Source organism: Nocardioides ultimimeridianus (assembly GCF_054777895.1).
The window spans coordinates 1-55,081 of sequence record NZ_BAAHAB010000003.1; the positions used below are offsets into that span (position 1 = coordinate 1).

Consider the following 55,081-nt stretch of genomic DNA (forward strand, 5'->3'; position numbering starts at 1 on the left):
GTCCGCACCCGCGACGACGGGTGCCGCCGCGACCCACGCCGCACCGCCGGCCTCCCGCTCGACGCGGCCCGTGGCCGCACGCTCGGTCGTGGCGACCACGCCGGCCCCCGCGGTGGCACCGACGAGCGCGCCGCCGACCTCCGCCCCGACCTCGGCTCCGACGTCGGCGCCCACCTCGGCGCCCACGTCGGCCGCCACCTCGGCGCCCACGTCCGCTCCGACCTCGGCGCCGACCTCGCCGACGACCGTCCCTGCCACGACCCCGCCGACCACCCCGGCCACGACCTGCGGCACCGACATCGTGTGCACGATCCTGCGCTCGGTGACCCAGGTCCTGCAGTCGGCCGGCGGCGTCCGGCTGATCGCCCAGGTCGACACCAACGGCGGCTCGGCGCGACCGGTCGACGTCACCTTCACCTTCGACCACCCCGCCTCGGTGACGGCCAGCGGCCCGAGCGACTGGACCTGCGCCGACAGCCGGGGTGGCCCGCTGACCACGGCCCGCGTGAGCGGTGTGACCTGCCGCTACCAGTACGCCGGCACCACGCCGCCCGCGCTGACCCTGGACCTGGCCCGGTCCTCCAACCACCAGCCGTTGAGCGGGACCGTGGCGCTGCAGTCCGGCAGCGACACCTCCTCCGACTCCTTCACCGGCTGATCCACCGCGGTGGCGGAGGCTGTTCCCGGGCGTCCTCCCGTGGGCGCGGCTGCCCTCGGGGTGCTGGGGTCGCTGCTGCTCGTGATCGGCAGCTACGCCTACAACCGGCTGCCCGAGGAGACCTGGAACGCGCGCTGGTCGGTGCTGACCTGGTGGCGCGGCCTCGCCGATGCCCGCGCGCTCGGGATGAGCATCGCGGCTGCCGGCCTGGTGCTGCTGACGCTGGCCTGGCTGGCGTTGGTACGCCGCGTCCGGGGCCGGCCCGATGGCGTCCGCACCGCCGTCGTCACGGCCCTGGTCTGGGCCCTCCCGCTGTTCCTGGCCGGGCCGGTGTTCAGCGGTGACGGCTGGAGCTATGTCGCGACCGGCTACCTGACCGGCCACGGCCACGACCCGTACCACGTCGCCGTGGCGACCCTGCCCGGCCCGCTCCGGTCGGGGGTGAGCCCGGCCTGGCTGACGACGCCGACGCCGTACGGGCCGCTGCCGCTGTTGTGGGGCGCGCTCTTCTCGCGGATCACCTCGGACCCGTGGCTGCTGCTGGCGGCGTACCGGCTGCTCGCCCTGCTCGCCCTCCTGGCCCTGGCCGGGGCCGTGGCGCGACTCGCGCGCCGGCAGGGGATCGACCCGGCCGGGGCGGTGGCGCTCGCGTGCGCCAGTCCGTTCGCGATCGCGCACGGCATCGGGGGCCTGCACAACGACCTGCTGGTGGTCGCGCTCGGGGCGACCGCGCTCGCCGTGGCGGGGGAGCGGCACTGGGCGGTGGCCGCGGCGCTGGTCGGTGCCGCCGCGGCGGTGAAGATCCCGGGGGCGCTGTTCGCCGTCGGCGTGGTGCTGATGTCGCTGCCCGCCGCCGCCTCCCTCGTGGCCCGGCTGGTGCGGTCCGCGCAGGTCGCGGTGGTCGCGGGCGGGGTGCTGCTGCTCTGCGGGGTGCCGGGGGGCCTCGGCATCGGGTGGCTGTCCGCGCTGAGCGTCCCGGACTCGGGGCGGGTCCACCTCTCGCTCGTCGCGATGCTGGCCGCGGCGTTCGGTGCGACCGCTCCGGCGAACCTCGCGACCGGGATCGCCCTGGCGATCGGCACCGTGATCCTGCTGCGCTGGCGCACCGGCCCGGACCCGCGGGTGCTGGTCGGCGGCGCGCTCGCGATGCTGGCGATGACCCTGTTCAGCCCGGTGGTGCACTACTGGTACTTCCTGTGGTGCGTACCCGTCCTATGCGCGCTGCGTCTCCCGCGGGCCTGGGCGGCCGCGGTCGTCGCCGAGGTGGCGGCGCTCGGGCTGACGGCGGTCTGCGATCCCGCCCAGCGCATCGGCTGGGTCAGCGCGCTCGGGGCGATCGGCGTCTTCGGCGCCCCCGTGGCGGCGTACTACGTGACGAAGGCCCGGTTGAGGACCGTAGTTACCGACGAGTAACGTTGGCGTCATGAGCCAGCTGCACAGCCTCTGGAAGGCCACCACCGGCATCCCGGTCATCGGGGAGTCCGTCGGCAAGCGCGTGTTCTCCTTCGCGTTCAGCCAGAAGGCGCCGTACTTCGCGACCATCCACCCCCGCGTCGTCGACCTGCGCCCGAACTACGCCGAGGTGCGCATCCCGAAGCGTCGCGGCGTGCAGAACCACATCGGCACCGTGCACGCGATCGCGCTCTGCAACGGCCTGGAGATGGCGATGGGCGCCCTCGCCGAGACCACCATCCCGGCCTCGAAGCGCTGGATCCCCAAGGGCATGGACGTCTCCTACACCGCCAAGGCGACCTCCGACATCCGCTGCATCGCCGAGACCGACCAGGAGCAGTGGGACACCGCCAACGGCGAGCTGCCGGTCCGGGTCAAGGGCGTGCGCGAGGACGGCACGGTCGTGGTCGAGGGCGTCATCCGGCTCTGGGTGACCGACAAGAAGTAGGGCTCGGCTCAGCCGGTTCCTTCGCTGAAGATGCGCCACGGCTGGTCCGCGCCGCGCCTCATCAACAGGTAGCCCCACGGGTTCCGGCCGTCAGGTATCGACCCGTCGTCGTGAAGCAGACGCCACCGGATGTCGAACTCCACGGCGACGTCGACGACCTCGACCGTCGCGTAGTCGTGTGTCTTCAATGCGACCAGGTAGGCGCTGTCCGCCTGCTTCGGGGTGGCATCGTTCGGGGGATCGCGGAGGTCGGAGGCCCTTTGGGCGTCGGGTTTGCGTCGAACCCTCACGCAAGATCGCGGCCGGTCGGCAAGCCGAACCGCCGGTCGCTTAACACTCGACAGCGACAGCAGTCTCTGTGAAGTACAGATTCAATAGTCGGCTCAGAGAAGGATGGATCACGGCACGAGCGCAAGCTGGTGCGCCGATAGTCGCGCCTTTCTCAACGATCGGAGTGGTGCCGCAGGCCAAGCGATACTCCCAGCGCAGTTAGCGCCACGAACCAGAAGCAGCCGCCCAATCCCATGAGGAGCGAGCCCACGAGGGTGGCTCCATCCCCGTCTGAACTGCCCAGGACGAATCCGGCGACCACGCACACGACGAACCCGATGGCGATGAGGAGGCCAATGGCCAACGTCGCACTACCAGTGCCCGAGTGGCCAAGCGTCGTCGGTTGAGTCACGGCTTGAACTGCGAACATGTCTGGCTGGATGGTCGCCTGGCTCGGTTGCTCGGGCGCCGAGACGTGGTCCGTGCCAAGACGGTGAGCGGCGTTGGTGGCCGCACGTTGAGAGGCGGCCGCCGCGGTAGTGGTCCATCCGCAAGCGCACGTCACCTCTGCTTGCCAATCTCCGCCACCATTGAGCGCGGCCTTGGACGGCCCGACCTTGATGTGATGCATTGGCATGACATGTCCTCTCTTCGGAACGACGGTCCGGTCCGAATCTAAGGTGCCGAGGCCTCGCGGGTGCCCGAATGCGAATGTCGCCAATACGTCGACAGAGCGAGTCAGAAAACATCCTCCGTGGGCAGGTCGTACCTGCGCGGCACGCCCCGAGGAATCTTGATGCGCAACCCCAGCACCGAGCGGCAAGCGATGACGGCGGCCCTGCGCGTGTTGACGTTGTCCAGCGTCCACAGAGCGTCGGTCACGGCCTCCAGCAGGACGGGCATCGGCAGGTCAATCAGTGGCGTGCGGGTCAGCAGTGTGTCGTGGGACAGCAACGTCGACTGTCTGAGGCCACGCTCCAGCGCGATGGAGCGCAGGCGTTCCCTGACGGTCTGAGGTTCTGGATGGAGTCCGGACGGCACCGAGCACGTACCCTTCTATGCTGATGAACCTCCACGATTCCGCGCCTGTTTCGCCTAGGACGTACCAGGTCCGCACCTACGGGTGTCAGATGAACGTCCACGACTCCGAGCGGATCGGGGGGCTGCTGGAGGACGCCGGGTACGTCGCCGCGCCCGACGGCCAGCAGGCCGATGTCGTGGTGTTCAACACCTGCGCGGTGCGCGAGAACGCGGACAACAAGCTCTACGGCAACCTCGGCCACCTGGCGCCCGTCAAGGCGAGCCACGCCGGCATGCAGATCGCCGTCGGCGGCTGCATGGCGCAGAAGGACCGCGACACCGTCGTGAAGCGGGCGCCCTGGGTCGACGTCGTGTTCGGCACCCACAACATCGGCTCGCTGCCGGCGCTGCTGGAGCGCGCGCGGGTGCAGGAGGAGGCGCAGGTCGAGATCCTCGAGTCGCTCGAGGTATTCCCGTCGACGCTGCCGACCAAGCGGGACAGCGCCTATGCGGCGTGGGTGTCGATCTCGGTCGGCTGCAACAACACCTGCACGTTCTGCATCGTCCCGTCGCTGCGCGGCAAGGAGAAGGACCGCCGCCCCGGCGACATCCTCGCCGAGGCGCGCGCGCTGGTCGCCGAGGGCGTCTCGGAGGTGACCCTGCTCGGGCAGAACGTCAACGCGTACGGCGTGGAGTTCGGCGACCGGCAGGCGTTCTCGAAGCTGCTGCGGGCGTGCGGGGAGATCGAGGGCCTCGAGCGGGTCCGCTTCACCTCGCCGCACCCGGCCGAGTTCACCGACGACGTCATCGCGGCGATGGCCGAGACCCCCAACGTCATGCCGTCGCTGCACATGCCGCTGCAGTCGGGGTCGTCGCGGCTGCTGCGGGAGATGCGGCGGTCCTACCGCCAGTCGAAGTTCCTGGGGATCATCGACAAGGTGCGGGCCGCGATCCCGGACGCCGCCATCACCACCGACATCATCGTGGGCTTCCCGGGGGAGACCGAGGAGGACTTCCTCGAGACACTGCACGTGGTGCGCGAGGCCCGCTTCTCGGGCGCCTTCACCTTCCAGTACTCCAAGCGGCCCGGCACCCCTGCCGCGACGCTGCCCGACCAGATCGCCCCCGAGGTGGTGGCCGATCGCTACCGGCGGCTCGTTGAGGTGCAGAACCAGATCTCCTGGGAGGAGAACCAGGCCCAGGAGGGCCGGGTCCTCGAGGTGCTGGTCTCGCAGGGCGAGGGCCGCAAGGACGCCGGCACCGGCCGGATGTCCGGCCGCGCCCCCGACAACCGTCTCGTCCACTTCAACGGCGCCTCGCTGCCGGCCGGGGTCGAGGAGCCGGTCCGTCCCGGCGACATGGTCACCGTCGAGATCACCCGCGGCGCCCCGCACTACCTGGAGGCCGACGGCGCCGTGCTGGCCGTCCGTCGTACCCGCTCCGGCGACGCCTGGGCCGCGCGCGCCGGCCAGGGTCCGAAGGTGGCCGGCGTCGGGCTCGGCATGCCCTCCATCGGCGTACCCGCCCCGCTCCCGGACGCCCCCGCCTGCGGCTGAGTTGCCCGTCGTACCTGACGAATGCGTTGGGTTTCCGCCGAGGAACCAACGCGTTGGTCAGGTACGACGCGGCACTCAGAACCCGAACGACGACAACGCCGGCACGTCCCCGAGCCGCTCCAGCACCCAGCGCTCGTGCGGCACCAGCACCTCCGGCAGGGCCGTGAGGGGCCACCAGCGCAGATCGGCGCACTTGGCCGGCTCCACGATGCGCGGCTCGCCGGCCCAGGACCGCGCGGAGAAGAAGAAGTCGACCCGCTCGTCGATGTCGTGGCCCCGCGCGGTGCGCTGCATCGCGGTGACGAACCGGAGGTCGACGTCGGTGACCCCCAGCTCCTCCGAGGCCTCCCGCCGGGCGGCGGCCTCCGCGGTCTCGCCGCGCTCGATGTGGCCCGCCGCGGCGGCGGCCCAGTGGCCGTCCATGAAGCCGGTGTTCTGCCGCAGCTGCAGCAGCACCTCGTCGCCGGACGCCCCGGAGCGCACGAAGAAGACGTACGCCGCCGGCACGATCGCAAAACGGGACACCCCGGAGACGGGGTCGATCGTGACCATCTCCGGGGCGTCCTGGTGACTCTCGCGGCAGCTCAGAGGTTGCCGAGCGCGTCCTTGGCCTTGTCAGCGGCGCCGTCGATCTGCTCGCCGTACTTGCCGCCGGTCTTGTCGTCGGCCAGGTCGGCGGCCTTGTCGATCGCGCCGTCGAGCTTGCCCTCGCCCGCGGCCTCGCTCAGCTTGTCCTTGGCATCGTCAAGAAATCCCACGAGAAAACCCCCAACTGATTCCTGCCGACCCCCGTTGGGCCGATCCCCCTCACCCTAGCCACACCGCACCGCACCCGACAGGCCACGACCGCTCCTGGGAGGATGTCACCATGGCCGCCCCACGACCCGTCGTCGCCATCGTGGGCCCCACCGCGAGCGGCAAGACGCGGCTCTCGGTCGACCTGGCCCACCGCCTCGGCGCCGAGATCATCAACACCGACGCGATGGCGCTCTACCGCGGCATGGACATCGGTACGGCGAAGCCGACCGAGGCCGAGCGCGACGGCGTACCCCATCACCTGCTGGACACCCTGACCGTCGACCAGCCCGCCAGCGTCGCCGAGTTCCAGGGCTGGGCTCGCGCCCTCATCGCCGATCTCCGGGCCCGCGACACCACGCCGATCCTGGTCGGCGGATCCGCGCTCTACACCCGCGCGATCCTCGACCGCTTCGACTTCCCCGGCACCGACCCGGAGGTCCGCACGCGCCTCGAGCTCGAGCTCGAGCAGGGCGGCCCGGCGCCGCTGTTCGCCCGGCTGCGCACCCTCGACCCGGTCTCCGCCGACCGCATCGAGCCGGAGAACGGCCGCCGCATCGTCCGGGCCCTCGAGGTCATCGAGCTCACCGGCAAGCCGTTCAGCGCCCGCCTCCCCGTCCAGGAGTACGCCGATCCGCACACCGTCCAGATCGGCGTGCACATCGACCGAGAGACCCTCGCCCGGCGCATCGACGCCCGCGTCCAGAAGATGTTCGACGACGGCCTGGTCGCCGAGGTCGAGCGCCTCCTCAGCCAAGGGCTCGCCGAGGGCAGAACCGCGAGCATGGCCATCGGCTACCGCCAGGTCATCGCCCACCTGAACGGCGAGCTCACCCGGGACGAGGCCCAGGAGCGCACGGCCGCGGCCACCCGCAAGTTCGCCCGGCGCCAGCTCGCCTGGTGGCGCAACGACCCCCGCATCACCTGGGTGGAGTACGACGACCCCGACCGGGTCGCGAAGGCCGAAGCGGTCATCGGCCGTACCTGACCGTCGCGAGCGTCCTCAGAAGAGGCCGGCGTCCAGGCCGCCGTCGAGCACCAGTCCGCTGCCGTTGCAGAAGCTGGCCTCGTCGCTGGCGAGGAAGGCGACGGCGTTCGCGACCTCCTGGATCGTTCCGAACCGGCCCTGCTTCTGGGCGATGAGGCCCGCGAAGCCGCCGGACGGGAGACCGAGGGCGGACTCGAACGCCTCGACCTGACCGGTGACGAGAGGCGTCTCGACGAACCCCGGGAGAACGGCGTTCACCCGTACGCCGTGGTCGCGCAGCTCGGTGGCGGCGGTCTTCGCGAGGTTGACGACACCGGCCTTGGCGGCCGCATAGGGGCCGACCAGCGGGGTGCCGGCGGTCGCGGTCACCGAGGCGACGGCCACGATGCTGCCCCCGCCGCTGGCGATGATCGCGGGCGCGGCGTACCGGATCGAGAGGAAGACCCCGTCGAGGTTCACCGAGGTGACCCGGCGCCACTCGGCGAGGTCCATCGTGACGAGCGGTCCGACGCCCGCGACCCCGGCGTTCGGCACCATGATGTGCAGCCCGCCATGGGTGGCGACCGTGGTCGCGACGAGCGCCTCGACCTGGTCCTCGTCACGGACGTCGCAGGCGACGGCCGTGGCGCGGGGCAGGGTGTCAGCGGCGGCCTTGGCGGCCGCCTCGTCGAGGTCGGCGACGACCACGGTGGCGCCGCCCTCGGCGAGGGTGCGGGCGATGGCGAGGCCGATGCCGCCGGCGGCGCCGGTGACGATGGCGATCCGGTCGTCGAAGCGGTGGGTCATGGTGGTGCCTTTCGGTGGAGGAGGGTTCAGCTGTGGGCTTGGCGGCGGTCGCCGAGGCGGCGCATCACGCCGAGCAGAGGGAGGCCGACGGCCGGTGCCGCATCGATGCCGCGGACCAGGGCACCGCGCCAGCGCGGTACGACGCGGAAGACCTGGCGGCTGTCGAGGAGTGCGAGGCCGGCGCGGGCGACGTCGTCGGGCGCGAGCGGCCGGGGACCGGAGAACAGCATGGCCGCCCCGGGGTCCTTCGCCCGCTCCCTCACCATCTGCGTCCCGACCACGTCCGGACACAGTGCCCGGACCCGGATCGGGAGGCCCGCATGGCGGAGATCGCCCTGCAGCGAGGTCGTGTAGGAGAGCACGCAGGCCTTGGTGGCGGCGTACAGGGCGAGACCGGGGACCGGCGTGAGGGCGGAGATCGACGCGATGTTGAGGATGCCGCCTCCGACCGGTCCCATCACGGTGACCGCTGCGGCGCATCCGGCCATCACGCCCCGGACGTTGACCTGCAGGATCGTGTCGACATGGTCGTCGGTGTGCTCCCACGGGTTGCCGGCGAACAGGATGCCCGCGTTGTTGACCCATGTCGACACGACGCCGAGCTTCTCGGCCTCGGCGGCGACCGCGCGGTGGGAGGAGGCGTCGCGCACGTCCTGCACGAGTCCGATCGCGCCGCGGCCGACCTCCGCCGCGGCGGCCGTCACGACCTGCTCGTCGAGATCGGTCAGCACGACACGGTGGCCGGCCGCCGCGAGCCGGTGGGCGAGGGCGAGGCCGATGCCGCGACCGGCACCGGTGACGACTGCCGTTGTCTGGGTCATGACCTCAACGTAGGTGGATCCGGTCGTGACCTCTTGTGGCGCGGATCCGAACTCCGGCGCGGAGGTTGGCCCCCGGATCAGAGGCGCTTGAGCGCCGTCTCCGCGGCGTGGAACCCGCCCATCCCGTGCACCCCCGCACCCGGAGGAGTGGCGGCCGAGCAGAGGTAGATCCCCGGCACCCCGAGCGCATACGGGTTGATCGCGGGCCGCGGCCGGAACGCGATCTGCATCGCGTTGTTCGCCCCGGCGCCGATGTCGCCGCCCACGTAGTTGGCGTTGTAGGCCTCCATCGCGGCCGGGCCACGCACCGCTGTCGCGACGATCCGGTCGCGGAACCCTGGTGCGAAGCGCTCGATCTGGGCGACGATCGCGCCCGTCGCGTCCCCGGTGTAGCCGTGCGGCACGTGGGCGTAGGCGTAGATCGGGTTGACCCCGTCGCGCGAGCGGGACGGGTCCGCGACGTACTGCTGCCCGAACAGCACGAACGGCCGCTCCGGCATCTCCCCGCGCGACGTGGCGGCCTCCACGGCCACCATCTCCTTGGCCGTCCCGCCCAGGTGCAGCGTCCCGGCGCGACGGCAGTCGGGGTTGGTCCACGGCACGTCGCCCTCGATGGCGAAGTCGACCTTGTACGCCGCCGGCCCGTACCGGTAGCGCCCGAGCGCCCGGCGTACACCTGCCGGAAGCCGCGACCCCACGATCGACAGCACCCCGGCGGGAGCGGTGTCGAGCATGACGATGTCGGCCCCGTCCAGCTCGTCGAGCGACGCCACGCGGACCCCCGTCGACACCTTCCCGCCGTACGTCGCCAGCTCGGCCAGCAACGCGCGGGTGATGGCCTCGCTGCCGCCCTCGGCGACGGGCCACCCGACCGCGTGCGCTGCGGCGGTGAGCATCAGCCCGACCGACGACGACAGCGGCCCGGTGAGCGACCCGAACTTGTGCGCGCACACGCCGGTGAACAGCGCGGCCGCCGGGTCGTCCTTGAACCCCCGCGCCAGCACCGGCGCCGGCAGCAGCGCCTTCACCCCGAACCTACCGAGGGTGACGGGGTGCCGCGGGACGTGCAGCACCGGCTGGAACACCTCCTCGATCAGCTCGGGGAAGTTGCGCACCGCCGGCCCGAACAGCCGCAGCCAGCGCTTCTCGTCGACCCCGAGCGATCGCGCGGAATCCACCAGCGATCGGGTCGCGAGGCCGGCCCGCCCGTCGTCGAGCGGGTGTGCGAGGTCGACCTCCGGCCACAGCCAGCGCAGGCCGTGCCGCTCGAGCCCGAGCGAGGCGAAGAAGGGCGACGCGACGCCGGTGGGGTGGAAGGCGGCACAGTCGTCGTGGAGCAGCCCGGGCAGCGTGGCCTCGGTGGTCCGGGTCCCGCCTCCGGCCCGTTCCGCGGCCTCCAGGACGGTGACCGAGACGCCGGCCTGGGCGAGGCGGATGGCCGCGGCGAGCCCGTTCGGTCCGCTTCCGACGACGACGGCAGTGGTCACGACACAGCATCCTTCCGGTGCTCACCCGATGCCGTCCACAGCACCTGCAGGGGGATCGGGCCGTTCGGCAGCCACGGCTGCTCCTTGACGCAGTCGCGCACGTCCCAGGTGCCGCGCTCGACGACACCGAGCGCGGCGTCGATGATCCGGTAGTGCTGGGGCCGCGAGGTGCGCCACGGGGTGGCCTGCGACTCGCAGTAGGCCACGACGAGGTCCCCGGGCTCGAGCCCGAGCCGGCGCTGGATGGCCGCCACGAGGCGCTCGTCGTGCAGGTGCCCGTCGCCGAAGTTCCACCCGACCACGGTGTTGCAGACGAACTCGCCCTCACGCAGCGAGCGGGTCTCGATGTCGTCGAGCCGGGCCAGCAGCACCGACAGCAGGCCGCGGCCCTGGCTGTGCATCGAGCGCCACGCAACCGCCTTCTGCACGGTCAGCTCGGCGTCGGCGGCCGGGTAGGGCATCGGCACCATCCGCTGCAGCTGGTCGATCTGGTTCTCGACCAGCGGCAGCTCGTTGAGCCGCTCCTCGATCCCCGGCTTCATCGCCCACACGGCCGAGGCCCAGTTCCCGGCGTACTGCCGCATCGAGGGGAGGAAGGACACCAGGTCGGGGCGCAGATTGCCCAGGACCGGGCCGAACAGCAGCAGCGCGAACACCGGCACCAGCAGCAGCGGGTGCGAGAAGTTCCAGATGTTGTACGTCGATGCGTCGAACCCCGCACCGAAGCCGCCCCACAGCACGATCGCGATGTAGCCGAAGTAGACGTTCCACTCCAGCGGCACGGCGAGCGGGAAGGTCGAGGTGATGAAGATGTGGAAGATCAGCAGGGCGACCGCGCCGAGCGCGGCGATCGTGTTGCTGGTCGTGAACAGCAGCACCAGCGGGATGATCACCTCGACGGTCGTGCCGCCCACGTGCGCCATGAACCACGCCAGGCGGCTGGGCCGCAGGTCGTCGGGGGCGCTGCGATAGTGGAGCCTCTTCAGGAAGGTCGGCTGGCCGGGGGCGTTCGAGACCATCGGCGGCACGACGTTGACGAAGTGCTCGCCGAGCTTGGAGACACCGGCCCCGACCCAGACCACGACGATGATGATCTTGAAGACGACGACCAGGTCGACGAACGCCGCACCGGTCGCCGAGTCGCGCAGCGCCAGGGCGCCGAAGGTCGCGGAGAACAGCATGATCGGCAGGTACTGCTCGGAGCGGCCGGCGAGGAAGATCACCTTGTCCCGCAGGCCCATCAGGGGCATGGTCACCAGGATCGGGAGGAAGGCGTACGGCGGCACCAGCTCCTGCGGCGCCACGCCGCCGAGCAGCGGGGCCGTCACCGGCGAGGCGTGGATCACCAGCGGGTAGACCAGACTGGCGAGCACCGCGAGGTAGAGCACCACGTCGAAGACGGTCCGCTCGTCGCCGCCGGTGCCCGGCACGTGCCGTCCCCACGGCGCCATCCGGATCGTGCCGGGGCGGATCCAGTAGCGGATGTTGCCGAGCATCGGCACGAAGTGGCCGCACAGCGGGCCGAACGCACCACCCAGCCCGATCACCTCCAGCAGCATCAGCCAGACCGCGAGCTTCTGATAGACGACCACGTGGTCGAACCAGGTGCTCGGGTGGCCGAACGAGACCCCGGCGGTGGTCATCGAGGTGATCCACAGCCCGACCGCGAAGTACAGGCCGAGCATCTTCAGGATGTACACCACGTGCAGCATCCGCGGGGTGTTGAAGCCCTGCGTGACCCAGCTGGTGGTCATCACCCGGATCCGCTCCTGCACCGGCAGGGCGAGGAGGTCGGCGGCCGCCATCGGCTCGGGGGCCGGCTTGATGAATCCCATGTCACTCTCCTGCCAGACGCCCACGCAGCGCGGGCTTGTCGATCTTGCCGACGGGGTTCTTGGGCAGAGCCTCCAGCACGTGGATCGCCACCGGAACCTTGATCTTGGTCAATTCCTTGCGGCACCGGTCCGTGAGCGCCTCCACGTCGACCGCTCCGCCGGGGACCGATGACACGAACGCGACCACCACCTCGCCGTACAGCGGGTCCGGGCCGCCGACGACGGCGGCCTCGAGGACCGCCGGGTCGTCGTACAGGACGTTCTCGATCTCCTTTGGGTAGATGTTCTCCCCGCCCCGGATGATCATGTCCTTGATCCGGTCCACGATCCGCAGGTAGCCGTCCTCGTCGAGGACGCCGACGTCGCCGGTGTGCAGCCAGCCGTCGCCCAGCGCCTCCGCGGTCGCCTCGGGGCGGTTCAGGTAGCCGCGCATCACGTTGCCGCCCCGGATCACGACCTCTCCGCGCTCGCCGGCAGGGACCAGCGTGCCGTCCGGTGCCATCGTGGCCACGGTCTGTCCGGGCAGCGCGATCCCCACGGTGCCGGGCTTGCGCACGCCGTCGACCGGGTTGCAGGTCGAGGCGCAGGTGCCCTCGGACAGCCCGTAGCCCTCGACCAGCGGGAAGCCGAAGCGGCGCTCGACGGCCGCGAACAGCTCCGGCGGGGCCGGGGCGGCGCCGCAGATCGCGAAGCGCACCGAGCTGGTGTCCGCGCTGACCTCGTCGGGCAGCGCCACGAGGTGGCTGTAGATGGTCGGCACCGCGGAGAAGTACGTCGGTCGCAGCTCCGCGATCGAGGACACGAACTCCACCGGGTGGAAGCGCTCCAGCACCGAGAGCTGCGCGCCGACCGACATCGGGGTCAGCCAGCTGACGCAGATCGCGTTGACGTGGAACAGCGGCAGGACCAGCAGGCAGTGGTCCTCGGCGGTCACGGCGATCGCCTCGCCCATGCTGGCGATCATCGCGGCGAGGTTGGCGTGGTCGAGCATCACGCCCTTGGGACGGCCCGTCGAGCCGCTGGTGTAGACGAGCAGCGCGAGGTCGCCGGGGGAGTTCGTGGCCGGCGGCAGCGTGCCGCTCGGGCGGGTGGCCAGGTCATCGACGGCGAGGGTGGTGGCGGAGCCGTGCTGGGCGCCCGCGTCGGTGGTGATCACCACGACGGCCCCCGCGTCGATGATCTGATGGTCGGCCTCATGGACGGTGAAGGTCGGGTTCACCGGGGTCGCGGCGGCGCCCAGTCGCCAGGCGGCCGCGATCGCCACCAGCAGCTCGACCCGGTTCGGCAGCTTGACCGCCACCACCGAGCCGGCGCTCACGCCGCGGGCGGCGAGCTGCTCGGCCACGGCATCGACCCGGTCGCCGAACTCGCGATAGCTGAGCTCGGTGCGCCCGTCGCGGACACAGGGGCGGTCGTCGTACGCCGCCGGCCGGCTCCAGGGGAGGTGGGTGAGGGTCATGGTGGCTCCTGCGGTTCGGGTCGGTGCTCCGACAGTAGGACCGGCCGCGGCCCCAGGTCTTGGATCCTGGATACAAGAGCGGTCCCGCATTTCGTGTCAGGCTGGGGTCACCTGGTCCACCACCTTGGGCCCGTATGCCAACCAGCAGCAGGAGGTCGCGGATGTCGAGCCCGGAGGAGGAGCTGCACGGGATCGCCGTGCTGATCGCGGAGCGGAGCGGACCCCTCACCCGGGCCATGGTCGACGCCTTCGAGCAGCGGATCGCCGAGCTGCCGCGCGACCCCGCCCTGATGAACCTGCTCGAGGGCAGCTCGAGCTCGAACCTGGAGACGCTCGCGCACCTGCTGCGTGGGCACGTGCCGATCTCCGAGATCACCGCGCCGTCCGCCGCCGTCGAGTACGCCCGGCGCCTCGCCCAGCGCGGTACGCCGGCGAGCGCGCTCCTGCGCGCCTACCGGCTCGGCCAGCAGATGGTGCTCGCGTGGGCCGGTGAGGAGATCTCGCAGCGCGTGACCGACCCCGACCTGGCCTACCGCACCGTGCAGGTGCTCACCGGCATCTCCTTCGACTACATCGACGCCGTGTCCGAGGGCGTGGTCGCGGCCTACCAGGAGGAGCGGGAGCGATGGCTCGCCAACCGGTCCGCCGTGCAGCGCGAGACGGTCGAGGCGGTGCTGGCCGGGGAGCGGGTCGACCTGGCCGTCGCCGAGGCCGGCCTGGGCTACCGGCTGCGCCAGCACCACCTGGGGCTGGTCCTGTGGACCGATCGCGCGACCGGGGACGCCGGCCTGGCCGATGCCGAGCAGCTCGCCACCGGGCTCGCGCGGCACCTGGTGGGCGCGGGTCAGCCGCTGTTCGTCCCGCGCGACCGGGAGACCGCGTGGGCCTGGATCCCGCTCGGCCGCTCGGCGAAGGTCGACCCGGCCGCCGTCGATGCCGCCGTGGCCGAGTGCGCGGCGCCGGTGCATCTCGCCCTCGGCGTACCTGCCGCGGGGGAGGAGGGCTTCCGCTCCACCCACGAGGGCGCCCTGGCCGCGCAGACCGTCGCCCAGCTCGGCGGCCACCGCGCCACCCCGCACTCCTACGCCGACCCGACCGTCCGCGCGGCCGCGCTGCTCGCCCGCGACCTGCCCGCCACGCGGCGCATGGTCCAGGCCGCGCTAGGCGAGCTGGCCGAGGACTCCGAGCCCGCCGAGCGGGCCCGCGAGACGCTGCTGGCCTTCCTGGAGGAGCGGGAGAGCTACCTGACCACGGCCGCGCGGCTGCACCTGCACAAGAACACCGTGCGCTACCGCGTCGAGAAGGCGCTGGAGGCCCGCGGCCGGCCGCTGTCGGAGGACCGGCTGGACCTGGAGCTCGGGCTGATCGCGTGCAAATGGCTGGGGGCGGCGGTCCTGCCTATCCTGGGGACGTGAGCTATCCCTTCCTCAAGGGCCACGGCACGCACAACGACTTCGTGCTGCTGCCGGACCCCGACGGCACCGTCCACGGCGACCTCGCCGCGGAGCGGGTCCGCGCGCTGTGCGACCGCCGCGGCGGGATCGGCGGGGACGGGGTGCTCCGGGTGATCCGATCGGAGGACCCGGCCGCCGAGTGGTTCATGGACTACCGCAACGCCGACGGCTCGATCGCGGAGATGTGCGGCAACGGCGTACGCGTCTTCGGGCGCTACCTCGTCGAGGCGGGCCTGGCCGACGGCTCCCGCCCGCTGCCCGTCGCCACCCGTGACGGCATCAAGGTGCTCACCTTCGCCGGCGACCAGATCACCGTCGACATGGGAGCGCCCAAGGTCCTCGAGGAGACCGCGATCGCGGTGGCCGGGCGGAGCCGGCCGGCGCTGCACGTCGACATGGGAAACCCGCACGCCGTCACGTTCGTCGACGCGCTCAAGGAAGCCGGCGACCTGCTCACCGAGCCCGAGTACGACGCCGCGGTCTACCCGCACGGCGTCAACATCGAGTTCGTCGTACGCCGAGGCCCCGGCCACGTCGCGATGCGCGTCCACGAGCGCGGCTCGGGGGAGACCCGGTCCTGCGGCACCGGCGCCTGCGCGGTGATGGTCGCGGCCGCGCTGCGGGACGAGCCGGGCGGCCGCCGCGACACCCCCTACCGCGTCGACCTCCCCGGCGGCACCCTCACCATCACCTGGACCGCCGACGACCGGATCGAGATGACCGGCCCGGCCGTCCTCGTCGCGCGAGGGACCACCGAGCTCTGAGCTAGGGAGCCGGGGTCGGGGCGGGAGCCCGCCGCCGGCGCCGCAGCGCGAGCCAGGCCGGGAGCCCCAGCACCAGCAGCGGTACGCCGAACGGCAGCACCGCGCCGATGCCTGCCGCGACCGCGGTCGAGGAGACCACGAGGGCGTGCCAGCCGCGGTGCAGCCCGCCGACGAATCCCGTGCGGTGCTTGGCCGGCGCGGTGGTGGTCGCCGCCGGCGTACGCGTCCGGTCCACGCTCACCGTGATGGTCGACATCGTGGTCTGGTCCTTGAGGTAGGCCTGCTTCTGCTCCAGCGCGTCGAGCGAGGCCTGGCGCCGGGTCAGCTGGCTCTCCAAGGCGATCACCTGCCCGAGGGTGGTCGCCCGGCTCATCAGCTGCTCGATGCGCTGCAGGCTGGCCCTCTGGGCCCGGACCCGCACGCCCACGTCGATGACCTGCGTCGTGACGTCCTGCGCCGAGCTGCTCGCGGAGGTCAGCGTGCCGAGCTGCTTGATGGCGTCGAAGGCGGCCATGAACCGGCCGCTCGGCACCCGGACGGTCAGCGTCTCCTGGCTGACCTTGCCCGATGCCGCCTCGGTCTGCTCGTCGTCGATGCGCCCGCCGTACCTCGTCGCGGCGCTGCGTACGCCGGACGCGGCCCCCGCCACGTCGCTGCTGCGCAGCGCCACCTGGCCGGTGTAGATGAGCTCCCTCCTGCCCAGCTCGGGCTCGGGTGCCTTGGCCCCGACCCGGCTCACGGACGCGTCGAGCGAGTCCGTCAGCGCGGCGTTGTATCCCACTCCGTCCGCCGCTCCGCGCACCTGCTGCTGCGGTACCGGAGCGGCGACCGCGCCATGGCCGGCCCCGCCCGTGTCCGACGCCTGGGTCGCGTGGGCCCCGCACGCGCCCAGCGCCAGCAGTCCCACGGCAGCCGCCGCTCCCTTGGTGATCCTCGACCTGTTCATGGGGGAGGGACGCACCAGGGGAGCAACAGGTTCCCCTAGAGTCCGCTGCATGGAACTCACCGGATCCTCTGCCATCGTCACCGGCGGCGCCTCGGGCATCGGCGCGGCCGCCGCCCGCGCGCTCGCCGCCAAGGGAGCCACCGTCGTGGTGGCCGACCTCCAGGCCGACAAGGGCGAAGCCCTCGCTGCCGAGATCAACGGCGTCTTCGCCCAGGTCGACGTCACCAACACCGAGCAGATCGGTGCCGCGGTCAAGGCCGCCGCCGAGATCGCGCCGCTGCGCGCGGTCGTCAACTCGGCCGGCATCGGCTGGGCCCAGCGCACCATCGGCCGCGACGGCCAGCTCGAGTCGGCCCACTCCCTCGAGGCCTTCACCAAGGTGATCGCGATCAACCTGATCGGCACCTTCGACATGGTCCGTCAGGCCGCGACCGCGATGAGCCAGAACGAGCCCGACGAGGACGGCTGCCGCGGCGCCATCGTCAACCTCGCCAGCGTGGCGGCGTTCGACGGCCAGATCGGCCAGGCCTCCTACTCCGCGTCCAAGGGCGGTGTCGTCGGCATGACCCTCCCGGTCGCCCGCGACCTGTCCGCGGCCGGCATCCGGCTCAACACCGTCGCCCCCGGCCTCATCGACACCCCGATCTACGGCGAGGGCGAGGCCGCCGAGGCGTTCAAGGCCAACCTCGGCCAGAACGTGCTCTTCCCCAAGCGCCTCGGCACGGGCGCCGAGCTGGCCAGCATGGTGGTCGAGTGCCTCACCAACTCCTACATGAACGGCGAGGTCATCCGGGTCGACGGCGGCATCCGGATGCCCCCGAAGTGACCTTCGCTGGTTTCGATACGCCTCCTCGCCTAGCGGCTCGTCGGCTACTCAACCAACGACCTGTCGTTGGTTGAGTAGGAGCGAGCGCCAGCGAGTGACGTATCGAAACCGACAAGAAGGGCTCCGCACCGATCGGTGCGGAGCCCTTCTGCGTTGCTGGTTGCCGGGTGCTACTGGCCGGCGACCGCGTCCAGCCACGCCGCGCCGTCCGGCGAGCCGACGCCGGTGACGTCGTCGTAGCCGGTGCGGGTGTGGATGGTGAGCATGTCACCGCGGTCGAACCAGCGGGCGCTGTAGACGTACCCGTCGGTGGCGTCCAGGCCGTTGACGAAGTCCGAGCGCACGGCACCGTCGTAGGTGGCGTCCGAGGCACCGGTCACGTCGTAGGACTGAGCGGCGGCGGCGTACAGCGTCGGGTTCGCCAGGCCGAAGCTGTGCCCGGCCTTCTGGGCGGCGAGGGCCAGCATGCCGGCGTACAGCGGCGACGCGAGCGAGGTGCCGCCGATGCGGTACTCGGCGTACTTCTGCGAGCCGTCGGGGAACGCCTGGGTCTCGCCGACGAGCATGCCCGTGGTCGGGTCACCGAGCGCCGAGACGTCCGGCACCGAGCGCATCGGCGCGCCGCCGTAGGTCTGCGAGATGTCGGTCGGCACCACGCCGGCCTGGTACGACGGCTGCGCGAACAGTCGCGACGTACCGCCACCGGAGCCGTACAGGTAGAACGGCGCGTTCCACGTGCCGTCGGCGTTCAGGGTGCTCTTCGCGGTCTCCCAACCGGTCTCGAAGATCCGGCTGTTGTCGGAGCCGATGCCCATCGACGTGCCGCCCACGGCGGTGACGTAGGGGCTCGAGGCCGGCCAGTCCGGGCTCGGGGCGACCGTGGGGTCGCCACCGGTCTCGTCACCGGAGTCACCGCTGGAGAACAGCAGCGACATGCCCTCGGCCGCGGCCTGGATCTGGGTGTCCAGGGACGGCTTGATGGTGCCCCACGGCAGCGCCTCGCCGCCGTAGCCGTAGGAGTTGGACACGATGTCGGCGAGGTGGTTGTCGACGACGCGGTTCATCAGCGCATCCATGTCGCGGCCGTTGTTGTTCGCACCGATGTAGACGATGTCGGCGCCGGGAGCCATGGTGTGCACGGCCTCGACGTCGAGGGTCTCCTCGCCGGCCCAGCCGGCCGGGTCCATCTTCCGGTTCTGTGGCTTGTTCTGCGAGCCGGGCTGGATGACCTGGGTGAAGTGCCCCTTGATCGAGGGCAGCCCGTGCTTGGCGGAGTAGGTCTCCACGTCGCTGGCGATGTACGGCGAGGCGAACGCGTCGATGATGCCGATCGTCACGCCGGAGCCGTCGTTGCCGTTGTCGATGGCGCTCTTCATGCCGTAGGCGCCCTGCAGCTGTGCACCGGAGTAGCCGCACGGCGAGAAGTTCGCCGGGTCGCTCGGCAGCACCTTGTTGTCGTTGGTGGGCGTGTTCGCCACCGTCTTCTCGCCCCAGTACGCCGAGCAGGGGGTCGCGTTGAGGAAGGCACCCGGCGCCGGGGTGACCTTGTTGGCGTGCGCGAGGGTCTGCGACTCGTCGAGCCCGACGACGGACTCGACGTCACCGGCGGCGGCCGGCACCGAGAGCGGCGTCGTGTTGCTGCGGACCGTCCGGCCCTGGACCTTGTACTCGGCGAAGGAGGTGTTGAAGGTCGTCGCGGCCTGGCCGGCGGTGCCGGTGGCCTCGACGTACTTGCGGTTCGCGGGGACCGTGCCGACCGAGAAGCCCTGCGCCTTCAGCCAGGTCTTGACCTGGTTGACCGACGCCGTCGACGGGCTGAACTGCGCACGGAACTGCGCGGGAGTGAGGAACTTGCCGTACTGCGCGCTGCCCGGCGTCGACACCGCGGTCGCGAGGGCCGCGGCCTGGTCGGCGTGCTGCAGCGGCAGGTAGACCCGGAAGGTCACCGCCTGGCTGTCGGGGGTGGCGGACACCTTGTGCGAGCTGTTGGCCCACGAGGGGACGCTACCGGCGAGGGTGTGCCGGGATGCGGCGTCGGCGCGACCGGGGAGTCCGGCGACGCCGGCGATCGCGCAGGCAGCAGCCACCGAGGTGGCCGCGGCGACTGCTCGGGTACGAGCGCGTGCCATGCGAGTTCCTTTCCGAGAAACCGATGGGGCAACCCGGAGTGGGCCCCCGGTTGGGAACCTACCCTCGGTCCGCCGATGTGGACAGGGCTGTGATCGGAAAGAAATACGGGAAGTCTTCCCGCCGCTGGGCCGTTACGCTGGTGATGCTTATGACGAACCGTGCAGATGACTTCTCCCTCGACGCCGAGATCGCCGCAACCGAAGGTTGGGACGGCCTCGACGACACAGACGAGCCCGACGACTTCGAGTCCGGGTACGCCGAGGACGCGACCACCGACCCCAGCGGCAGCCCCGCGACCGCGCCCACCACGGGCGCGATGGACCTCGCCGAGCGGCACGAGCTGCGCCGCGTGGCGGGCCTGCGCACCGAGCTCGAGGACATCACCGAGGTCGAGTACCGCCAGCTCCGGCTCGAGCGCGTCATCCTGGTCGGGGTCTGGACCGAGGGCACCGTCGCCGACCACGAGAACGCGATGGCCGAGCTCGCGCTGCTGGCCGAGACGGCCGGCTCCGAGGTGCTCGACGCGATCTACCAGCGCCGGCAGAACCCCGACCCGGCGACCTACATCGGTCGCGGCAAGGTGGAGGGCCTGGCCGAGATCGTCCAGGCCAGTGGCGCCGACACCGTCATCTGCGACGGCGAGCTCGCGCCCAGCCAGCTGAGGAACCTCGAGGACCGGGTCAAGGTCAAGGTCGTCGACCGGACCGCGCTGATCCTGGACATCTTCGCCCAGCACGCCAAGTCCAAGGAGGGCCAGGCGCAGGTCGAGCTGGCCCAGCTGCAGTACATGAAGCAGCGGCTGCGCGGCTGGGGCGGCAACCTGTCCCGCCAGGCCGGCGGCCGGGTCGGCGCCGACGGCGGCGGCATCGGCGGCCGCGGCCCCGGTGAGACCAAGATCGAGACCGACCGTCGCCGGATCAACGACAAGATCGCGAAGCTGCGCCGCGAGCTCAAGGAGATGAAGGGCACCCGCGACACCAAGCGGCAGGAGCGGCGGCGCAACGAGATCCCGAGCGTCGCGATCGCGGGCTACACCAACGCGGGCAAGTCCAGCCTGCTCAACCGGCTGACCGGTGCCGGCGTACTGGTCGAGGACGCGCTGTTCGCGACCCTGGACCCCACGACCCGGCGTACCGAGACCGCCGACGGGCGGATCTACACGATGTCCGACACGGTCGGCTTCGTGCGGCACCTGCCGCACCAGCTGATCGAGGCCTTCCGGTCCACGCTCGAGGAGGTCGCCGACGCGGACCTGATCGTGCACGTCGTCGACGGGTCGCACCCCGACCCCGAGGGCCAGCTCTCCGCGGTCCGCGAGGTGCTCTCCGAGATCGGCGCGGCCGAGGTCCCCGAGCTGGTCGTCATCAACAAGATCGACGCCGCCGACCCCCTCGTGGTCCAGCGACTGCTGCGCACCGAGCCGCACTCGGTCGCGGTGTCGGCCAAGACCGGCGAGGGCATCGAGGACGCGGTCGCGGCCGTCGAGGCCGATCTGCCACGGCCCGGCGTCGCGTTCGAGGCCCTGGTGCCCTACGCCCGCGGCGACCTCATCGACCGGATCCACCGCGACGGCGAGATCGCGACCCTCGAGCACACCGCCGACGGCACCCGGATCACCGGGCTCGCCTCCGAGGCGCTCGCCGGCGAGCTGGCGGCGTACGCCGTCTGAGGGTGCTGGCACCACCACCGGTTGTCGCGTCAGCACCGGTGTGATCGGGGTGGCCCGGCGGCCACGGTGGACGCATGAGAACCCGCCTGCTCCCCGCGGCGCTCGCCGTCGCCCTGCTCCCTCTCTCCGCACTCGTCTGCGGTACGTCGACACCGGCCGTCGCCTCGTCCTCTGCGATCACCGTCGCAACCATGCCGTCGGGCCACCAGTGGGGAGGCGTCGTGGTGACGACCACCCCCAGCGGCGCCTCGGTGCTGGCCTACTCGGACAGCTTCACCGATTCCGCCGGGCACGCGGTGTCGACCATCCGGCTGCGTCGCCAGAGCGGGACGAGCGGCTGGACATCGGTCTTCCTCCCGCCGATCACCAGCACCGACGCCTACCTCGACGAGATCGGCGCGCCCGGGCTGATGTACGACGGCTCGCAGGGCCGGCTCTACCTGGAGGCGAACGCCTCCTCGAGCGGCTCGGACCCGGCGTACGGGCACTACATCTGGTACTCCGACGACGATGGCGCGGGCTGGAACGGCCCGGTCCTGGTCCACACCAACGCGTGGAGCAACGACGACGCCTCCCCGGACGGCCAGGGCGGCTTCTACATGACCGTCGACGACCACGAGTCGTACCAGGCGCATGTCCCGTCGTCGTACCCGACGCTGGGCTGGGCCGAGACCTACAGCTTGACCGACCGGCTGATCAGCCGGGGCAACAACAACCTGACCACCGCCGGCTCGGCATACGTGCCGCTGTACTTCTTCGAGCCGGGCACCGACGCCTGGGTCCACCCCGGCACCCAGGACGACGCGAACCAGGACCGCAAGGTCTTCACCTGCCCGTACTTCATGTCGGCCGCTGGCGACACGTCCGGCGCGCTCGCCATGGCGACCTACGACTGCGACACCTACACCGAGCGGCTGCAGTTGCGCGCGGTCACGCCGACCGGTCCGACGACGGTCAGCATGGGGCCGGTCCGGACGATCGCCGTGGGCCACCTCAGCCGCCGGCCCCACGTGCATGCGGTGCCCGGATCCGCGGGGCACTTCGTCCTGCAGTGGAACGACGACGACAAGGTCTGGGCGGCGCGCGTGAGCGGCGGCCCCGGCGGGACGATCGACAAGTACGCGGTGTTCGACTACTCCGCCCACGGCCTCTGGTACTACACGATGAACTCGACCGACATCTCCCGGAAGTGGCTCGTCGGCATCGGCCAGGTGACGGGCGGGAAGACCGTGCTGTGGGCCACCCGCAACAGCGCGATGATGCCGCAGGTGGGCGTTGCCGGCGCGACGTACGACAAGTCCGCGGGGAAGGCGGCGTACACGCTGCGCACGAACTCGGAGGGGACCGCGGTCGTGACGCTCGTGGCGAGCTGGAGCGGCCACACGGCATCACAGAAGGTCTCGTACGCCGTCGGCTCGGCCGGCAGCTGGAAGCGGTCGATCACCGCCGGCTCCGCGATCCGGGGCTTGCTGGGACACGCCGGCGCCAAGGCGAAGCTCGTCGTCACGTTCAGGAACAGCGCCGGCACCGGCGGCGCCACGTCGGCGGTGAGGATCGTGAGCTGACCCGTCCTCCACAGGCGGCGGGACCGAGGCAGCGATGCGTCGGTCCCGCCCCTTAAGGTTCTCGGGTGCCTGATCCCGACAGTCCCGTCCGCTCGGTGCTCGCGGCCGCGGTCGAGGCGCTCGGCGGCCAGCCCCGCGAGGGCCAGGCGCTGATGGCCGAGGCGGTCGGCGCCGCGCTCGAGGGGCACCAGCACCTGCTGGTCCAGGCCGGCACGGGCACCGGGAAGTCGCTGGGCTACCTGGTGCCCAGCCTGCTCCACGACGACCGGGTCGTGGTCGCCACCGCGACCCTGGCCCTGCAGCACCAGCTCGTCGAGCGCGACCTGCCGCGGCTGGTCGAGGCGGTCGGGTCGATGCCCGGGGTGGACGCCAGCTTCGCCGTACTCAAGGGGCGGTCGAACTACGCGTGCCTGCACCGGGTCCGCGAGGGGGCGCCCGACGACCAAGGCGAGCTGATCCAGGCCGAGGCCGCCCTCGGCGCGCTCGGCAAGAAGGTCCTGGAGTTGCGCGAGTGGGCCGAGGAGGAGGCCGGCTCCCGGGGGAGCGGCGAGCGCGACAACGCTCCGCGCCATACCGACAAGGAGTGGCGCCAGGTCAGCGTCTCCGCTCGCGAGTGCCTGGGGGCGACCCGCTGCCCGTTCGGCGAGGAGTGCTTCGCCGAGCGCGCCAAGGAGAAGGCGCAGAAGTCGCACCTGGTGGTCACCAACCACTCCCTTCTCGCCATCGATGCGATCGAGGGCATCCCGATGCTCCCGGAGTACGACGCCGTCATCGTCGACGAGGCGCACGAGCTCGTCGCGCGGGTGACCCAGGCCTCCACCGCCGAGCTGTGGGCCGCCGAGGTCGAGCGGTCGGCGAAGCGCGCGATGAAACACGCCGACGACGCCGCCCACGACCTCGCCGACGCCTCCGACACGCTGCGGGCCGCATTGGGCGAGACCCCGCCCGGCCGGATCGAGACCCTCCCCGAGGAGCTCGCCGACGCCCTGGCGCTGGTCCGCGACGCGGCACGCGCCTGCGTCTCGGCCTTCCCGCGGGCCGAGCCGGGCGGCGAGCCCGACGCCGGCCTCGCGCAGGCCAAGGCCGGCGTGCAGGACGTCTTCGCCATCACCGAGCGGATGGCCGCGGCCTCCGAGGCCGACGTGCTCTGGCTCGCTGAGGGCACCGAGCGGATCCCGCCGCGCCTGTGCATCGCGCCGCTGCAGGTGTGGGGCCAGCTGCGCGACAAGCTGCTCGCCGAGAAGACCGCGGTCCTCACCTCGGCCACCCTGATGCTCGGCGGCGACTTCACCACCCTCGCCACCACCGTCGGCCTCAAGCCCTCCGAGCGGGTCGAGGCGGGCGCGGCTCCGACCGAGCCGAAGGAAGGCGTGCAGCCGTGGGTCGGCCTGGACGTCGGCAGCCCGTTCGACTACCCCAAGCAGGGCATCCTGTACGTCGCCAAGCATCTGCCGCCCCCGGGCCGCGACGGCCTCGGGCCGGCCCAGCTCGACGAGATCGTCGACCTGATCGACAAGGCGGACGGCCGCACGCTCGGGCTGTTCTCCAGCCGCCGGGCGGCCGAGGCCGCCGCGGAGCACGTGCGCACCAAGCTGCCGCACCTGACCACGCTGGCCCAGGGCGACGCCCAGCTGCCGGAGCTCGCGCGGCAGTTCGTCGAGGACCCGCACACGTGCCTGTTCGGCACCCTGGGTCTGTGGCAGGGGCTGGACGTGCCGGGCGACACCTGCCAGCTGGTCATCATCGACCGGATCCCGTTCCCGCGGCCCGACGACCCGCTGATGAGCGCGCGGCAGAAGGCCGCCGACAAGGCCGGCGGCAACGGCTTCATGCAGGTCGCCGCCACCCACTCCGCGCTGCTGCTCGCCCAGGGCGCGGGCCGGCTGATCCGCACCCACACCGACCGCGGCGTGGTCGCGGTGCTGGACCCCCGGCTGGCCACGGCCCGCTACGGCGGGTTCCTCAAGGCCAGCCTGCCGCCGATGTGGTCGACGACCGACCCGGCGGTGGCGAGGCAGGCACTGGCCCGCCTCGCCGCCGCAGCAGGGCAGTAGCTCAGGTCAGGACGCGGTCGCCTGCAGGCTGGCACCCGGGCTGTCGTCCTTGGAGGTGCCCTGGCAGGTGTACATCCAGAAGCCGGTCGTGCGGTTCCAGCAGGTGTAGCGGGTGCCGGCGTTGATCAGCGACACCTCCACCCAAGCGACGGTCGCCGGGTCGAAGGTCACGGTCCGCGCGGTGGTGCTCGCCGGGACCACGGTGCGGGAGTACTTGCCGTCCTTGGTGTGGACCACGATCGCGGCCTCGACGTCGGAGCCGGTGCTGCCGGTGGTCGTGAGGTCGAGGCTGGTCGCCCCGGTCCCCGGCAGGAAGCGGTACGTCGCCGAGCTCAGGTGCGGGAGGTTGGGCGACTTCGTGGCCGTGTTGCCGAGCAGACCCGGGGCGAGCGTGTTCGACCCGGCCAGCTTCGTGGCGGTGTAGGAGCCGCCCTCGTGGTAGTAGGCGCCCGGTCGCCGGTTGGCGACCACGAACCGCGCGAACTCGGTGTCCAGGCTGGTGCCGCGCTCGATGAGCGCCTGCTTGATGGCCTCGACGGAATAGCCGCTCTTGCCGATCGACAGGCCCCAGATCCGGCGTACCAACGTCGGCAGGATGCCCTGCTTGGTCGGGTAGTGCTCGGTGAGGTAGCGGAAGAAGATCCAGGTGCCGTACTGGTGCAGGTAGGCCGCGCTGCCGCTGGAGTTGGAGTAGGCGTCCAGGCTGACCGTGGGCTTGCCCATCGGGCCGTAGGGCAGGTAGCCGCGGTTGTCGTTGATCTTCGTGTAGAGCTCGTCCTCGGCCCAGGTCGCGGTGGCCTCCATCATCCAGGAGTCCTCGTCGAAGTCGTAGGCGAACTGGACCGCGTGGAAGTACTCGTGCGCCGCGGTGACCTCGAGGTTCTGCCGCGGGGAGTGGTAGGGGAACTCGCTGTGGCTGTAGTTGTTGTCGAGCACGCAGTACGCCGACACGGCCGGGTGGTTGGTGCCCGACGCGTCGTACGCCAGCTTCGGGTCGTCGGAGGTGCAGTAGCCGTAGAGGCCCTTGGACCCGATGTTGCCGAGGTAGATGTCACGACGCGAGTCGCCCCCGATGCGGCCGTCGCCGCGGGTCGAGCGGTAGCCGGCCTTGCGGTAGACGGAGTCGATGCGGGTCAGCTGGTGGAGGGTGAACTCGACCATGTCGGGCACGCCGTTGTGCGCCCGGCCGCTCCAGCGTCCGGACCGGCCGTTGTCCTCGGGGTCGACCCCGTTGGTGTTGTCGCGCTTCGGGCCGGTGCCCTGGCGCACGTAGTGCACGCAGATCCGGGAGTTGCACAGCTCGTAGCGCTTCGCCGTGGACTTGTAGCAGGCGTAGTCGCCGGGGCAGTTGGAGCTGCTGGCGGTCGGCCGGGCGAAGTACCGCTCGGCCTCGCGCTGCTGGCTCGGCGGCAGCGCGCTCTTGGTCTCGGCCAGGTTGCGCAGCGCGATGGTCGCGTCGCCGCGGACCGTCGTACCGGTGGCGGAGAAGATCTGCTGCACCCGGTCCAGCGCGTGCTGCGCGCGGTGCAGCAGGGCGCGCGGGCTCGGGTCGGAGGCGTGGCTCGCGGCCGGCGCCGCCTGGGCCCCCGGCGAGACCAGAGCCAGTGACCCGGCGAGCGTGATGGCGAGGAGAAGCCCGAGAACAGGCCTGCTGCTGCGGAGCATGGAACCTTCGACTTTCGACTGACCGGACAGAGCACGTACCCGACGACCCTACGTGAGCGTGGGGCGCGCCCCGAAAAGTCGCGGGCTCAGCTCCGGTACGCCGTGGCCCGCACCGCGTTCGGGAGGTTGTCGTCGGTGCCGTGCTGGGCGTAGCAGCTGTAGTAGGTCGCGCTGCTGTAGCCGTTCCAGCAGGTGCTGAAGCGCGGAGACGCATTGACCACCTCGACCTCGACGTTCCGCACGGTCGCGGAGCCGAACGGGATGCGGATGGTCGCATCGCCCGTCGAGGAGAGCGCGATCAGCCGCGAGGAGGTGCCGCCGGAGGCCGCGTTGATCCACAGCGTCGCCGCCGCACCACGCGTCTTCGCCGGAAGGTCCAGGTGGAGGCGCAGGTGCCAGGCACTGCCGGTGCCGGCCTTCGGGGTGAGCCGGAGCACCCGGTAGCTCAGGTGCAGGAGCCGGAAGGAGGTCGACCAGCTGAGGTGGCCGGGCCCGACCGAGGAGCTGGTCGCGACCGGCGCGCTGGGGTACTGGTTGGCCGCCGCCTCACTGAAGTACCTCGTGGGGTGACGGGCCGCGAGGTCGAACCTGCTCAGGGCGCGGGTGAGGTCGATGTGGTGCGCGGCGAGCGCGCTCCTGACCCCCTTGATGGAGTACATGTCCGGCGCACCCGGGCTGGCGTCCAGGCGTTGCCAGATCTGGCGGATCAGCAGCGGCAGCGCACCGGACTTCTCGGTCACCAGGCGCTCGGTCAGGAACCGGAAGAAGATCCAGGTGCCGTACCAGTGCAGGTTGACGTCGCCGTTGGTGTCCAGGGGCAGGGAGGGGTTGCGGATCGGGTCGGCGCCATAGGACAGGTACTGCATGTTGTCGTTGATCGAGGTGTACAGCTCGTCCTCGGCCCAGGTGGCGGTCGCCTCCATGATCCAGGGGTCCTCGAAGAAGTCGTAGCTGAACTGCACCGCGTGGAAGAACTCGTGGGCGGCGGTCACCTCGAGGTTCTCCAGCTGGGTGTGACCGGGGTACTGGGCCGGGGCGTAGTCGTTGTCGAGGACGCAGTACGCCGATCCGGCGTACCCGGTGTTCAGCGCGGGGTCGTCGCTCGTGCAGAAGCCGTAGAGGTGGTAGCGGGAGAGCTCGCCCAGGTAGATGTCGGTCTGGTCGGCGTTCATGCCGCCCAGGCTGCCGTTGTCGGCGCTGGCGGAGTCGACGAGCGGCATCCGGTAGCCGGCGGCGGCGTAGGTGTCCCAGACGTGCTCCATCGTCGCGAGCACCTCGTCGACGTAGTCGGGATCCTTGTTCGTGTCGCCACCGTCCGTGGGGTCGACGCCGTTGGTGCTGTCCTCGGTCGACAGGTCGTAGTGCACGCAGAGGGGAAGCCTGGTGCTGCACTCCTCGTGCTCGGTGCCGGTGTAGACCACCGGGAAGTCGGGGTCGCTGTCGGAGGGCCCCGGCCGCGCAAGGATCCGGTCGGCCTGGGTGCGCTGATCGGGGGACAGCGCGGGATAGGCGGCCCGCAGGTCGCGCAACAGCAGGGTGGCGTCCTCGTGCCTCTGCGCGAGGCGGGACGCGGCCCGGCTCCCTCCGAAGAGGGACTCGGCCCGGGACAGCTCGGCGGCGGCCTGCGCCCGGGTCGTCGTCGGAGGCTGGTGGATCGCGGCGGTGGCCGGGGAGGCGTGGGCCGGCTGGCTCGCACCGGTGACGCCGAGGCCCGCGAGCGACGCGGTGATGACCAGGGAAAGGACGCGGGCCCGTCCGGAGATGCGGATCACCTGCTGAATCTAGGGGATCGGCATCCCCGGGCGGACCCGGGAGAGGCAAAGAAGCGCGGCGTCGGCGTCAGACCTTGCGGAGCACGGCGGTGACCTTGCCCAGGATCGTGGCGTGGGTGCCGTCGATCGGCTCGAAGGCCGGGTTGTGCGGCAGCAGCCACACCTGGCCGTTCTTGCGCTGGAAGGTCTTCACGGTGGCCTCGCCGTCGATCATCGCGGCGACGATCTCGCCGTTCTCGGCGGTGGCCTGCTGGCGGATGACGACGTAGTCGCCGTTGCAGATCGCGGCGTCGATCATCGACTCGCCGCTGACCTCCAGCAGGAACAGCTGGCCGTCGCCGACCAGCTGCTTCGGCAGCGGGAAGACGTCCTCGACCCGCTCCTCGGCGAGGATCGGTCCGCCGGCGGCGATCCGGCCGACCAGCGGAACGTTGCTCGGGGCGGGCGCGGAGTCGTTGATGGCGGTCTCGTCGTACTCCGACTCGGCCTGGGTCATGCCGCTGAGCGGGCGTCGCTTCATCAGGGTCTCGGGGAGGAACACCTCGATGGCGCGGGGCAGGTGGGGGTCGCGGCGTACGAACCCCTTGGCCTCGAGCTGGCGCAGCTGGTGGGCGACGCTGGAGGTGCTGGTCAGGCCCACCGCCTCGCCGATCTCGCGCATGCTCGGCGGGTAGCCGCGCTTGTCGATGGCCTTCTTGATCGTGGTCAGGATCCGCTGCTGGCGTGGGGTGAGGCCCGTGCCGTCGGGCGGACCGTCGGGGAGCTCACTCACGGGGCGAACAGCCTTCTTGGTCATGGGTCGAACGTAACCCCGATCACCCCGGATCTCAAACAGGTGTTCGATCCGGCGTGTCGCGACACGCCGTCGAACACGCGTGCGACGAAATGCCGCGATTGTGTCGAATGCGTGTTCTATGCTCGTCCATGTGTTCGATCGAACGTCTGATCGAAGCCGGGCCCAGAAGTTGTGTCGGCGGCCTCGGTCAGAGTGAGGGCACACCGACCAGCAACCCCTTCCCCGGAGGTCACCATGAGCACCATCAGCTTCAGCCCCGCGTACGTCTCCCGCCCGCAGGTGCGGCTCACCCGCCGCGGCCGGCTCGTGGTCCTCGCGCTCTCGCTGCTGGCGGTGCTCGCGGTCGCCCTGATGGTCGCCTCCGCCTCGGCCGCCGGCAGCCACTCCGGGACGCCCGACGTCCACCTGGTCACCGTCCAGCCCGGCGACACGCTGTGGGACATCGCCGGCGACGCCGCCGCGGCCCACGGCACGCAGACCGGTGACATGGTGCAGCGCCTCGAGGACCTCAACCCGATCGACGACGGCATGGTCTACGTCGGTCAGCAGATCCGCGTGCCCAACTGAGGCACGACCAGCTCGTCCGTCGCCTCGACCCCGGCGGACGTAGGGGAAGACGAGGGGCCCGATCCTGCGCGGATCGGGCCCCTCGCGCTGTTCCTCCACAGGGCGGCGGGCCGAGGGTGGCCGGGCGGGGTGCCTTCGGCGTACGTTCTGGGCAATCCGCCTCGGGAGGGTTCCATGAAGTACGTCGGCATCGCCGTCCTGCTGTTGCTGCTGGTCGGGTGCGGGGGAGACCCGCAGCCCCGGTTCTCGCCCAGCCCCACCGTCTCCCCGCCCACCACGACCGCTGCCGCGGTCGAGACCCCGCAGGAGTTCCTGCGGCGGTGGGTGCACGCGATGGATGCCATGGAGCGCACCGGCAACCCGGCGGCATGGCAGCGGATGAACTTGCGAAGGTGCAAGAGCTGCTCTGTCGCCGCTGAAGTGGTGAAAGCGGTGTACGCGGCGGGCCGGAAGGTCGTCGGCGGGCAGTCGAGAATCGTGTCGATCGGTCGCGCGGCCTCGGGCAGGTGGCACGTCCGAACGGTGAGTCGCCCGAGTCGGATCGTCGATCAGTCCGGCACCGTCAAAGGGTCGTTCCCGGGTGGTCCGACGATGTTGGAGATCACCTTGGTCAAGCAGGGCGACGGGTTGCGGGTCGCCACGCTCATTCGGGTCGTGAAGTGATGCTGCGTCGCGGTGTCGCCGTGCTGTTGGTCGTCTACGTGAGCTTCTTCTTCGTCGACACTCCGGCCCAGGCTCGCGGCGGTGGATCGTGTGCAGGGGGCGCGACCCTCATCGCTGCAGCGGTCGAGTGTCAGGACCGCTCGCACGGCGGCAGCGCCCCTGTTGGGACTTCGGTCGATGTCGTCGGGGTGAGCGAGGTGTGCGCGCCTGGTTCCGCGGGGGCCTGCCAGCCGGTGGCGTGTCCCGGCATGAACGTGGGCGACGGGTTCCAGATGACGGAGCACCTGTCGGACGGCACGTCCCGCACCGTGTGCCAGACGTCGAGCGACTCGATGGCCGGCCTCGGACCGAGCCCGGGCCAGGTGGCGCAGGCGATGCGGCGCCTGTCCTGGCCCGGCAGCCCGCTGATGATCCAGCCCGTCAACGGCCGGACCCTGGTCAACTTCCGGACGAACTTCTACACGACCAATACCGGCCCGACCACGAAGACCGTCACCCTGCTGGGGAGGCGGATCACCATCGAGGCCACGCCGAGCTACCGGTGGAGGTGGGGCGACGGCGGCCGGGCGAGCGGGACGAGCGCGGGGGCGGCGTACCCGCACCTGCTGGTGACCCACGAGTACCTCCGCAAGGGCGTGGTCCACCCGCGCCTCGACACCGTCTACTCGGGGCGGTTCCGCATCGGGCAGGGCGCGTGGCAGGCGATCCCCGGCACCCTCACCGTCATCGGCACGCCGCAGCGGCTCGAGGTCGTCACGGCCCGGCCGGTGCTGGTCAATCCCTACGGCTGAGGGCTTGTGGGGAGATCCGGGGCTATCCGATGGACTTCGATCTCCCCGTAGTTGCCACGACACTGCGCCGCCAGCGCGGTCTGGTCGGCCGCGGCCAGCTGCTCGAGGCCGGCGCCCTACCGCACGACATCAAGCGTGCTCCGCCGGCGCCGGCTCGCCACCGTCCACCCGGGCGTGTACGTCGACCACACGGGTCCGTTGACCCAGCGGCAGCGCGAGTGGGCGGCCGTGCTCGCGGTCTGGCCGGCTGCGCTGTCGGGCCGGTCCGCGCTCGGCCTACCCGCAGCCGGTGGGATCGAGGTCGCCGTCGACTGGGCGCGCAGGCCATCAGGCCCGCCGGGTGTCGTCGTACGCCGGACCCGATCCTTCGACCAGCGAGTGGTGTGGGCCGGTGACCCTCCCGCGCTGCTGCCCGAGCACGCGGTGATCGACGTGGCACAAGAGCTGTTGGCCCAACGCGATGTGGCGACGGCGTACGCCTTGATCGCGAACAGTCGCGACCGGGTGACCATCTGGCGCGTGCGGTCGGCGCTGGAGGGGCGCGAGCGGGTCGGGCACCGGCGGATCCTGGCCGGGCTGATCGATGACGTCGCCGACGGGTCCCACTCGGTGCTCGAGCGCGGGTTCCTCACTGAGGTGGCTCGGCCGCACGGGCTGCCGCCGGTCGCGCGGCAGGTCCGCGGCACGGCGGACGGACGGGCGGTGCGCTACGACCTGAGGTACGCCGCGTTCGGGGTGATCGTGGAGCCGGACGGGTTCGCGTTCCACGGCACCACGCGGATGCGCGACGCCGACGCCCACCGCGACCTCGCCACCCTCGCCGAGACCGGCGACATCACGGTGCGCATCACCTACGGTCAGGTGTTCCGCGACGGCTGTGCGACCGCGATGCGGCTCGGCGCGGTGCTGGCCCGGCGTGGCTGGGAGGGCCGGCCGACCCGGTGCGCCCGTTGCTAGCGCGCCGCCCGCTTCCCGCCCTTGGGTGCATCCGGGTCGCGCACCGGACGCGGATCGGGGCCGTGGGTGATGCCGAGCGCCCGCGAGACCCGCACCGCCAGCATCAGCCCGAGGAACAGGCAGGCGACCGCGCCGAGTGAGGCCAGCCCGAGCAGCGCCCAGGCCGCGAACGAGCCGTCCCGGCGAGCGTCGGCGCCGATGTCGATGGCGGCGTACACGAGGTAGCCCCAGGCCACGACGCACGCGGTGATGGCCACGGCGAGGCCCAGCAGGGCAGGGCGGAACCGTCGCGCCTCCCGCGCGCCCGCCCGCTTCCCTCCGGCCACAGGCGCCATTGTGACTGATGGGGCCAGACACGCCGTAGGCGCGCCGTCCCAGAACTCCGAAGACGGCCCTGACCTGCGCAAACACCCCGGTACGACGACACCTGCCGAATCGCTGGTGCCCGGGTCTTGCCTCCCTGGTGCCACGGGCGTACGGTTACCACTACATCTAGTAGTTACACCGGTGTAGTTCTCCACATCTAGTCCACAACGGGCCGCTGGAGTTGCACAGGTCACTGCCGGATCTCCACAGCGGAACACCGGTTCTCCACCGGTTCATCCACAGGCTCAGCTCCGGGAGGGGGACCCCATGCACTGCCCGTACTGCAAGCACTGCGACACCAAGGTCCTCGACTCCCGCGTCGCCGACGACGGCTCCAGCATCCGCCGGCGCCGAGTCTGCCAGAGCTGCGAGAAGCGGTTCACCACCGTGGAGCAGATGCAGCTGACCGTCCTCAAGCGCAGTGGCACCAACGAGCCGTTCAACCGCGACAAGGCCGTCGCCGGCGTCCGCAAGGCGTGCAAGGGGCGGCCCGTCGACGAGGACGCGCTGGCGCGGCTCGGCCAGGAGGTCGAGCACCAGCTGCGCCTGGCCGGCAGCCCCGAGATCGCGGCCCACGAGGTGGGCCTGGCGATCCTGAGCCCGCTGCGCGCGTTGGACGAGGTCGCCTACCTGCGCTTCGCCAGCGTCTACCGCGGCTACGAGTCGGCCGACGACTTCGAGGCCGAGATCGCCCTGCTCCGCGCCGAGCGCGAGCTCCAGCCCAGCACGGGCTGACCCCAGACCGCCCGGGCAGCCAGTGGGGAAGCTGTCTGCCCGGGCACCCAACTCCGGCGACCGACACGTTGTCGGCGCCACGAGCAACACTTGAAGCAAGCACGCCGCACACCAGCACCGCGCGACCACAAAGGGGAACAGGAAGCACATGACCGAGACCGTGAACAGCCAGGCAGCAGGTCAGACGGCAGGCAGGGGCCTGACCATCGAGCGAGTGTTCAGCAGCGAGGGCGTGCACCCCTACGACGCGATCACCTGGGAGCGGCGCGACGTCGTCCAGACCAACTGGAAGACCGGCGAGACGGTCTTCGAGCAGCGCGGCGTGGAGTTCCCGGACTTCTGGAGCGTCAACGCGAGCACGATCGTCACGACCAAGTACTTCCGCGGCGCGGTCGGCACCCCCGAGCGCGAGTCCGGCCTGAAGCAGCTCATCGACCGGGTCGTGGGCAAGTACGTCGCCGCCGGCCGCGAGCACGGCTACTTCGCGACCGAGGCCGACGCCGAGATCTTCGAGCACGAGCTCACCTGGCTGCTGGTCAACCAGTACTTCTCCTTCAACTCCCCGGTGTGGTTCAACGTCGGCACGACCGCCCCCCAGCAGGTCTCCGCGTGCTTCATCCTCTCGGTCGACGACTCGATGGACTCGATCCTCAACTGGTACAAGGAGGAGGGCTTCATCTTCAAGGGCGGCTCCGGCGCCGGCCTGAACCTCTCCCGGATCCGCTCCTCCAAGGAGCTCCTCTCCAGCGGTGGTACGGCGAGCGGCCCGGTCTCCTTCATGCGCGGCGCCGACGCCTCGGCCGGCACCATCAAGTCCGGCGGCGCCACGCGTCGCGCGGCCAAGATGGTCGTGCTCGACGTCGACCACCCCGACATCGAGGAGTTCGTCGAGACCAAGTGGCGCGAGGAGGACAAGATCCGCGCCCTGCGCGACGCCGGCTTCGACATGGACCTGGGCGGCAAGGACATCACCTCGGTCCAGTACCAGAACGCCAACAACTCCGTCCGCGTCAACGACGAGTTCATGCGCGCGGTCGAGGAGGGCAAGGAGTTCGGCCTGCGCTCGCGCAAGGACGGCTCGGTCATCGAGACCGTCGACGCCCGCAGCCTGTTCCGCAAGATCAGCGAGGCCGCGTGGGCCTGCGCCGACCCCGGCCTGCAGTACGACGACACCATCAACGACTGGCACACCAACCCCGAGACCGGCCGGATCACCGCGTCCAACCCGTGCTCGGAGTACATGTCGCTCGACAACTCCTCGTGCAACCTGGCGTCGCTGAACCTGCTGAAGTTCCTCAAGGACGACGACACCTTCGACGCGCCGCTGTTCGCGAAGGCCGTCGAGCTGATCATCACCGCGATGGACATCTCGATCTGCTTCGCCGACTTCCCGACCGAGCCCATCGGCGTCACCACCCGCGACTACCGCCAGCTCGGCATCGGCTACGCCAACCTCGGCGCGCTGCTGATGGCGATGGGCCTGGGCTACGACTCCGACGGCGGTCGCTCGATGGCGGCCACCATCACCTCGCTGATGACCGGCACGTCGTACCGGCGCTCCGCGGAGCTCGCCGCGATCGTCGGCCCGTACGCCGGCTACGCCCGCAACGCCGAGGCGCACAACCGCGTCATGCGCAAGCACCAGGCCGCCAACGACGAGGTGCGCACGCTGCACGTCGCCGACGCGCAGGTGCACAAGCTGGCCACCGAGGAGTGGGCCAAGGTCGTCGACCTCGGCAAGACCAACGGCTTCCGCAACGCGCAGGCCTCGGTCCTCGCGCCGACCGGCACCATCGGCTTCATGATGGACTGCGACACGACCGGCATCGAGCCGGACTTCTCGCTGGTCAAGTTCAAGAAGCTGGTCGGCGGCGGCTCGATGCAGATCGTGAACCAGACGATCCCGCGGGCGCTGACCAAGCTGGGCTACGACGAGGAGAAGGTGGAGGCGATCGTCGAGTACATCGCCGAGCACGGCCACGTCATCGACGCCCCCGGTCTGAAGACCGAGCACTACGAGGTGTTCGACACCGCGATGGGCGCGCGGGCCCTCAAGCCGATGGGCCACGTCAAGATGATGGCGGCCTGCCAGCCGTTCCTGTCCGGCGCGATCTCCAAGACGGTCAACCTGCCCGAGTCGGCCACGGTCGAGGAGATCGAGCAGATCTACATGGAGTCGTGGAAGCTCGGCCTGAAGGCCACGGCGATCTACCGCGACAACTGCAAGGTCGGTCAGCCGCTGGCCGACGGCGGCGGCAAGGCCAAGAAGGACGCCGCCGACAAGGCCGACGCCGCTGCCGCGGCCCAGGTCGTCGAGAAGGTCGTGGAGAAGGTCGTCTACGCCCCGACCCGCAAGCGCCTGCCGAAGTCGCGCATCGCCCGCACGACCTCGTTCTCGGTCGCGGGTGCGGAGGGCTACATGACCTCCGGCGCCCACGACGACGGCGAGCTCGGCGAGATCTTCCTCAAGCTCGGCAAGCAGGGCTCGACCCTGGCCGGCGTGATGGACGCGTTCTCGATCGCGGTCTCGATCGGCCTGCAGTACGGCGTCCCGCTGGAGACCTACGTCTCGAAGTTCACCAACCTGCGCTTCGAGCCCGCCGGCCTCACCGACGACCCGGACGTCCGGATGAGCCAGTCGATCATGGACTACGTCTTCCGGCGCCTGGCGCTGGACTACCTGTCCTTCGAGGACCGCTCGATGCTCGGCATCTACTCCGCCGAGGAGCGCCAGCGCCACCTCGAGACCGGCTCCTATGAGCCCGTCGAGGAGACCGGCAACGCCTCCGAGCTGGTCGAGACGATCCCGGTCGTCAAGCCGGTCGAGGCCGAGACCATCGAGGTCGAGGACGACGAGGACCCGCTGGCGGGAGCCCCGACGGTCGAGGCCCGCACCTCCGCCGAGCTCCTCGAGCAGATCACCGGCCACGCGGTCGACTCCCCGCTCTGCATGACCTGCGGCACCAAGATGCGCCCCGCCGGTTCCTGCTACGTGTGTGAGGGTTGCGGCTCCACGTCGGGCTGCAGCTGACCGTCTGAGACGCGGAAGCGGCGGTCACCCGGGAGGGTGGCCGCCGCTTCGGCGTCTGGTGGGCATCCGGTGGATTCTCGGTCGCCTGGTGACTGAGGATCCACCGGACGATCAGAGCCGCGCCTCGACCTCGGCGAGGGAGGGCAGGGTGCCGGTGGCGTGGAAGAGGTCGATGACGGCCGAGCGGACGGCGGCGGCTTCCAGGTCGGGCAGGCGCCACACGGCCTGGCGCTCGGCCGGTCGCAGGGTCGCCATGAACTCCGCGAAGACGGTGGCGGCGTCGTCGTACGGGGCGACGTCGAGGATCGCCTGCTGGAGGGCGGCCAGCCGATCCGACCAGTGCGGCCAGTACGCCGCGGTCCACTCCGCCATCTTCGCGAACCAGACGCGGCGGGTGTCCCGGTGCGGGATCCGGTGGGCGACCTCCCAGCCGGTAGCCGCCGATTGCAACATCGACTCGAAGAGCAGCCAGAGCAGCTGATCCTCGGAGTCGGCCGTGTCGCGGAGCTCGTCCTTGCCGCGTTCGCTGTAGACCGTGCACCACCGACCGGGGACGGGGTTGCCGGCGTCGCCCGGCAGGAAGTAGCCCAGTACGTCGTCGCCGAAGCCGTGCCGCGGGAGCTGGATCCGCTGCTCACCGGAGAGGCTCGCGAGGCGTTCCCGGATGCCCTCCAGCGTCGAGGCGATCTCGTCGGGGTTCACGCGAGGTCCCGTCGTACGACCTCCATCGCGGGCAGGTCCGCCGGGGCCCAGTCGAGGCGTCCGAGGTCGGCGGGTGCGAGCCAGGCGAGCTCGGAGTGCTCGGTGAGCTCGGGCGTGCCGCCGGTCAGCTCGCAGTAGTACGTCGTCAGGGTGAGTACGCCGGCGTCGTACACGTGGGTGGTCGTGGTGACGAGGTCGCCCACGGCGATCGCGCAGCCCAGCTCCTCCTCGATCTCGCGGACCAGGGCGTCGTGGGGCGCCTCGTCCGGCTCGACCTTGCCGCCGGGGAACTCCCACAATCCCGCCAACGCGCCGGTGCCGCGCTGGGCGCAGAGGACCTTGCCGTCACACACGATGACCGCGCCGACCACGGCGATCTGCTTGCCTGCCATGGGCAGCAGCGTAGGAGGGCGGCGCTCAGTAGCTGTCGAAGGTGACCTTCGGCTGGTCGTCGACGAGCTCGACCTTGACGTTGACGTAGAGGCTGGAGGTGTCGGACTCCTTGACCCAGTGCGGGGCGCCGAAGCCGTAGGAGTCGTCGTACTCGTAGGTCACCTTCGCGTCGCCGGAGTCGGTGGAGAGGTCGGCGGGGAAGCTGCCGTAGAAGCCGTCCCACGACACGGTCGGCGCGGTGGTGAGGGTCCAGGTGACGTCGCGCTGCCTGTCGCCGTAGCCGTATCCCGACTGCGGGCAGCCCTTCGGCTCCAGGGTCGTGGCCCTCATGCAGGTTGCGAGCCACGACGCCAGCTTCGTGTCGACGGCCTGCTTCAGCGCGTCGGAGGGCTGCGGGTCGCTGACCTCGGCGTAGAGGCCGTAGGACTCCGAGGCCGGCACTGCGGTGCGGTCATCGCCGGCCTGCAGCCACTCGCTGTCGGCGTACGGGTTGAAGGCGTAGGAGCCGGGCATCGCCCAGAAGTCGGCCGTGTCGCCGCCGGTCACCGGCACGGAGACGCCGTTGGCGGTCAGGGAGGTGCTGGTGTCGGGCACGTCGATGCTCACCTCACGGGCCAGTCCGCCGTCGTCGACCTGCCAGTGGTGGAAGAACACTCCGGCCGACCCGTGTGCCGAGAGGCTCAGCTCGACGCCGTGGCCGTCCTGCGGGCCGTCGAGGTCGACGGTGACGGTCGCGGAGCTGCCGTGGGTCTCCACCTTGGTGATGTCGTAGCCGGTGATCCGGTCACCGGCTGCGGCGTACACCTCCTGCGTCAGCAGCGCGCTCGAGGCGCCGTCATCGACCGGGGCGATCTCGACGGCCTTGGCGACATCGCCGCGGACGAGGGCGTCGAGGTAGGCGCGTGCCTGGTGCTCGGGGCTGTACGCCGTCGCGCCGATCACGTTCACCGCGATGATCGCCACCAGCGCGAGCACGGTGAGCACCCCGAGCCCGATCGCGCCGCGCTTCGCCCGGGCACGGTCCGCCGGCGACATCGGGATCCACCGCGTGGGCTCCTTGGGCGGGGAGTAGAGCTCCCTCGGACCCTTCGCGAGCCGCTGCGCGAGCCGGGGAGGTACGCCGGCGGCCAGCGCCGGTGCGACGTACCTCGACAGGGTCTCGATGACGACGCCCCAGACGGCGAGCACCGGGACCAGCCAGTACGCCGGGTGCGCACTCACCGACAGCGAGCCGCCGAACGCGTCGCCGCTGAGCACCACGGTCGAGATCAGCGTCACCAGCAGCCCCCCGACGGCGTACGTCGCCGGCAGGAACACCCACGAGATCGGCTGGGTCAGCAGCTCGCGGTCGTGCCGGCGGCGCAGGTGCCAGGCGATCGAGGTGACGAGGGTCAGGCCGAGGGCGAGCAGGGGGAGCACGAGGCCCGCGACCCAGCCGAAGCCCCACGCCATCCGCTGGCCGCCGAACGCCGTCCAGGCGCCCAGATGGCCCATCGCGAACGCCCACAGATCGACGGTCGGCGCCCACACGACCGCGAACGCGGCCGTCTCCACGTTCGTCCGCAGCAGCACCCAGAGCACCACGATGGGTGTGGCGACCACGAGCCAGAGGAGGAGGTGCTGGGCGGACAGGTGGATCGCTCGTCGTACGTCGGCGAGGAGCCACCGCGGCCACAGCGACGCGACCACGGACTGGCGCCCGAGCGCACCCGCGGCACCGGCCAGGATCAGCGTGCCGAAGAACAGGCCGAGCGTCGCGGCGTGCATGACGACGCCGTCGGAGCGCATCGCGAGCACCCGGGTCGCGACGCACGCCACCACCGCGAGGATCAGCGCGGAGGCGGTCGAGAGGAGGATCCGCTCGGCCGTGCTCGCCGACGGCGTCCGTCGTTCCGCGCGGCGCGAGAGCCACAGCACCGACCCCACGAAGACCGCCGTGACCAGCAGCGGCGGCGCGAACAGCGAGACCCCGAACTCGCTCTCGCCGAGCCGGATCGCGCCACCCAGCGCCATCGCCGCGAGCTGGAACGGCATCCCGATCAGGGTGCCGATCGCCTGCACGTCGACGTCGTCGCTCGGGTTGTCCGAGCCGGACGTGTCGCTGCCGGTGGCGAGGCCGACGACGACCAGGATCATCAGCACGAGCGAGGCGCCCAGGGTGATCGCGTAGCCGAGCAGGGGCGCCACCGCGGCGCGCAGGACGCCGCGGAGCGTGGGGATGGTGATCATGGTGCGAACCCTGCCGGATTCGTCCGACGGAATCCCGCGGAACCGGGAAATCGTCGGCCGGGAGGGGCACGATGACGCCGTGGTCACCTGCATCCCGGAGTCGCCCGCGTTCACGACCCAGTCCGAGGCCGACGTGTGGCGGCGGCTGGCCGACGGGCTCGGCCCGGAGGACGTCCTGCTCGCCAACCTGCGGCTGACCGACGAGGACAAGGACTACGAGGCGGACCTCGTCGTACTCATGCCCGAGCACGGGGTGCTGGTGCTCGAGGTGAAGGGCGGCTCGGTCTGGTACGACCGTGGGTGGTGCCAGAAGGCTCGCGGCGAGGACCGGTGGATCGATCCGGTCGGGCAGGCGCGGGACGCGAAGTACGCGCTGCGGCGGTACGTCGAGCACGACCCGCGCTGGGGCACCCGGGGCCGGGTGGCGTGGGCGCACGGCGTCGTGACGCCGTACTCCTCCTTCACCGACGAGGACCTGCCGGAGCTGCCGCGGTGGGCACTCCACGATCGCGACCAGCTCGAGCACCTGCCCACGCGCGTGCGCGAGAACGCCTACCGCGCGGACCGGACGCAACGTGCGCTGACCGAAGACGACGTCGAGCTGATCGCCGAGATCCTCGCCGGCAACCGCCGTGGCCGCGCCGCCGACCCCAACGCGCTCGCCCTCGAGCGTGCCGCTGAGATGGACCGGCTGACCGACCAGCAGGCGATGATCCTGCAGGTCACCCGCCTGCTCCACCGCGTCGAGGTCCGTGGCGGGGCCGGATCGGGCAAGACCGTGCTGGCGCTGCAGCAGGCCAAGGAGCTCGCGCGCAAGGGGCAGCGGGTGGCGCTGCTGTGCTACTCGATCGGGCTGGCGAGCCACTTCCGCCGCGAGGTGGACGGGTGGCCGCGCAAGCACCGGCCGGCGTACGTCGGGACCTTCGAGGAGTTCGGCCGCCAGTGGGGCGCGCCGACCGGCGATCGCACCGACAGCGCCTTCTGGGAGGTCGAGCTGCCGCGGCTGATGAGCGACCTGGCCGACGAGCTGAGCGACGGCAGGAGGTACGACGCCGTGGTGGTCGACGAGGCGCAGGACTTCGCCGAGTCGTGGTGGGCGCCGGTGCTCAAGGCACTGCGCTCGGAGGAGGGCGGCGTCTACGTCTTCTCCGACGAGAACCAGCGCATCTTCGGCCGCTTCGGAGCCCCGCCGGTCGCGCTGGTGCCGCTGGTGCTGGACCACTGCCTGCGCAACACCAAGGAGGTGTTCGAGGCGTTCCACCCGCTGGCGCCCTCGCGCATGTATGCCCGCGGCGGGTCGGGCCCCGCGGTGCGCTTCGTGGCCGCTGCTGCCGCGGACGCCGAGGAGGTCGCCGACCAGGAGGTGATCCGGCTGCTCGACGACGAGGGCTGGGAGCCGGGCCGGATCGCCCTCATCACGACCGGCCACCGGCACTCCACGCAGACGATGCAGGTCGAGGAGCTCGGCCAGGAGGCGTACTGGCAGACCTTCTGGGACGCCGACGAGGTCTTCTACGGCCACGTCCTCGGCTGCAAGGGCCTCGAGCGCGCAGCCGTCGTCCTCTGCCTCAACGAGGAGTCCGTGAGGGATCGGGCCAGGGAGCGCCTGTACGTCGGCATGTCCCGCGCCACCGACGAGCTGGTCGTGGTGGGGGACCCCGAGTGGGTGCGGGAGGTCGGCGGGCCGAGCGTGGCGCGGGCGCTGGGGATCGAGTGATCCGCGGAGGCTTGAGGTGCGCTGCGCCCGCACGTGGTGCAGGCGCAGCGCACCCTTGTGCTCAGCCCTTCACGCACATCAGCGTGGTGAGCTTCGCGACGACCTCGACGAGGTCGGTCTGGGCCTCGATGACCGAGTCGAGGTCCTTGTAGGCGCCGGGGATCTCGTCGAGCACGCCGGCGTCCTTGCGGCACTCCACCCCGGCGGTCTGGGCCTCCAGGTCGCCGACGGTGAAGGCGCGCTTGGCGGCGTTGCGCGACATCCGGCGCCCGGCGCCGTGCGAGGCGGAGCAGTACGACGCCTCGTTGCCCAGCCCGCGGACGACGTACGAGCCGGTGCCCATCGAGCCGGGGATCAGGCCGAGGTCGCCGGCACCCGCCCGGATCGCGCCCTTGCGGGTCACGATCAGGTCGACACCGTCGTAGGTCTCCTGCGCGACGTAGTTGTGGTGCGCGGAGACCTGCTCCCCGAACTCCACCTCGACGCCACGACCCGCGAACTCCACGCGCACCGCCTCGCAGAACAGCGCCATCATGACCGCGCGGTTGCGGGCGGCGTACTCCTGCGCCCAGTAGAGGTCGCGGAGGTACGCGTCCATCTCACGCGTGCCCGCCAGGAACACCGCGAGGTCGCGATCGGGCAGCGAGAGGTTGTGGTCCAGCCCCTTCGCCTCGGCGATGTGCCGCTCGGCCAGCTCCTTGCCGATGTTGCGCGACCCGGAGTGCAGCATCAGCCACACCTGACCGCCCTCGTCGGAGGTCAGCTCGATGAAGTGGTTGCCGCCACCCAGCGTCCCCATCTGCTGCTGCGCGCGCTTCTCGCGGTCCTGCACCTTCGCGTGCAGCCCGCCGAAGCCCGCCCAGAACCCGCGCCAGTCGGCGTAGCGGCCGTGCTCGAGCCCGAGGCGGCGTACGTCGGGAGCGTCGCGGTGGGCCTTGAAGCCGACCGGGATCGCCCGCTCCACGGCCGCGCGGATCGAGCGCAGCGACTCGGGCAGGTCCTCGACGGTGAGCGACGTGCGCACCGCCTGCATGCCGCAGCCGATGTCGACGCCGACCGCGGCCGGCGAGACGGCGTTGCGCATCGCGACGACCGAGCCGACGGTCGCGCCCTTGCCGAGGTGGACGTCGGGCATGACCCGGACGCCCTCGACCCACGGCAGGCGGGAGATGTTGCGCAGCTGGTCGAGCGCCTGCGGCTCGACGTCCTCGACCCGAGCCCACATCAGGGTCTCGGCCGCGGCGCCCGGCAGACGCACGGGCAGGGTGTTCATGATGGTTGCCTCCTTCGGGGCGGGATGGGTGATACGTACCCCTTGCAGGAGTCGAACCTGCGACCTCCGCGGTCGTAGCGCGGCGCTCTGTCCAGCTGAGCCAAAGGGGTGAGGGTGCGCGAGCGCGCGCCGGCTCAGCGCCGGGGCTGGAGCACACCTCGGGCAGGCGTCAGCGGCGCTGCGGTGCGCTCTCGCTGATTCATGTGCCTGCTCCTGGTCGTGCGGTGGGCCGGGTCGAGGCTAGGGCCGTACGCGCGCCGCCGGCCACCGAATATTGACGCGACCGCACCTTCGCCAATAGTATGCGCGCATACTAATTATCGAAGGAGTCACCATGTGGGTCACCGAGATCACCGGTCGCAGCAGCGCGAGCCCGGAGCAGGTCTATGCCGTGCTCGCCGAGCCCGAGCGCTGGGCGGAGTGGAACGAGGGCGTCCTCCGGGTGGAGTTGGACGGGCCGTTCGCGGCCGGGACCAGCGCCGTCATGGTGCTGCCCGACGACACCGCCCTGCCGTTCACGTTCGCGTGGGTGGAGGAGGGCAAGGGCTTCGAGGACGTGACGCCGGTGCCCGACGCGGGCGCCGTCGTGCGGGTGCGTCACGAGCTGGCGCCCGTCGACGGCGGCACCGAGATCACCTACCGCTGCGAGGTCGACGGTCCGGACGAAGTCGCGGCCGAGGTCGGGGCGATGGTCAGCGGCGACTTCGCCGAGGTCATCGCCGCCCTGGCGACGCGGGCCGAGGAGCGGCGTGGCTGAGTCGCTCGCCCCGGGCGACAGCCCCGGCCTGCTGCTGTGGCGCACCACCCTGCGCTGGCAGCGCCGGATCACCGCGACGCTCAAGCCGCTCGGGCTCACGCACGTCCAGTTCGTGCTGCTGGCCAGCACCTGGTGGCTGACCCGGGTCGCGGGGGAGACCCCCAGCCAGCGGCGGATCGCCGAGCACGCCGGCACCGACCCGATGATGACCTCGCAGGTGATCCGGGCCCTCGAGGCCAAGGAGCTGCTGCGACGCGAGCCCGACCCGTCCGACTCCCGCGCCAAGCTCGTCGACATCACCCCGGCCGGGGCGCGGCTCGCCCAGCGGGCGGTGAAGGTGGTCGAGGCGGCGGACCGGGAGTTCTTCGGCGCGGTGCCCGATCAGCGCGCGCTGCTGGAGATGCTGACAGCGCTGAGCGGCTGAGCGCTCAGGTGCCGCTGGCGGCCGGGAGGTCGCGCAACATGCCGTACGCACGCGTCGGGTGGAAGCGGACCACGAGCCGCTGCTCGTCGACCATCGCCCGCCGATAGGCCTGCCAGTCCTCGTGCTCGCCCGCGATCGCGCGGTAGAGGTCGACCAGCTCGTCGACGACGGCGTCGTCAGGAGCCGCCGCCACCTCGGACAGGTCGACATCGCCCTCGAGGACCGCGTAGGACCAGAAGTCCGGGCCGTTGACGTGCAGGGCGGCCCACGGCTCGCGGCGCAGGTTGCGGTACTTCGCGCGGTCGGCCGTGGTCGAGATGCGGACGACGCCGGCGCCGTCGACGGTGTGGACGACGTTCGAGAGCTGCGGGCGGCCGTCGCGGCGGATCGTGGTCAGCGTGGACTGGTTGGTGGCCCGCGCAGCGGCGAGCGCCTCATCGAGTTCCATGACGGCATAGCGCTCCGCCCGCCGGGAGCATTCCTCAGCCGTCGAGCTCGCTGAGGTCGTCGGGTACGTCGACGGAGCTGGCCCGCAGCGCCTCGAGCGGGATCAGCTCCAGGGCACGCTCGTTCGTGGAGGCGAGCACGACGGGAGCGGGTACGCCGTCGGCGTACGCCTGCATCCAACGGGCGGCCACCACGCACCAGCGATCCCCGGGCACGAGCCCCGGGAACTGCCACTCGGGGCGGGGCGTGGACAGGTCGTTGCCGACCGCCTTCTGGTGGGCGAGGAACTCCTCGGTCATGACCGCGCACACGGCGTGGCGGCCGAGGTCCTGCGGCCCGCACGAGCAGTTGCCGTCGCGGTAGAAGCCGGTCATCGGGTCGGTCCCGCACGGCTCGAGCTCGCCGCCGAGGACGTTGCGCTCCGTCACGGGGCTCAGGCTAGCGGGGAGTCGTGAGTGTCAGCGTGACCCAGGGGTCACGCTGACACTCACAACCCGGCCCGTTGCCGCCAGCGCGGGTCGAGCGCAAGGTCCCGGAGGTCCTCGAAGCTCCAGTCGTCGGCGTCGGGGGAGATGTCGGGGTCGGCGTACCGGTTGACGGTGACGACCAGCTCCGGAGTGAACGCGACGAGGATCCGGACCAGCTCGTAGACCTCGCTGCCGTCGTCGTTGGCCTGCTCGTAGCGCGCCAGCACGGTGCCGTCGGGCAGGTCCTCGCAGGTCGCCTCGTCGGCGAACCCGTCGTCGTGGGCGGAGCGGGGGAGGCCGGCGCCGTACCAGAGCGCGAACGGCACGGGCGAGGCCGGCGTCTGCAGCAGCAGGTCGACCGAGGAGGTCTCGTCCAGGACGACCGTCGCGTAGCTGGAGGTGCCGTCGGGGGTGGTCGCGAGCGCGCTCGCGAGGCGGTCGGTCAGGGTCGGGTCCAGGGCCACGCGAGGAACGTAGCGTGGTCGCCATGACCGGACCCCGCTTCGACCATGTCGGCCTCACCGTTCGCGACCTCGACACCGTCGAGGCGTTCTTCCGCGGCCTCGGCCTGGAGGCCGACGGTCGCATGCAGATCGAGGGCGACTTCCTCGACACCGTCTGCGGCCTGCAGGGTGCCCGGACCGAGATCGTGATGCTGCGCCCGCCCGGTGGCGGGACGGCGATCGAGCTGTCCAGCTTCCTCCGTCCCGAGCCCACGGAGGGCTCGCCGCAGGCCATGGCCAACGAGCTCGGCCTGCGCAACGTGTGCTTCGAGATCACCGACCTCGCCGGGACCGTCGAGCGCCTCGCGGCCGACGGCTACGGGCTGGTCGGCGGCATCGGGCGCCACGAGGACTCCTGGCTGATGGCCTACGTCCGCGGGCCGGAGGGGATCGTGGTGTCGCTGGCCGAGCGGATCGGCTGAACGCGGCGCCGCGCGTGCCGCGTGCGGGCGTGCCCCGCGGGGTACTGCCCCCGGATGATGCATGTGCGCGACCGGCCCGAGCAGAAGGCCCGCGAGGGGCTGGACATGTCCAGCCGCGTGGGCCTGGCGGCGTACGGCGTGCTGCACCTGCTCGTGGCGTGGGTCGCCGTCCAGCTCGCGTTCGGCGTCGGCGTGCGCGACACGTCGGGGCAGGGGGCGATGCGCCAGCTCGCGGCGAACCCGGTGGGTCAGGTGGTGGTCTGGGTGATCGCCTTCGCGATGGCCGGCTTCACCCTGCAGCGCCTCGTCGAGGGCTGGATGGGCGATCGCGGCGAGGAGGGCGCCGACCTCTGGAAGCACCGCGCGCGGGCATGGGGCAAGGCGGTCGTGTACGCCGCCATCAGCGTCTCGGCCTTCGGCATCGCCTCGCACTCCGGCGGCGGTGGCAGCAACCGGGAGCGCTCGCTGTCGGCGCGGGTGATGGACCACACCGGCGGCACCATCGCGGTCGTGGCGGTCGGGGTCGGCATCCTCGCGCTCGGCCTGTGGCAGTGCTACCACGGCCTGACCCGCGACTTCCGCGACGAGCTGTCGGCCGACGGCAAGGACGGCGAGACGGGCAGGCTCTATCTCGCCCTGGGCCAGGTCGGCTACACCGCCAAGGGGCTGGTGATCACGCTCGTGGGCATCCTGGTCGGGTACGCCGGCGTGACCCATGAGCCGAGGAAGTCCGGTGGCCTGGACGAGGCCCTGCAGACGGTCCGCGACCAGCCCTTCGGCCCGGTGCTGCTGTGCGCGGTGGCCGCCGGGATCGCGTCGTACGGGCTGTTCTGCTTCGCGAAGGCGCGGCACCTGTCGCACTGACCCGCAACGACCCCGCAACGACGATGGCCGGTCCCCACAGGGGACCGGCCATCGTCGTCGAGCGCGAGGTCAGGCGTGGATCTTCTTGGCCTCGTCGATCCATCCCTGAACCGTGTTCTCGTTGATCGGGAGCTCGCCGTGCTTGTCCTCGAGCGTCTTGATCAGGTTCGCGGCGTTGCGGTGCTGCAGCTCCTTGACGGAGTCGACACCGACGCCCTTGAGGATCTCGGCGTACTTCGGGCCTATGCCGTTGATGTCAGCGAGGTCGTTCTCCACACCCATGGGTGTCATCCTTCCGAGAGTGCCGGCGGCCATTCCCCCAGCGCCTGTGGGGAGCCTAGAGCGCGGATCCGGCGCTGCCCAGGGTTCGCCAGGTGAACGATCAGAAGTCGACCATCGTGGAGCCGGACTCCACGGTCGCGCGAGGGAGGAGCTGGCGGACCCGGCGGCGGTAGCGCCAGATCTGGGAGGCGCCGAGGGCCCACACGGCGTACTGGACCGACATGGCCGCTTTGAAGGCGCCCGCGGAGTAGTCCGAGGACGAGCCCGGGGTCAGCGCGTCCAGCACGAAGCCGACCGCGAAGACGGTGACCAGGGTGGCCACGAAGCCGGCCTGGTTGATGATGCCGCTCGCGCTGGCGAGCCGCTCGGGAGGGTTGCTGGTGCGGACGACGTCGAAGCCGATCATCGAGGTGGGACCGCCGATGCCCGTGATGACGATGAGCAGGACCAGCACCGGCAGGGGAGCGTGCCCCGGCCACAGCAGGACCACGGTCCACATCGAGGCGATGGCGGCGACCACGCCGAGCGAGACCGACGAGCGGTGCCACGGGTGGGTCCCGACGACCCAGCCCATGACCGGCCCGGACGCGATGGTCGCGACGACGAGCACGGTCAGCAGCGAGCCGGCGGCGCCCTTGGACAGGCCCTCGGCCAGCACCAGGAAGGGGAAGCCCCACAGCAGCGAGAACACGTTGGAGCTGAACGGTGTGGCGAAGTGGACCCAGAACGCCAGCTTGGTGCCGGGCTGCCGCCACGACTCGCGCAGCGTGGCGGCGAGCTGGGCGCGGGACAGCGCGTGCCCACGACGGTGCCGCCGGCCGGGGTCGTCGGCCACGACGAGCAGCAGCGCGATCAGCACCACCGAGCCGGCGGCCGCGGCCACCAGGTAGGACCGGGTCCAGCCCCAATGGTCCAGCGCCCACGTCATCGGTACGGCGGCGGCGATCGCGCCGATCTGGCCGGTGCTGCCGGTCAGCTGCGTGACGAGCGGGATGTGCTTGCGCGAGAACCAGCTCGACACCAGCCGGATCACGCAGATGAACGTCATCGCGTCGCCCATCCCGACGCAGACCCGCGCCGCCAGGGCCTCCGGGTACGTCGTGGCGAGGGCGAACCCCACCTGCGCGAGGCTGAACGTCACCAGGCCGGTGCTGAGGACCGTGCGCGATCCGAAGCGGTCGACCAGCAGGCCGACCGGCACCTGCATGCCGGCGTACACCAGCAGCTGGAGCATGGTGAAGGTGCCGAGCTGGCTCGCGGACAGGCCGAAGCGATCGGTCGCGGCGATGCCCGCGACGGCGAGGCTGGTGCGGTGGAAGACCGCCAGCACGTAGACGGCGAGAGCGACGCCCCAGACGGCCCACGCGCGGCTCGGCGTGGTGCTGGGCGTCGTCACCCGTCGATCCTACGAAGCGCGTTCGGCTACGAACGAAGTGGCGCGGGTGCGGTTGGCTGCGGCGTTGATCACGATGACGACGAGCAGTCCCACGACGGCGTACAGGGCGAGGACGACGAAGGGCGAGCCGGTCGAGGCGTCGGGGAAGTAGAGCGCGTCGCGGACCACGGTCGCGCCGGCGCCGGGCGGCAGCACCTTGCCGATCGTCGCGCCCCAGTGCGGCAGCATCTCGGGCGCGATCGAGGAGCCGGAGATGATCAGGCCGAGGGTGAAGTACAGGCCGCCGACCAGCGATCCTGCCGGCCCGAACAGCATCACGGCCGCCGCGGTCGAGGCCGTCACCGCCAGCGAGATCAGGGCGAGGCCGACGAACAGCTTGCCGTGGCTGGCGTCGCTGCCGACGCCGAACCACGACATCGCGGCCAGCGCCACGCCCGCCGAGGCGAGGGCGTAGACGACCAGGAGGAACGCATGGCCCAGGCCGCGCAGCGCCGAGCGCTGGGTCATGGCGCCGAGCCGGCCGAGCGCGAGCGAGGCGATCGAGCCGCCGAGGCAGATCGCCTGGATGATGAAGCTCAGCGAGCTGCCGGCGCTGTCGTCGGCGGGCAGCGGCACGACGTCGGTGATCCTCGGCGGCGCCGCCAGGGCGGCGGTCGTCGCGGCGGGCACCGGCTTGCCCGCCTGGGTCACCTTCGCGACGTCCTTCGCCACCTGCTGCTGGTACGCCGCCGTGAAGCTCGCCCTCAACAGGTTGGCGACCGACGGGGCGGCGGCCGTGGCGACGTACAGCTCGGCGGTGCTGCCGGTGAAGACCGCGCCGCCGTAGGCCTTGCGCTCCTTGATCGCCTGCGTGAGCGATGCGGCGTCGGCGTACGACTCGACCTTGAACTGGCCGTCCTTCTCCAGCTGCGGGGTCAGCTGCGCCCGCTGCGCGGGGCTGCCGACGAGGCCGACGGGGAGGTCGTGCGGGTGCGGGGAGTGCGCCATCGCCAGGTAGTACAGGCCCAGCAGCAGCTGGATCACCGCTCCCACGACCGCGATCCCGAGCCCGAGCTTGGAGACCTTGCGGATCTTCTCGACGTCGTGGGCGGCGATCGCTTCCTTCATGGGCGCCACCCTGCCGCATCCGGCCCCGGGGCCGCGAGCAGGCTCAGCCGTAGCGGCAGACGTAGCCCAGCGTCTCGGTGACCTCGATGTCGAAGCTGGAGTCGCCGGGCACCGAGAAGGAGTCGCCGGCGGCGTACTCCACCCACTCCTCGGAGCCCGCCAGCCGCACGCGGCACGCGCCCGCGTTGAGCTCCATGATCTCGGGGGCGGCCGTGCCGAAGGTCAGGGTCGCGGGGAAGACCACGCCGGCCGACAGCCGCGCGCCGTCGGCGGTGAAGAACGTGTGGCTCACGCACAAGCCGTCGAAGTAGATGTTGGCTTGCGGGTCCAGCGTCACGTTCTCGAAGGTCACGGGCGGGATCGTAGCGACCGCTACCGTCGAGGCCATGCCCCCGGTCGAGGACGTCGTCGTCCAAGCGCAGTCGTTGCTCGGCCGCACCCTCACCGGCCACGGCGTCGCGGTCCGCATCACCGAGGTCGAGGCGTACGGCGGACGCCACGACCCGGCCTCGCACGCGTTCACCCGCACGCCGCGCTCGGAGATCATGTACGGCCCGGCCTGGCGGCTCTACGTCTACCGCTCCTACGGCATGCACTTCTGCGCCAACGTCGTCACCGGTCCGACCGAGCACGGTGCGGCGGTGCTGATCCGCGCGGGGGCCGTCGTGTCCGGGCTGGAGACCGCGCGCGAGCGCCGCAACCACACGACGGACACGAACCTGGCCCGTGGTCCCGGCAACCTGGCCCAGGCGCTCGGCATTACCCTGGAGGACCTCGGGACGCCGCTGCTCGAGCCCGGCAGCGCGGTGCGGCTCGGCCCGGCCGTCGAGCACGGCGAGGCGATCGCGTCCGGGCCCCGGGTCGGGGTGTCGAAGGCCGCCGACGTGCCGTGGCGGTTCTGGCTGATGGGCGAGCCGACGGTGTCGGCGTACCGGCGCAGCCCGCGGGCCCCGGCGCCGTAGCTACTTCTTCTTGTGGCCCTTGCCCTTGTGATGGTCGTGCGGCTTGGGGGCGGGCGGGGGAGCGATCGGCTTCGACGTGGTGGCGGCCGGGGTGAAGCCCACGGTGTGCTCGGCGTCGATCAGGTAGTGCCCGTCGGTGTAGACCAGCACCAGCCGTGTCGGGTTGGGGTTGTTGTGCCAGTGGTCGAAGTGCGGCCGGTAGCTGACCTGCAGCGTCGTGGGGTCGGCCTGGATGTCGGTGACGGTGCCGTTCTCCGCGGGCTCCCAGAACCTCTGGTACGTCGCGAACCCGCCGCTCTCGCGCTGGAACCTCGGGGTCAGCATCTGCCAGGCCGCGGCCGGGTCGTCGGCCACGGTGGTCACGTAGGTGCGGATGAAGTCCTGCATGCCCGCGGCGGTGGGGCCGGTGGCGGTCGAGGAGGTGCCGGTGGTGCTGTCGTGCGCGGCGGGTGTGCCGCCGTCGCCACCGCCGCCGTTCAGCAGCGAGGCGAGGACGGCGACCACCACGACCACGGCGAGGACCGCGAGGACCGCCAGCAGCGGACGCCGCCACCGCTGCGGGACCGGAGCCGCGGAGGTCACCTGCGCGGGATCGACCAGCGGGACCGCGGGACCGGCCGGGACGACCGGCAGCACCTGCGTCTCGTGGTCCGCCGGCACCTCGCCGCGCGCGATCGCGGCCAGCTCGTCGCGCACCCGGCTCATCGGCCACCGCTGCGCGGGATCCTTGACCATCGTGTGCTCGAGCACCGGCGCCAGCGGGCCGGCGTCGGGCAGTCGCGGCGGCTCGTCGTTCACCAGCCGGTACATCGCGCCCAGCACGTTGTCGCCGACGTCGTACGGCGGACGCCCGGCCAGCAGGTGGAACAGCGTCGCGCCCCAGGACCACACGTCCGCGGTCATGTCGCCGCGCTGGCCGCTCGCGACCTCGGGCGCCAGGTAGGCGGGGGAGCCGGACAGCAGGCCGGTCTGGGTCAGCTGCGGGTCCGAGATGGTCCGGGCGATGCCGAAGTCGGTCAGCTTCGGCGTGCCGTCGCGCTCGAGCAGGATGTTGGACGGCTTCACGTCGCGATGGGTGATCCCGGCGGCGTGCGCGGCCGCGAGGGCGTCCGCGACCTGGGCCATGATCCGCGCGGCCGGCTCCGGAGCGATCGGGCCGCGGTCCCGCACGAGCTGGCCGAGGCTGGCTCCGTCGACGTACTCCATCACCAGCCAGCGGTCGCCGGTGCTGTCGTCGATGGCGAGGTCGAAGGCGGCCACGATGTTGGGGTGCCGGATGCTCGCGCTGAGGCGTGCCTCGCGGTCGGCGCGCTCGACGTCGACGTCGGTACCGCCCGGCAGCCGACCGATCTGCTTGAGGGCGACGTGGCGACCGAGGACGCGGTCGCGGCCCAGCCAGACGATGCCCGCCCCGCCGCGGCCGATCTCCCGCTCGAGCTCGTACCTCCCCGCGATCACCCGGTCATTATGTCCGGCTCGTGGGCGCGGGCCCGCGCCGGCGGGGTCAGGACAGACCGTGCAGCGCGGACGCGAGCAGCGCGATCGCGGGGAAGGTCCCCTGCATCAGCGCGGCGCGGGCCTTGGTCCGGTCCGACCCGATCAGGACGAGCGCCGCGGCGAGCATCGACCCGCAGCCGAACGCGATCAGCGCCGCACCGGCGTCGTGGTGGGAGTGGACGATCGCCACCCCGACGCCCGTCCCGATCGCGAGGAAGAGGTTGTAGAAGCCCTGGTTGAACGCCCATGGCCCCATCACCGCGGCCTCCTCGGCGGTGACGCCGAAGACCTTGTAGCCACCCTTGCCGAAGGCGATCGCCTCGAGCCAGAAGATGTAGACGTGGAGCAGGGCGGCGAGCCCCGCGAACACCGACGCGACGACGATCATGAGCGGACGCTACCGCCTCGCAGGCGAGGCCGGCCCGCTCAGCCGCAGTTGTCGCAGACGCCCGTTGCGGGGATGGCCATGAAGCAGCTCGGGCAGACGTTGACGGTCGGCTCCGGCTTGGCCTTCGAGGCCGGGGTCGCACGCGGGGCGCGGGGCGCCCGCGGGGTGGTGGCGCGCTTGGTGGCGGCGGCCGCGACCGTCGTACGCACCACGCGCGGGGCCTCGACCACCGGCGGCACCCAGCCCGGCGGGGCCGGCTCGGTGATCTCGAAGCTCGCGATGATCTCCCGTGCGGCGTCGGTCGGCTGGTGCTTGGGCCGGGTCTCGATGTCGAACGGCGAGGACGCGCCCTCGAGGAACGTCTGCGCGTTCGGCTGGAGGGTCGGCGGGAGGACGCGGTGCCGCCAGCGCAGCGGCGCCGCCTCGCGAGAGTTGATCGTCACCAGGTTCGGCCGGTCCCAGCACACCAGCGCCCAGTCGTCGCGGTGGCTGCGTGCCCACACCGCGATCCGCTGGTCTCCGGCGGTGGCCGCCGCCTGGAGCGCGATCCGCTCGGGATTGGAGAACCGGCCCGTGACGAGCAGGGCGCCGTCGTGCGGAGAGGTGACGACGTACTCCTGGTCCTCAAGAGCTTCGACGACCTCGGAGAAAGCACCATCCACCACGACACCAACCTATCCCGCCCACCTGACCGCGCGGTGAACGGCCGGGGTCGGCCCCGGGTCAGCGCACGTCAGGAGGTGTGCTCGAGCAGGTGCAGGACCGGTACGCCGAGGTGGCGCCTCGCCCGCGAGGTCCAGTCGACGTGGAAGAACTCCGCCACCAGGTGCGGCCGGGTCAGGATGATGACCTCGCGGCCGTCGACCTCGGCGACCCTCTTCTGGAGCGCATCGAGCGGCGACTCCTCGACCACGGTCGCGCTGCCGAGCTCGGCCCCGGTCGCGGTGAGCGCGGCGGAGGACGCGTCCAATGCCTTGCGGGCGTCGGCGCGGCACTCCTCGCGGAGCGCGTTGATGTCGGCCGCCGCGACGTTCGGGCTCGGGATCACCAGGTCGCCGCCCCCCATCGCCGTCATCGACGCCTCGACCGCCGCGGCGGCGTCCGACATCGGCAGCAGCAGGTGGTAGACGACCTGCTGGTCGTCGAGCCCCTCGTGCAGATCCCGCACCAGGCCTGCGTCCTGGGCGTTGAGCTCCTGCTCGACCAGCAGGACGACGTCGTAGCGATCGGTGGCCATGGTCCAGTCCTACACCCCTCGGGAGGCGCGGACCAGCGTCACGGGCCGAGCACGTCCGCGAGGTCGTAGCGGACCGGCTGGTCGAGCTGCTCGTAGCCGCAGCTCTCCGGATCGCGGTCGGTGCGCCAGCGCTTGAAGTGGGCGGTGTGGCGGAAGCGGCGGCCCTCCATGGCGTCGTACTTCACCTCGATGACGCGCTCGGGCCGCAGCGGCGTGAAGGAGAGGTCCTTGCCCTGGCTCCAGCGGCTCTGGGTGCCGGGCTGCCGCCCGGGGTTGGCGACCAGGAACTCCTGCCAGCGGCCCCAGGGGTGCTCCTCGATCGTGCAGACGAGCGGCTGCAGTTCCTGCCACAGCTCGGCCCGCCGCGCCTCGGTGAACGAGGCGGAGACGCCGATGTGCTGCAGCTCGCCGTCCTGGTAGAGACCGAGGAGCAGCGAGCCGATGAGCGGCCGCTCGGGGGTGGAGGTCTTGTGCTCGCGATAGCCGGCGAGCACGACGTCGGCCGTGCGCTCGTGCTTGATCTTGAGCATGGTCCGCTTGTTGGGCTCGTACGCCGATCCCAGCGGCTTGGCCACCACGCCGTCGAGTCCCGCGCCCTCGAAGATGTGGAACCACTCCTCGGCCACGGCCGGGTCGGTGGAGGTGCGGGTGAGGTGGCACGGGCCCTCGTCGGGGAGGTCGGCGAGCGCCTGCTCGAGCCGGGCGCGCCGCTCGCCGAAGGGCCGAGCCGTCAGGTCCTCGTCGTCGATCGCGAGCAGGTCGAAGGCGACGTACGACGCCGGCGTCGTCTCGCTCAGCATCGTGATGCGTGACGCGGCCGGGTGGATCCGCTCCTGCAGCACCTCGAACTCCAGCCGCGGCCCGATCGCCACGAAGATCTCGCCGTCGAGCACGCACCGGTCCGGCAGCTGGGCCCGCATCGCCTCCACCAGCTCGGGGAAGTAGCGGGTCAGCGGCTTGGTGTTGCGGCTGGCCAGCTCGACCTCGTCGCCGTCCTTGAACACGATGCAGCGGAAGCCGTCCCACTTGGGTTCTATTTGTACGTCAGGGAACATCGCGAGCGCCTTCTCGAGCGAGACGGGCTTGGCCAGCATCGGCTGGATCGGCGGCATCACGGGGAGGTCCACGCTGCCACCTTAGAAGCCAGGGACAGCTCCGATGCTTGCTACGGGCCAGTCCCTGGCTCCACGTGGCGTCAGGAAGCAGGGTGAGCCGGAGCTAGTAGCGACCTTCGATGATCGTGATCTGGTCGCCCATCCCGGCATCGGTATCGATCAGGTCCAGGTCGCGGCACCACTCCGCGAGCTTGGCTACATCGGCCTCGGTCCACCTGATGCGGTCCGCGAAGGCTCGGACCGTTACGTCGTCATCGCCGGTCGGGCAGAGTTCTTGGTAGACGCCCATGAAATTGGCGATCAGGGCGGCTTGATGATGGCTGACGCGGCTTGGCGACCTGGCGTACGGCATGGCGGGTTTCCTGTCCTGGGCTCACAACGACGGGCGTTCACAGGAGTCTTCGGCTTTGCTCGAGGCTGATTGAATTTCGTCGTGACCGCCTCAGGCGAGGAGGCGGGTGATGTTGGGGTTGGACGCAACGGGCGTCTGTGTCGGACCGGTCGGCCAGTATGGGGAGGGTGAAGCCTTCTGCCAGCGATATTGAAGCCAGCCTGGCCCTGCCGGCTGTGACG

The 55,081-nt window shown here is 71.4% G+C and carries 57 protein-coding genes and 1 tRNA gene; 23 read left to right on the forward strand and 35 right to left on the reverse strand.

Going from position 1 to position 55,081, the window contains the following annotated elements:
• On the reverse strand, positions 1–300 hold a 300-nt coding region (locus ACYU8V_RS01125; protein ID WP_460844592.1), incomplete at its 3' end, for a hypothetical protein.
• 22 nt (positions 301–322) lie between these two features.
• On the opposite strand from ACYU8V_RS01125, the gene ACYU8V_RS01130 reads away from it, so the two are divergent.
• Genes ACYU8V_RS01130 through ACYU8V_RS01140 form a run of 3 tightly spaced genes read left to right on the forward strand, consistent with a single transcriptional unit; the run spans position 323 to position 2,558 of the window.
• A complete protein-coding gene (locus tag ACYU8V_RS01130; protein WP_460844593.1) occupies positions 323–658 on the forward strand; it encodes a hypothetical protein in 336 nt (111 codons plus the stop codon).
• A 39-nt stretch (positions 659–697) separates the two neighbouring features.
• Positions 698–2,071, forward strand: a complete 1,374-nt coding sequence (gene mptB, locus ACYU8V_RS01135) for a polyprenol phosphomannose-dependent alpha 1,6 mannosyltransferase MptB (RefSeq protein ID WP_460844594.1) — start codon at positions 698–700, stop codon at positions 2,069–2,071.
• Positions 2,072–2,081: 10 nt separating this feature from the next.
• Positions 2,082–2,558 carry a hotdog fold domain-containing protein gene (locus tag ACYU8V_RS01140; protein ID WP_460844595.1) on the forward strand — a complete coding sequence of 159 codons (477 nt, stop codon included), beginning with the start codon at positions 2,082–2,084 and terminating at the stop codon, positions 2,556–2,558.
• A gap of 8 nt (positions 2,559–2,566) precedes the next feature.
• Here the strand turns inward: ACYU8V_RS01140 and ACYU8V_RS01145 are convergent, their stop codons facing one another.
• From ACYU8V_RS01145 to ACYU8V_RS01155, 3 genes are all read right to left on the reverse strand, one after another.
• Positions 2,567–2,848: a hypothetical protein gene (locus ACYU8V_RS01145; protein ID WP_460844596.1), complete on the reverse strand. Its 282-nt coding sequence runs from the start codon at positions 2,846–2,848 to the stop codon at positions 2,567–2,569.
• 152 nt (positions 2,849–3,000) lie between these two features.
• Positions 3,001–3,459: a hypothetical protein gene (locus ACYU8V_RS01150; protein WP_460844597.1), complete on the reverse strand. Its 459-nt coding sequence runs from the start codon at positions 3,457–3,459 to the stop codon at positions 3,001–3,003.
• A 107-nt stretch (positions 3,460–3,566) separates the two neighbouring features.
• A complete protein-coding gene (locus tag ACYU8V_RS01155) occupies positions 3,567–3,869 on the reverse strand; it encodes a hypothetical protein (RefSeq protein WP_460844598.1) in 303 nt (100 codons plus the stop codon).
• A 23-nt stretch (positions 3,870–3,892) separates the two neighbouring features.
• On the opposite strand from ACYU8V_RS01155, the gene miaB reads away from it, so the two are divergent.
• Positions 3,893–5,404 (forward strand): tRNA (N6-isopentenyl adenosine(37)-C2)-methylthiotransferase MiaB, encoded by a 1,512-nt coding sequence (gene miaB, locus ACYU8V_RS01160; RefSeq protein WP_460844599.1) that lies wholly within the window; start codon positions 3,893–3,895, stop codon positions 5,402–5,404.
• Positions 5,405–5,479: 75 nt separating this feature from the next.
• Here the strand turns inward: miaB and ACYU8V_RS01165 are convergent, their stop codons facing one another.
• On the reverse strand, positions 5,480–5,956 hold the full coding sequence (locus ACYU8V_RS01165) for an NUDIX domain-containing protein (protein ID WP_460844600.1): 477 nt from the start codon (positions 5,954–5,956) through the stop codon (positions 5,480–5,482).
• Positions 5,957–5,988: 32 nt separating this feature from the next.
• Positions 5,989–6,162, reverse strand: a complete 174-nt coding sequence (locus ACYU8V_RS01170; protein WP_460844601.1) for an antitoxin — start codon at positions 6,160–6,162, stop codon at positions 5,989–5,991.
• A 110-nt stretch (positions 6,163–6,272) separates the two neighbouring features.
• On the opposite strand from ACYU8V_RS01170, the gene miaA reads away from it, so the two are divergent.
• On the forward strand, positions 6,273–7,187 hold the full coding sequence (gene miaA / locus ACYU8V_RS01175; RefSeq protein WP_460844602.1) for a tRNA (adenosine(37)-N6)-dimethylallyltransferase MiaA: 915 nt from the start codon (positions 6,273–6,275) through the stop codon (positions 7,185–7,187).
• Positions 7,188–7,202: 15 nt separating this feature from the next.
• Here miaA and ACYU8V_RS01180 read toward each other — a convergent pair whose 3' ends face one another.
• From ACYU8V_RS01180 to ACYU8V_RS01200, 5 genes are all read right to left on the reverse strand, one after another.
• Positions 7,203–7,973: an SDR family NAD(P)-dependent oxidoreductase gene (locus ACYU8V_RS01180; RefSeq protein ID WP_460844603.1), complete on the reverse strand. Its 771-nt coding sequence runs from the start codon at positions 7,971–7,973 to the stop codon at positions 7,203–7,205.
• A gap of 26 nt (positions 7,974–7,999) precedes the next feature.
• Positions 8,000–8,794, reverse strand: coding sequence for an SDR family NAD(P)-dependent oxidoreductase (locus ACYU8V_RS01185; protein WP_460844604.1), 795 nt, complete (start codon positions 8,792–8,794; stop codon positions 8,000–8,002).
• Between the two features lie 77 nt (positions 8,795–8,871).
• On the reverse strand, positions 8,872–10,281 hold the full coding sequence (locus ACYU8V_RS01190; protein WP_460844605.1) for a phytoene desaturase family protein: 1,410 nt from the start codon (positions 10,279–10,281) through the stop codon (positions 8,872–8,874).
• On the reverse strand, positions 10,278–12,116 hold the full coding sequence (locus ACYU8V_RS01195) for a DUF3556 domain-containing protein (protein ID WP_460844606.1): 1,839 nt from the start codon (positions 12,114–12,116) through the stop codon (positions 10,278–10,280). Before ACYU8V_RS01195 ends, ACYU8V_RS01190 begins: the two co-directional genes overlap by 4 nt.
• A gap of 1 nt (position 12,117) precedes the next feature.
• Positions 12,118–13,575 (reverse strand): class I adenylate-forming enzyme family protein, encoded by a 1,458-nt coding sequence (locus tag ACYU8V_RS01200; protein ID WP_460844607.1) that lies wholly within the window; start codon positions 13,573–13,575, stop codon positions 12,118–12,120.
• Between the two features lie 161 nt (positions 13,576–13,736).
• Here ACYU8V_RS01200 and ACYU8V_RS01205 point away from each other — a divergent pair, with 161 nt between their 5' ends.
• The gene (locus ACYU8V_RS01205) at positions 13,737–14,990 is read left to right on the forward strand and encodes a PucR family transcriptional regulator (protein ID WP_460844608.1); all 1,254 of its coding nucleotides are present in this window, start codon (positions 13,737–13,739) and stop codon (positions 14,988–14,990) included.
• The gene (dapF, locus tag ACYU8V_RS01210) at positions 14,987–15,793 is read left to right on the forward strand and encodes a diaminopimelate epimerase (protein ID WP_460844609.1); all 807 of its coding nucleotides are present in this window, start codon (positions 14,987–14,989) and stop codon (positions 15,791–15,793) included. The genes ACYU8V_RS01205 and dapF overlap by 4 nt, the downstream gene beginning before the upstream one ends.
• Position 15,794: 1 nt before the next feature.
• Here the strand turns inward: dapF and ACYU8V_RS01215 are convergent, their stop codons facing one another.
• Positions 15,795–16,739: a DUF4349 domain-containing protein gene (locus ACYU8V_RS01215; protein WP_460844610.1), complete on the reverse strand. Its 945-nt coding sequence runs from the start codon at positions 16,737–16,739 to the stop codon at positions 15,795–15,797.
• Positions 16,740–16,788: 49 nt separating this feature from the next.
• On the opposite strand from ACYU8V_RS01215, the gene ACYU8V_RS01220 reads away from it, so the two are divergent.
• A complete protein-coding gene (locus ACYU8V_RS01220; protein ID WP_460844611.1) occupies positions 16,789–17,565 on the forward strand; it encodes an SDR family NAD(P)-dependent oxidoreductase in 777 nt (258 codons plus the stop codon).
• A 170-nt stretch (positions 17,566–17,735) separates the two neighbouring features.
• Here ACYU8V_RS01220 and ACYU8V_RS01225 read toward each other — a convergent pair whose 3' ends face one another.
• Positions 17,736–19,694, reverse strand: a complete 1,959-nt coding sequence (locus ACYU8V_RS01225) for a S53 family peptidase (RefSeq protein WP_460844612.1) — start codon at positions 19,692–19,694, stop codon at positions 17,736–17,738.
• A gap of 149 nt (positions 19,695–19,843) precedes the next feature.
• Between ACYU8V_RS01225 and hflX the strand changes: the two genes are divergently transcribed.
• The 3 genes from hflX (at position 19,844) to ACYU8V_RS01240 (ending at position 24,983) form a co-directional block, all read left to right on the forward strand.
• Complete coding sequence (hflX, locus tag ACYU8V_RS01230; RefSeq protein ID WP_460844613.1) at positions 19,844–21,364, forward strand: GTPase HflX; 1,521 nt, start codon at positions 19,844–19,846, stop codon at positions 21,362–21,364.
• 74 nt (positions 21,365–21,438) lie between these two features.
• A complete protein-coding gene (locus ACYU8V_RS01235) occupies positions 21,439–22,929 on the forward strand; it encodes a hypothetical protein (RefSeq protein ID WP_460844614.1) in 1,491 nt (496 codons plus the stop codon).
• A 65-nt stretch (positions 22,930–22,994) separates the two neighbouring features.
• Complete coding sequence (locus ACYU8V_RS01240) at positions 22,995–24,983, forward strand: ATP-dependent DNA helicase (RefSeq protein ID WP_460844615.1); 1,989 nt, start codon at positions 22,995–22,997, stop codon at positions 24,981–24,983.
• Between the two features lie 6 nt (positions 24,984–24,989).
• On the opposite strand, the gene ACYU8V_RS01245 is transcribed toward ACYU8V_RS01240, so the two are convergent.
• From ACYU8V_RS01245 to lexA, 3 genes are all read right to left on the reverse strand, one after another.
• The gene (locus tag ACYU8V_RS01245) at positions 24,990–26,648 is read right to left on the reverse strand and encodes an MXAN_6640 family putative metalloprotease (RefSeq protein WP_460844616.1); all 1,659 of its coding nucleotides are present in this window, start codon (positions 26,646–26,648) and stop codon (positions 24,990–24,992) included.
• Between the two features lie 86 nt (positions 26,649–26,734).
• Positions 26,735–28,420, reverse strand: a complete 1,686-nt coding sequence (locus tag ACYU8V_RS01250; protein WP_460844617.1) for an MXAN_6640 family putative metalloprotease — start codon at positions 28,418–28,420, stop codon at positions 26,735–26,737.
• 67 nt (positions 28,421–28,487) lie between these two features.
• Entirely contained in the window at positions 28,488–29,216 is a 729-nt protein-coding gene (gene lexA, locus ACYU8V_RS01255) for a transcriptional repressor LexA (protein ID WP_460844618.1), read from the reverse strand.
• Positions 29,217–29,450: 234 nt separating this feature from the next.
• On the opposite strand from lexA, the gene ACYU8V_RS01260 reads away from it, so the two are divergent.
• The 4 genes from ACYU8V_RS01260 to ACYU8V_RS01275 all read left to right on the forward strand — a co-directional run bounded on the left by ACYU8V_RS01260 (position 29,451) and on the right by ACYU8V_RS01275 (position 32,194).
• Positions 29,451–29,783 carry a LysM peptidoglycan-binding domain-containing protein gene (locus ACYU8V_RS01260; RefSeq protein WP_460844619.1) on the forward strand — a complete coding sequence of 111 codons (333 nt, stop codon included), beginning with the start codon at positions 29,451–29,453 and terminating at the stop codon, positions 29,781–29,783.
• A 174-nt stretch (positions 29,784–29,957) separates the two neighbouring features.
• A complete protein-coding gene (locus ACYU8V_RS01265; protein WP_460844620.1) occupies positions 29,958–30,446 on the forward strand; it encodes a hypothetical protein in 489 nt (162 codons plus the stop codon).
• A gap of 272 nt (positions 30,447–30,718) precedes the next feature.
• The gene (locus ACYU8V_RS01270) at positions 30,719–31,237 is read left to right on the forward strand and encodes a hypothetical protein (protein ID WP_460844621.1); all 519 of its coding nucleotides are present in this window, start codon (positions 30,719–30,721) and stop codon (positions 31,235–31,237) included.
• 135 nt (positions 31,238–31,372) lie between these two features.
• A complete protein-coding gene (locus ACYU8V_RS01275; protein WP_460844622.1) occupies positions 31,373–32,194 on the forward strand; it encodes a hypothetical protein in 822 nt (273 codons plus the stop codon).
• Here ACYU8V_RS01275 and ACYU8V_RS01280 read toward each other — a convergent pair.
• Positions 32,191–32,520 carry a hypothetical protein gene (locus ACYU8V_RS01280; RefSeq protein WP_460844623.1) on the reverse strand — a complete coding sequence of 110 codons (330 nt, stop codon included), beginning with the start codon at positions 32,518–32,520 and terminating at the stop codon, positions 32,191–32,193. The genes ACYU8V_RS01275 and ACYU8V_RS01280 overlap by 4 nt on opposite strands.
• A gap of 307 nt (positions 32,521–32,827) precedes the next feature.
• Between ACYU8V_RS01280 and nrdR the strand changes: the two genes are divergently transcribed.
• The gene (nrdR, locus tag ACYU8V_RS01285; RefSeq protein WP_460844624.1) at positions 32,828–33,295 is read left to right on the forward strand and encodes a transcriptional regulator NrdR; all 468 of its coding nucleotides are present in this window, start codon (positions 32,828–32,830) and stop codon (positions 33,293–33,295) included.
• 148 nt (positions 33,296–33,443) lie between these two features.
• The gene (locus ACYU8V_RS01290) at positions 33,444–36,326 is read left to right on the forward strand and encodes a vitamin B12-dependent ribonucleotide reductase (RefSeq protein WP_460844625.1); all 2,883 of its coding nucleotides are present in this window, start codon (positions 33,444–33,446) and stop codon (positions 36,324–36,326) included.
• A 111-nt stretch (positions 36,327–36,437) separates the two neighbouring features.
• Here ACYU8V_RS01290 and ACYU8V_RS01295 read toward each other — a convergent pair whose 3' ends face one another.
• From ACYU8V_RS01295 to ACYU8V_RS01305, 3 genes are read right to left on the reverse strand one after another with little or no spacing between them, the layout of a single operon-like run.
• On the reverse strand, positions 36,438–37,028 hold the full coding sequence (locus ACYU8V_RS01295) for an Imm63 family immunity protein (RefSeq protein WP_460844626.1): 591 nt from the start codon (positions 37,026–37,028) through the stop codon (positions 36,438–36,440).
• Positions 37,025–37,420 carry a (deoxy)nucleoside triphosphate pyrophosphohydrolase gene (locus tag ACYU8V_RS01300; RefSeq protein WP_460844627.1) on the reverse strand — a complete coding sequence of 132 codons (396 nt, stop codon included), beginning with the start codon at positions 37,418–37,420 and terminating at the stop codon, positions 37,025–37,027. The genes ACYU8V_RS01295 and ACYU8V_RS01300 overlap by 4 nt, the downstream gene beginning before the upstream one ends.
• A gap of 25 nt (positions 37,421–37,445) precedes the next feature.
• Positions 37,446–39,650 (reverse strand): hypothetical protein, encoded by a 2,205-nt coding sequence (locus ACYU8V_RS01305; RefSeq protein ID WP_460844628.1) that lies wholly within the window; start codon positions 39,648–39,650, stop codon positions 37,446–37,448.
• 79 nt (positions 39,651–39,729) lie between these two features.
• On the opposite strand from ACYU8V_RS01305, the gene ACYU8V_RS01310 reads away from it, so the two are divergent.
• The gene (locus ACYU8V_RS01310; protein ID WP_460844629.1) at positions 39,730–41,367 is read left to right on the forward strand and encodes an NERD domain-containing protein; all 1,638 of its coding nucleotides are present in this window, start codon (positions 39,730–39,732) and stop codon (positions 41,365–41,367) included.
• 61 nt (positions 41,368–41,428) lie between these two features.
• Here the strand turns inward: ACYU8V_RS01310 and ACYU8V_RS01315 are convergent, their stop codons facing one another.
• Together ACYU8V_RS01315 and ACYU8V_RS01320 are read right to left on the reverse strand one after the other, a co-directional pair.
• Positions 41,429–42,640, reverse strand: coding sequence for an RtcB family protein (locus ACYU8V_RS01315; RefSeq protein WP_460844630.1), 1,212 nt, complete (start codon positions 42,638–42,640; stop codon positions 41,429–41,431).
• 36 nt (positions 42,641–42,676) lie between these two features.
• Positions 42,677–42,750 (reverse strand) — tRNA-Arg (locus tag ACYU8V_RS01320).
• A 224-nt stretch (positions 42,751–42,974) separates the two neighbouring features.
• Between ACYU8V_RS01320 and ACYU8V_RS01325 the strand changes: the two genes are divergently transcribed.
• Together ACYU8V_RS01325 and ACYU8V_RS01330 are read left to right on the forward strand one after the other, a co-directional pair.
• Complete coding sequence (locus tag ACYU8V_RS01325) at positions 42,975–43,397, forward strand: SRPBCC family protein (RefSeq protein ID WP_460844631.1); 423 nt, start codon at positions 42,975–42,977, stop codon at positions 43,395–43,397.
• The gene (locus tag ACYU8V_RS01330; protein ID WP_460844632.1) at positions 43,390–43,821 is read left to right on the forward strand and encodes a MarR family winged helix-turn-helix transcriptional regulator; all 432 of its coding nucleotides are present in this window, start codon (positions 43,390–43,392) and stop codon (positions 43,819–43,821) included. Before ACYU8V_RS01325 ends, ACYU8V_RS01330 begins: the two co-directional genes overlap by 8 nt.
• A gap of 4 nt (positions 43,822–43,825) precedes the next feature.
• Here the strand turns inward: ACYU8V_RS01330 and ACYU8V_RS01335 are convergent, their stop codons facing one another.
• From ACYU8V_RS01335 to ACYU8V_RS01345, 3 genes are read right to left on the reverse strand one after another with little or no spacing between them, the layout of a single operon-like run.
• Positions 43,826–44,269, reverse strand: coding sequence for a PPOX class F420-dependent oxidoreductase (locus ACYU8V_RS01335; RefSeq protein WP_460844633.1), 444 nt, complete (start codon positions 44,267–44,269; stop codon positions 43,826–43,828).
• A 34-nt stretch (positions 44,270–44,303) separates the two neighbouring features.
• Positions 44,304–44,696, reverse strand: coding sequence for a DUF2237 family protein (locus tag ACYU8V_RS01340; RefSeq protein WP_460844634.1), 393 nt, complete (start codon positions 44,694–44,696; stop codon positions 44,304–44,306).
• Positions 44,697–44,755: 59 nt separating this feature from the next.
• Positions 44,756–45,199, reverse strand: a complete 444-nt coding sequence (locus ACYU8V_RS01345; RefSeq protein ID WP_460844635.1) for a hypothetical protein — start codon at positions 45,197–45,199, stop codon at positions 44,756–44,758.
• Positions 45,200–45,222: 23 nt separating this feature from the next.
• On the opposite strand from ACYU8V_RS01345, the gene ACYU8V_RS01350 reads away from it, so the two are divergent.
• Together ACYU8V_RS01350 and ACYU8V_RS01355 are read left to right on the forward strand one after the other, a co-directional pair.
• Positions 45,223–45,660, forward strand: a complete 438-nt coding sequence (locus tag ACYU8V_RS01350) for a VOC family protein (RefSeq protein ID WP_460844636.1) — start codon at positions 45,223–45,225, stop codon at positions 45,658–45,660.
• Positions 45,661–45,714: 54 nt separating this feature from the next.
• The gene (locus tag ACYU8V_RS01355; RefSeq protein ID WP_460844637.1) at positions 45,715–46,524 is read left to right on the forward strand and encodes a DUF1206 domain-containing protein; all 810 of its coding nucleotides are present in this window, start codon (positions 45,715–45,717) and stop codon (positions 46,522–46,524) included.
• A gap of 69 nt (positions 46,525–46,593) precedes the next feature.
• Here ACYU8V_RS01355 and ACYU8V_RS01360 read toward each other — a convergent pair whose 3' ends face one another.
• From ACYU8V_RS01360 to ppnP, 4 genes are all read right to left on the reverse strand, one after another.
• The gene (locus tag ACYU8V_RS01360; protein ID WP_460844638.1) at positions 46,594–46,806 is read right to left on the reverse strand and encodes a DUF4332 domain-containing protein; all 213 of its coding nucleotides are present in this window, start codon (positions 46,804–46,806) and stop codon (positions 46,594–46,596) included.
• Positions 46,807–46,906: 100 nt separating this feature from the next.
• On the reverse strand, positions 46,907–48,202 hold the full coding sequence (locus ACYU8V_RS01365; RefSeq protein WP_460844639.1) for an MFS transporter: 1,296 nt from the start codon (positions 48,200–48,202) through the stop codon (positions 46,907–46,909).
• A gap of 9 nt (positions 48,203–48,211) precedes the next feature.
• The gene (locus ACYU8V_RS01370; RefSeq protein ID WP_460844640.1) at positions 48,212–49,309 is read right to left on the reverse strand and encodes an ABC transporter permease; all 1,098 of its coding nucleotides are present in this window, start codon (positions 49,307–49,309) and stop codon (positions 48,212–48,214) included.
• Between the two features lie 43 nt (positions 49,310–49,352).
• Positions 49,353–49,661: a pyrimidine/purine nucleoside phosphorylase gene (gene ppnP / locus ACYU8V_RS01375; protein ID WP_460844641.1), complete on the reverse strand. Its 309-nt coding sequence runs from the start codon at positions 49,659–49,661 to the stop codon at positions 49,353–49,355.
• Positions 49,662–49,695: 34 nt separating this feature from the next.
• Between ppnP and ACYU8V_RS01380 the strand changes: the two genes are divergently transcribed.
• On the forward strand, positions 49,696–50,271 hold the full coding sequence (locus ACYU8V_RS01380; protein ID WP_460844642.1) for a DNA-3-methyladenine glycosylase: 576 nt from the start codon (positions 49,696–49,698) through the stop codon (positions 50,269–50,271).
• On the opposite strand, the gene ACYU8V_RS01385 is transcribed toward ACYU8V_RS01380, so the two are convergent.
• The 6 genes from ACYU8V_RS01385 to ACYU8V_RS01410 form a co-directional block, all read right to left on the reverse strand.
• On the reverse strand, positions 50,272–51,729 hold the full coding sequence (locus tag ACYU8V_RS01385) for a serine/threonine-protein kinase (protein WP_460844643.1): 1,458 nt from the start codon (positions 51,727–51,729) through the stop codon (positions 50,272–50,274). It abuts the gene before it with no gap.
• Positions 51,730–51,775: 46 nt separating this feature from the next.
• The gene (locus ACYU8V_RS01390) at positions 51,776–52,156 is read right to left on the reverse strand and encodes a DUF1304 domain-containing protein (RefSeq protein ID WP_460844644.1); all 381 of its coding nucleotides are present in this window, start codon (positions 52,154–52,156) and stop codon (positions 51,776–51,778) included.
• Positions 52,157–52,194: 38 nt separating this feature from the next.
• Positions 52,195–52,821, reverse strand: coding sequence for a hypothetical protein (locus ACYU8V_RS01395; RefSeq protein WP_460844645.1), 627 nt, complete (start codon positions 52,819–52,821; stop codon positions 52,195–52,197).
• A 68-nt stretch (positions 52,822–52,889) separates the two neighbouring features.
• Positions 52,890–53,393 carry a hypothetical protein gene (locus tag ACYU8V_RS01400; protein WP_460844646.1) on the reverse strand — a complete coding sequence of 168 codons (504 nt, stop codon included), beginning with the start codon at positions 53,391–53,393 and terminating at the stop codon, positions 52,890–52,892.
• A gap of 38 nt (positions 53,394–53,431) precedes the next feature.
• Complete coding sequence (locus ACYU8V_RS01405) at positions 53,432–54,520, reverse strand: ATP-dependent DNA ligase (protein ID WP_460844647.1); 1,089 nt, start codon at positions 54,518–54,520, stop codon at positions 53,432–53,434.
• 91 nt (positions 54,521–54,611) lie between these two features.
• Complete coding sequence (locus tag ACYU8V_RS01410) at positions 54,612–54,860, reverse strand: hypothetical protein (RefSeq protein WP_460844648.1); 249 nt, start codon at positions 54,858–54,860, stop codon at positions 54,612–54,614.
• Positions 54,861–55,081: the final 221 nt, after the last annotated feature.

Coding starts and splice junctions, on each gene's coding strand:
- ACYU8V_RS01140 (WP_460844595.1), top strand. CDS start 2,082: ATGAGCCAGCTGCACAGCCTCTGGAAGGCCACCACCGGCATCCCGGTC.
- ACYU8V_RS01150 (WP_460844597.1), bottom strand. CDS start 3,459: ATGCATCACATCAAGGTCGGGCCGTCCAAGGCCGCGCTCAATGGTGGC.
- miaB (WP_460844599.1), top strand. CDS start 3,893: ATGAACCTCCACGATTCCGCGCCTGTTTCGCCTAGGACGTACCAGGTC.
- ACYU8V_RS01165 (WP_460844600.1), bottom strand. CDS start 5,956: ATGGTCACGATCGACCCCGTCTCCGGGGTGTCCCGTTTTGCGATCGTG.
- miaA (WP_460844602.1), top strand. CDS start 6,273: ATGGCCGCCCCACGACCCGTCGTCGCCATCGTGGGCCCCACCGCGAGC.
- ACYU8V_RS01180 (WP_460844603.1), bottom strand. CDS start 7,973: ATGACCCACCGCTTCGACGACCGGATCGCCATCGTCACCGGCGCCGCC.
- ACYU8V_RS01185 (WP_460844604.1), bottom strand. CDS start 8,794: ATGACCCAGACAACGGCAGTCGTCACCGGTGCCGGTCGCGGCATCGGC.
- ACYU8V_RS01195 (WP_460844606.1), bottom strand. CDS start 12,116: ATGGGATTCATCAAGCCGGCCCCCGAGCCGATGGCGGCCGCCGACCTC.
- ACYU8V_RS01200 (WP_460844607.1), bottom strand. CDS start 13,575: ATGACCCTCACCCACCTCCCCTGGAGCCGGCCGGCGGCGTACGACGAC.
- ACYU8V_RS01205 (WP_460844608.1), top strand. CDS start 13,737: ATGTCGAGCCCGGAGGAGGAGCTGCACGGGATCGCCGTGCTGATCGCG.
- ACYU8V_RS01215 (WP_460844610.1), bottom strand. CDS start 16,739: ATGAACAGGTCGAGGATCACCAAGGGAGCGGCGGCTGCCGTGGGACTG.
- ACYU8V_RS01220 (WP_460844611.1), top strand. CDS start 16,789: ATGGAACTCACCGGATCCTCTGCCATCGTCACCGGCGGCGCCTCGGGC.
- ACYU8V_RS01225 (WP_460844612.1), bottom strand. CDS start 19,694: ATGGCACGCGCTCGTACCCGAGCAGTCGCCGCGGCCACCTCGGTGGCT.
- hflX (WP_460844613.1), top strand. CDS start 19,844: ATGACGAACCGTGCAGATGACTTCTCCCTCGACGCCGAGATCGCCGCA.
- ACYU8V_RS01235 (WP_460844614.1), top strand. CDS start 21,439: ATGAGAACCCGCCTGCTCCCCGCGGCGCTCGCCGTCGCCCTGCTCCCT.
- ACYU8V_RS01245 (WP_460844616.1), bottom strand. CDS start 26,648: ATGCTCCGCAGCAGCAGGCCTGTTCTCGGGCTTCTCCTCGCCATCACG.
- lexA (WP_460844618.1), bottom strand. CDS start 29,216: ATGACCAAGAAGGCTGTTCGCCCCGTGAGTGAGCTCCCCGACGGTCCG.
- ACYU8V_RS01260 (WP_460844619.1), top strand. CDS start 29,451: ATGAGCACCATCAGCTTCAGCCCCGCGTACGTCTCCCGCCCGCAGGTG.
- ACYU8V_RS01265 (WP_460844620.1), top strand. CDS start 29,958: ATGAAGTACGTCGGCATCGCCGTCCTGCTGTTGCTGCTGGTCGGGTGC.
- ACYU8V_RS01270 (WP_460844621.1), top strand. CDS start 30,719: ATGACGGAGCACCTGTCGGACGGCACGTCCCGCACCGTGTGCCAGACG.
- nrdR (WP_460844624.1), top strand. CDS start 32,828: ATGCACTGCCCGTACTGCAAGCACTGCGACACCAAGGTCCTCGACTCC.
- ACYU8V_RS01290 (WP_460844625.1), top strand. CDS start 33,444: ATGACCGAGACCGTGAACAGCCAGGCAGCAGGTCAGACGGCAGGCAGG.
- ACYU8V_RS01300 (WP_460844627.1), bottom strand. CDS start 37,420: ATGGCAGGCAAGCAGATCGCCGTGGTCGGCGCGGTCATCGTGTGTGAC.
- ACYU8V_RS01305 (WP_460844628.1), bottom strand. CDS start 39,650: ATGATCACCATCCCCACGCTCCGCGGCGTCCTGCGCGCCGCGGTGGCG.
- ACYU8V_RS01315 (WP_460844630.1), bottom strand. CDS start 42,640: ATGAACACCCTGCCCGTGCGTCTGCCGGGCGCCGCGGCCGAGACCCTG.
- ACYU8V_RS01325 (WP_460844631.1), top strand. CDS start 42,975: ATGTGGGTCACCGAGATCACCGGTCGCAGCAGCGCGAGCCCGGAGCAG.
- ACYU8V_RS01335 (WP_460844633.1), bottom strand. CDS start 44,269: ATGGAACTCGATGAGGCGCTCGCCGCTGCGCGGGCCACCAACCAGTCC.
- ACYU8V_RS01350 (WP_460844636.1), top strand. CDS start 45,223: ATGACCGGACCCCGCTTCGACCATGTCGGCCTCACCGTTCGCGACCTC.
- ACYU8V_RS01355 (WP_460844637.1), top strand. CDS start 45,715: ATGATGCATGTGCGCGACCGGCCCGAGCAGAAGGCCCGCGAGGGGCTG.
- ACYU8V_RS01360 (WP_460844638.1), bottom strand. CDS start 46,806: ATGGGTGTGGAGAACGACCTCGCTGACATCAACGGCATAGGCCCGAAG.
- ACYU8V_RS01370 (WP_460844640.1), bottom strand. CDS start 49,309: ATGAAGGAAGCGATCGCCGCCCACGACGTCGAGAAGATCCGCAAGGTC.
- ACYU8V_RS01380 (WP_460844642.1), top strand. CDS start 49,696: ATGCCCCCGGTCGAGGACGTCGTCGTCCAAGCGCAGTCGTTGCTCGGC.
- ACYU8V_RS01390 (WP_460844644.1), bottom strand. CDS start 52,156: ATGATCGTCGTCGCGTCGGTGTTCGCGGGGCTCGCCGCCCTGCTCCAC.
- ACYU8V_RS01400 (WP_460844646.1), bottom strand. CDS start 53,393: ATGGCCACCGATCGCTACGACGTCGTCCTGCTGGTCGAGCAGGAGCTC.
- ACYU8V_RS01410 (WP_460844648.1), bottom strand. CDS start 54,860: ATGCCGTACGCCAGGTCGCCAAGCCGCGTCAGCCATCATCAAGCCGCC.